The organism is Streptomyces sp. NPDC026092, assembly GCF_040638605.1.
Lineage (GTDB): Bacteria > Actinomycetota > Actinomycetes > Streptomycetales > Streptomycetaceae > Streptomyces.
The window spans coordinates 55720-111971 of record NZ_JBEZYN010000003.1 but is presented as its reverse complement, the minus strand read 5'-3'; the positions used below and the strand labels follow the sequence as shown (position 1 = coordinate 111971).

Genomic DNA, 56252 nt, shown 5'->3' with positions numbered 1-56252 from the left:
TTCGCCCTTGGCCTCGGGGTGGCCGGAGACCCTGCTGGTCCAGCGGCCGAGCGCGAAGCCCTTGCCGGGGCCGGCGGGTCGGGGTGCGGGGGCGGTGGCGGAGAGCGGGAAGAGCGCGCCGCCGGGCCGGTCGAGGTTGCCGGTGAGGACGTTGAGGACGTCGACCAGCCAGTTGGCGAGGGTGCCGTACGCGACGGTGGAGCTGCCCATCCGGCCGTAGACGGCCGCCGTGGGCGCGGCGGCGAGCTCGCGGGCGACGGTACGGATCGTGGCGGCGTCCACGTCGCAGGCGGCGGCGACGGCCTCGGGTGTGAATTCCCGTACCGCCTCCCGTACCGCCTCGATGCCCTCGACGTGGTCGGCGAGCGGGCCGGGGTCGGCGAGACCCTCGGCGAAGAGGGTGTGCACGAGCGCGGCGAGGAAGAGGGCGTCGGCGCCGGGGCGGATGGCGAGGTGACGGTCGGCGAGCCGGGCGGTGCGCGTGCGGCGCGGGTCGACGACGGTGAGGGTGCCGCCGCGCTTGCGCAGGGCCTTGAGCTTGCCGGGGAAGTCGGGGGCGGTGCAGAGGCTGCCGTTGGAGTCCAGCGGGTTGGCGCCGAGCATCAGCAGGTGGTCCGTGTGGTCCAGGTCGGGGACCGGGATGGCGAAGGGGTCGCCGTAGAGCAGCCCGCTGGAGACGTGCTTGGGCATCTGGTCGAGCGTGGAGGCGGTGAACAGGTTACGGGTGCGCAGGGCGCCGATCAGCAGCGGCGGGTAGAGGGCGCCGGCCATGGTGTGGACGTTCGGGTTGCCGAGCACGAGGCCCACCGCGTTCGGACCGTACGTCTCGATCAGGGGCCGGATCCGGGCGGCGATGGTCTCGAACGCCTCGTCCCAGGTGGCCTCCTGGAGCCTGCCGTCCTTGCGGACGAGGGGCCCGGCGAGCCGGTCGGGGTCCGCGTCGACCTCGCCGAAGGAAGCACCCTTGGGGCAGATGAAGCCCTGGCTGAAGACGTCGTCACGGTCACCGCGCGCGCCGGTGATCGTGGTTCCGTCGAGGGTCAGGGTCAGCCCGCAGGTGGCTTCGCAGAGGGGGCAGATGCGCAGGGCGGTGGACATGGCGGACTCCCTGGAGCGGCGACGGTGGCGCGCGGGCACCTGTGAGCATACCGACCGGTAGGGACGGTGGGGAGGGTCCGTCGGGACGCAGGTCTGCCGGAGGGTACCGCCGGTGCGTAGGCCCGCCGAGCCGTCAGCTCAGGGAGGGCGCGAGGTAGGCGTAGAGGAGTTGCCTCGTCTCGGCGATGAGCGCGGGGTCGCCGGACGGGGCGGTGCGGAAGGCGAGTTGGAGCAGCGCGTCGGCCGCTTCGACCCCGACCAGGACCTTGCGGCGCAGCGCCTCGTCGGCGGTGCGGCCGAGATGGTCGGCGAGGAGACCGCAGAGCCGGTCGGCGACGAGGTGGTTGGCGTCGCCTGATTCCCCCTCGGCGGCACCCTCGTCGACGGTGGGCGCGGGGACACCGAAGTCGACGAGCGCGAAGCCCGGGACGGTGCGCTTCATCGCGATGTACTCGTCCAGGACGCCGTCGATCGCGCTGTACGCGTCGACCCGGCCGGTCGCGGCGAGGCGGGCGGAGATCCGCTCGGCGTAGCGGTCGAGGTTGCGGTGGGCGAGGGCGTCGGCCATCGCGCGCTTGTTGCCGAAGAAGCGGTAGACGGAGCCGATGGGGACGCCCGCGCGCACGGCGACCGCGCGGGTGCTCAGCTGCTCGTAGCCGGTCTCGTCGAGGAGTTCGGCGCAGGCGTCGAGGATCCGGGCGAGGCGCTCGGCGCTGCGCTGCTGGACGGGGGTGCGGCGGAGGGATGGCTGGGGCACGGGGTCCATGATGCCGCTCCGTTCCCGATCGGGTCAGGCGATGGGCGGGGGCGCGCGACGAGCGACACACGCGGCGGGCGGGTGGGCGCGGGTCAGGCGATGAGCAGGCCGATGCCGCCGAGGGTGTACGCGATCATCAGCGCGAACAGGGGAAGTTGGCCGGCCACGGCCCGCGCGGGCGGGAAGAGGCGCACGGCGCGGTCGTGGGCGGCCACGACGCCCAGGACGTGGCCGGTGACGATGGCGGTGACCTGGAGGGTGGCGAGGGCGCCGGGGCCCAGCGGTGGGGCGGGTGCGGGGGCGTTGTCAGTGCCCGCTGCCATCATGACGGTACGTGGTCCTTCGGTGACGAAGAGTGTGAAGTAGTGGGCGACGAGATAACCGAGGGCGATGGGCAGGAGGGAGTGGGCGAAGGAGGTGAGCGGGCTGGCGAGTGCGCGGGACATCAGGCGGAGGGTGCCCGCGCAGAGGCCGTAGAGGGCGGCCACCAGGGCGATGGCGGCGAGGAGGCCGAGGGTGGCGGTGGCGGTCGGACCGAGGGAGGAGGTCTGGAGGGTGGTGATCCAGCGGGGGTTGTCGGAGACGCCGTCGTAGGCGGTCGAGCCGAGCAGGACGCAGACGGTGGCGACGAGGCCGGGGACCGGCGGGGTGGAGTCGAGGCCGTTGAAGGGGGAGCGCAGGACGAGTCGGCCGTCGGCCCGGCGGCCGAGCGGGGAGAGCCGGGCGAGGAGGGCGGAGTAGACCTCGAAGGGGTCGGCGTGGGCGAACCAGTCGGGGCCGTGGCGGGCGGCGCCGAGGAGGCCGGCGGCCGTGAGGACGGCGAGGAAGGTCAGGAGGGTGGTGGTGGACGCGGGGTCGGGGGCCGCGAGTTCGAGCCAGGCGAAGAGGAGGAGGCTCGCGGCGGCGGGGCGGATGCCGAGACCGGCGGGCAGGGGGCGGGGTGCGCGGGCAGCGGGGAGCAGCGCGTGGACGGCGCGCAGGGGGTTGAGGAGCCGCCAGACGGGCCCGAGGAGAAGGGAGGCGGGGACGAGGCCCACCCAGAGCAGGACGTAGACGGCGCCGGGTGCGGGGTTGCGGTCGGGGTCGTCGGGACCGAGGAGGAGGTACAGGAGGACGGCGGTCGCGGCGGCCGCGCCGACGACGCGCAGTGCGGTACGGGTGGCCGGGGCGTCGGCGAGGCGCTGGACGGCGGCGGGCAGCGGGCGGCCCGCCCGGTCGCCCCGGAACCGGGAGGTGGGCCAGAGCAGGCCGAGGGCCAGGAAGGAGACGAAGAGCGCGGCGAAGGCTCCCGCGTAGGCGTAGAAGGGCGAGAGCGGGAGATCGTGCTGGGAGCCGATGCCGTGGGCGAGGAGGTGGGCGGGGGTCGGCGGGTGCGCGGTGTCGGTCACCGGACGACGAGCTGGGTCAGGAGGAGGCCCGAGCCGTGGGTCTCGACCTCGAAGAGGCCGGTGCGGTCGGCGGTGAAGGTGAGGGTGCCGGGTTCGCCCGGGGTGAGGGGCAGTTCGCGGTCGTAGCCGTGGACGTGGAGGGTGTCGGCGCGGTCGGCGGTGACGCGGAGGGTGAGCTGCTCGCCCTTCTTCAACTCGACGCGGGCAGGGGGTGGTTGGACGGACTCTCCGGTGACGGTGATCTCGACGGTACGGCCGGGGGCAGGAGCGGTGGTCCGGGGCGCGGCGGTCGTGGGGGCCGCGGTCGTCGTCGGAGCGGTGCCGGCCCCGGCGGCCGTGGGGGTGGCGCCGGTCGTGAGGGGGACGGTGGCCTCGATCGGCTTGCCCGCGACCGCCCAGACCGTGTGGTCGTCGGCGTGGAGCCGGACGGTGACCGAGCGGGCGCCGGGCGGGAGGTGGTGCCAGGGGCCGTAGACCCGGCCGGCCTCCTTGCCGTCGGCGAGGAGCCGGGCGTGGCCCCGGCCCGGGATGGCCGCGCCGCCGACGCTCTCGGGGGTGAAGCGGAACCTCTCCACGGTGAGGTGGATGTTCCAGCCGCCCTCGGAGTCGGGCCGCGCCTCGACGCGTACGGCGGGGGCTCCTTCGGCCGGTACCTCCCGCAGCCGGTGCCCGGCCTCGTCCGTCGCCGCGAGCAGGGTGCCGCTGCCGCCGGTGGCCTCCTGGTGGCTGGTCCCCGGCTTGTGGTGGGTCGTCGCCCGCCCGCCGCACCCGGTGGCGGTCAGGGCGAGGGCGAGGACCACCCCCGCCAGAGCAGCCGCCCGCCTCACGCGGCACCCCCGTCGCCGGCCCCGTCGTTCGCCTGGCGCGCCGCCGCAGTCACCGGCGTCGGGTCCGGCTCCGGGGCGGGTTCGTGGTCGCCCGCTTCCCCGGGGGTGCGGCGGCCGGCGGCGATCACGGCCCACAGGACCCAGACCACCGCGAGGAGCCCGCGCAGCCAGGCGGGGCTGAGGGGGATCCAGGGGATCATCAGGACGGCCTTGTCGAAGGCGTCGAGGAGGGTGAGGGCGCCGAGCGCGAGGGTGGTCCAGGCGAAGGCGGGGCGGGTCGGGCGCAGCGCGAGACCGACCACGGTCCACCAGGCGCCGATCAGGAGGAGTGCGAGCGCCGGGAGCGGGCCGGAGGCGAGGCCGAGGGTGGAGCCGGCCACGTCCAGGGCCAGGCCCACGAGCCCCAGGAGGGTCGCGATCCCCGCGAGCCGGTGGCCGCGGAGCCTGCGCCACCACAGGGCGCCGCCCACGAGGGCGAGGACGACGGCGACCCCCAGGGCGAGCTGGGTCTCGACGCGCTGGATGCCCCGCGCGCCGTACCAGTCGCAGCCGGCGGGCAGTCGGCGCGCCTGGACGTTGTAGTCGGCGCACACCAGGAGGTGGGCGAGCTTGGCCGGTTCGCCGACGAGCCGGTCGGTGTTCCCGGAGACCTGGCCGCGCCGCTTCCCGCACTCGGGCAGGGCGCCGGGGCTGGAGGCCCCCGCCGGCTTGCCCTCGGCCTGCCAGCAGTTGCCGCCGCCCTGCCCGTCCCACCACACGTCCGTGCGGTTGGGCCGGGAGGCGCCGGAGCGGTCGACGCCCAGGTGGTTGCCGGCGTAGCGGTTGTGGTGGGAGGTGTCGGTCTGCTTGCCCCAGGCCGACTCGCCCCGGATGAAGGCGGGGACGGCGCTCAGGAAGAAGGCGGCGCGCTGGTGTCCGTACACCCAGTTGTTCTCGTACAGGTTCCAGTTGCCGCCCGCCGTGATGACGCCGGTGCCCGGCGGCATCGAGATCTGCGGGCAGACGACGCCCTGTTCGTAGCCGCGCTCGACCGGGGCCTTGGCGCAGGTGCCGTCGGCGACGTACCGGTAGTAGTTCTGGTTGTTGTCGTGGATCAGGTTCCGCTCGAAGCGGGCGTGGTTCTGCGGGAGTCCGGGGTGGCCGGGGAAGGCGGAGTCCATGGAGGCGCCGCCCATGTTGTGGTCGAACTCGTTGTCGTGGACGTAGACGGAGTCTCCGGCCGTGCCGCTGTAGCCGACCATGTTGTGGTGGCTGCGGCAGCCGGTGATCTCGATGGAGTAGCGCGGGACGTCGTAGCCGCGGCCGTCGTTGATGTCGGAGGCCGAGCCGGGGTAGATGCCGGAGTCGCCGTTGCCGTACGACTCGCAGTTCTTGTACAGGCCGTGGTCGGAGGCGAAGGTCAGGAAGCCGTACTCGTCGTTCCACCGGGTGAGCACGTTGTCGATCACGAAGCCGTCGGCGGCGAGGACGTACAGCGAGTTGAAGGTGGTGCGCTGGGCGGTGAAGTTGCGGAAGTAGACACCGTCGGAGGCGTCGGCGCGCAGCGCGTTGAGCTTGGTGTACTTCGCGTCGAAGACGACGTCCAGGCGGGAGGCGCCGGTGCCCTCGATCTGGAGGTTCTTCTTGCCGAGGATGGCGACCAGGTTCTGGTTGTGCGGGCACTGCTTCTGCTGCTCGTACGACAGGATCTGATAGCCGAGCGCCGACTTGGGGGCCTTCAGCGCGGCGCAGGCGCCGGTCGGCGCGGGCTGCGAGGGCTCCTCCTCGTACAGGCCGGGCAGGACGGCGATGGTCGTCCCGGGCCGGTCGACGGCGTCGACGGCCTGCTGGAGATGGCGGTAGCCGCTGCGCGCGCAGCGGTCGAAGAGGGCCAGGTTCCGGGCCTTCAGCTCGGCCGGGAAGCCGGAGATCCGGCGGTCGAAGTCGGCCCGGTCGGTCTTGCAGACCAGGAGATCGGGCTCCCCGGTACGGAGCGTCGGCACGCTGCCGGTGCCGTCGGGGAAGGTGACGGGCCGCTCCTCGTGGGCCTGGGCCCCGGGGGCGGTGACAAGGGCGGCGACGAGCGCCGCGAGAACGACCGAGAGCGCGACAAGGAGCCTGCGGGTCCACGACATGCGCGTGAGAGTAGAGCATTGTTCATCTTTTGGAACCCCTCATGCACACATCACGTCGAACCGAGACCTCGGAGACCCTCGCGGACCCTCGGAGCCCTCCGGAGCCCTCCGGAGCCCTCCGGAGATCCCTGGAGGCCCCTGGCGCCCCGTTGACGTGAGCGGGCGCGGAATCCTACGGTCATGCATAGGATTGTTTTGGGCGTCAGGACAGGAGCGTGCGATGACCACGGAGAACACCGAGCGGGCGAGAAAGACGGCCGACGGACTCCAGTACTCCACCGGCTTCGGCAACGAGCACACCTCCGAGGCGGTCCCCGGCGCGCTGCCGCACGGCCGCAACGCGCCGCAGCGCGCGCCCCTCGGCCTCTACGCGGAGCAGCTGAGCGGCAGCGCGTTCACCGAGCCGCGCGCCCACAACCACCGCTCGTGGCTGTACCGGATCCGCCCCTCGGCCGCGCACCCCCCGTTCACCCGGATCGAGAACGGCGCCGTCCGCTCCGCGCCGTTCACCGAGACCGTCCCCGACCCCAACCGGCTGCGGTGGAACCCGCTCCCCGACCCGGCGCCCGGCACGGACTGGCTGGCCGGCCTCTGGACGCTCGGCGGCAACGGCGACGCCACGCAGCGCACGGGCATGGCGGTGCACCTGTACCACGCGAACGCCTCCATGGAGCGGGTCTTCAGCGACGCCGACGGCGAGCTGCTGATCGTCCCCGAGCGCGGCGGCCTGCTCCTCCGGACCGAACTCGGCCTGCTCGCCGCCCACCCCGGCGAGATCGCCCTGATCCCCCGGGGCGTCCGCTTCCGCGTCGAGCTCCTCGACGCGACCGCCCGCGGCTACGTCTGCGAGAACTACGGCGCGCCCTTCCAGCTCCCCGACCTCGGCCCGATCGGCGCCAACGGCCTGGCGAACGCCCGCGACTTCCGCGCGCCCGTCGCCGCGTACGAGGACGTGGAGGGCCCGGTCGAGGTCGTCAACAAGTTCTGCGGCAACCTCTGGTCCGCGACGTACGACCACTCCCCGCTCGATGTCGTCGCCTGGCACGGCAACCACAGCCCGTACGTCTACGACCTGCGCACCTTCAATGTCATCGGGTCGATCTCGTACGACCACCCGGACCCGTCGATCTTCACGGTCCTCACCTCGCCGACCGACACCCCCGGTCTCGCGGGCGTCGACTTCGTCGTCTTCGCCCCGCGCTGGCTGGTGGGCGAGGACACCTTCCGGCCGCCGTACTTCCACCGCAACGTGATGAGCGAGTACATGGGCCTCATCGAGGGCGCGTACGACGCGAAGGCCGAAGGCTTCGTCCCGGGCGGCGGGTCCCTCCACAACATGATGTCCGCGCACGGCCCCGACCGGGAGACCTTCGACAGGGCGAGCGCCGCCGAGCTGAAGCCGCAGAAGATCGACGACGGTCTTGCCTTCATGTTCGAGACCCGCTGGCCGGTGACCGCCACCGCCCAGGCGGCCGGCGCCGACCACCTGCAGAACGCATATGACAACGTATGGCAGGGTCTTCAGCGCCACTTCCGGCCGTAGAGTCTCGCTGTCGTCGTACGGAGAACGCCGTGACCGCCTTCGCTCCCGACTCGCTGGTCCTGAACCGCAAGCTGCCGCTCTGGTATCAGGTCTCGCAGTCGCTGCGCGCCTCCATATTGGGCCGCACGCCCGACGCGTCGCTGCGGCTGCCCACCGAGGAGCAGCTCGCCGCGCACTACGGCGTGAGCGTGCTGACGATGCGGCAGGCCCTGAAGGAGCTGGAGCAGGAGGGCCTGATCAGCCGGCACCGGCGGCGCGGCACCTTCATCGAGCCGGGCGCCCGGCGCGCCTCCCCGCGCCGGCTGCTCGGTTCGATCGACGCGATCGTGGCCCAGCAGTCCGGCGAACGGACCACCGTCCTCGACCACGGCACCGAGCCGGTGCCGGGTGAGCTCGCCGAGTTCTTCCCCGATGTGGCGGAGGTGGTCGCGTACAAGCGGCTGCGGCGCGACGGGGAGAGCGGTGAGCCCACCAACTGGGCGGAGAACGCGGTACGTCCGGACGTGGCGGCCGGGCTCGACCCGGCCGATCTGGAGCGCTGGCCGATGACGAAGGTGCTGCGGGACGTGGTGGGGGTCAGGATCAGCCGGATCACGGACACGGTCGAGGCCCGGCTCGCCGACCCGGAGACGGCGGCCCTCCTCCAGGTGCCGCTGCTCTCGCCGATCCTGCACTACACGGGCGTCACGTACGACAAGGACGGCCGGGTCGTGGACGTGGCCCGGATCCGCTACCGGGGCGACCGCTTCTCCTTCACGGTGACGGTCGAGGCGCAGTGAGCCACCGGGACGGTGGTGGAGGCGTCGCACCGAGCCTGAGCCACCGGTCACCGTGACGGTCAAGGCACTCTGGAGGCCCACGGAGCCCGCTCGCTAGCATCCGAGGGTGACCCGAGACGTACCGCTGGACGACGCGCCCCTCCTGGACGAGCTGATGCCGTGGTCCGTCGCGCCCCTGCGGCTCGGCCGCTCCTGGGTCGTGGCGCCGGACGTCCGCACCCTGCGCGAGCGCTGGAACCGGCTGGTCGCCGCGGGCCCCCAGGAGCGCGAGGAGCTGTTCCGGCCCAGCCGGGCGCGTACGCCGTCGAGTTCGGTGGCCGCACTGCCCGGGCAGCGGACGAGCACGGTCCGGTTCGCCCGTGAGACCGGCCCTGCCCCGGAGCCGGTGCGGCTCGCCCACGGGCCCTTCGACGAGCAGTGGCTGCTCCCCGACCACCGGCTCATCGACACCGCGCGCCCCGAACTGTGGCGGGTCGCGGACGAACGGCAGCTCTTCGCCGTCGAGCAGGGGTACGTGCCGGGCGCGGCCGGCCCCGCGCTGCTCGTGACGGCCGCGCTGCCGGCCGGCCGCTCCCCCGCAGGACGCCCGGGCCGGATCCGCCCGCTGTTCCGCCGTCCCGGAGGCGAGGAGCCGAACCTCGCGCCCGGCCTGCTGCCCTGGCTGAGCGAGCGGTACGGGACCCGGGTCACCGCGCCCGACGTGCTCGCCTGGGCCGTGGCCGCCGCCCACCCCTCCCCCGCGGGCTGTCGCGTCCCGCTCCCGGCGGACCCGGACGTCTGGGCGGCGGGCGTGGAACTCGGCCGCGGGCTCAGGGACATCCAGCTGCGGGGCGCCCGGGGCGGCGAGCGCCCCCGGCTGCCCGGCGGCCGCCGCCCCTACGTCCGGGCACCGATCCCGGCCCGGCCGGCCACGCTCGCGTACGAGCCCGGGGAGGAGACCCTGACCCTCGACGACGGCAGGATCTCCCCCGTACCGGCCGAGGCCTGGGACTTCCAGGTGGGTGGCGTACGGATGCTGGAGCAGTGGTTCACGCACCGCACCGCGCCCGCCGAGCCCGGCTCCCTGGAGGCGATCGGCCCGGCGGCCTGGCCGCAGGAGTGGACCTCCGAACTCCTGGAGCTCATCACCGTGCTGGCCCTGCTCGCCGCCCGGGGCGCGGAGCGCACGGAGCTCCTCACGGAGGCGCCGCTCCTTCCCCGGACGGCGCTGCGCGACGCGGGCGTCCTGCCCGTACCGGCCGCGGCCCGCCGCCCCGCCTCCGTACTGGACCACCAGGAGGAGGGCCCGGAGGGCCAGTTCGCCCTGCTCTAGGCGGACTAGCCCCGGACGAACGAGTCGATCGCGCGCCCCAGCGTGCGGTCGAAGATCTCCTCGGGGTCGAGCCGCTCGACCCCGGCCTCGCCGATCACCGCCGCCAGCCTGGGGTAGTCGCCGCCCGCGAGACGGCCGGCGAGGTAGGCCCCGCGTACGGCCTGCTCCTGCTCCTCGGACCAGGGCAGGCCGCGGGCGCGTTCGGCGAGGGCGAGTTCGTTGGCGACGATCGTCATCACGGTGCCGTTGACGGTCGCGATCAGCTCCATCTTCGTGCCGCCGGGCAGGTCCAGACCGTCCAGGCAGGCCAGGCAGGCCTCCAGGAAACGCAGGGCGTTCGGGCCGAAGGCGTACCCGGTCGTCATCAGCCTGATGACCCACGGGTGGCGGTGCAGGATGCCCCGCGCCTGCCGGCCCACCTGGAGCATGTCCGCGCGCCAGTCCCCCCTGGGGGTCCCCCCTGCCCCCTCGGGGCTAGGGGGAGGGTCGGGGAGTTCGTACTCGCCGCTGACGGCGTCGACCATCAGCTCGTACAGATCCTCCTTGCGCGGCACGTAGTTGTAGAGCGACATCGTGCCGCAGCCGATGTCGGCCGCGATCCGTCGCATGGAGAGCGCCTCGATGCCGTCGGCGTCGGCGATGCGCACGGCGGCCGCCACGATGTCGGCCCTGCTGTACGCCGGTTTGGGGCCGCGGCCCGTGCGCTCGGGGCGCGCCCAGATCACTTCCGGTTCGGCCGCTCGGCCCGCCATGGATCATCACCTCGCCCACCATCTTAGTTACGTACACCGTACGTAGTGCGGTATGGTCACGCCATGACTACTACGTACGCTGTACTTAGTGAGGGTCTGCAGAAGCGATACGGCGACGTCCGTGCCCTGCGCGGGCTCGATCTGGCGGTCCCCGAGGGCACCGTCTGCGGGGTCCTCGGCCCCAACGGCGCGGGCAAGACGACCGCCGTGCGGGTGTTGACCACGCTGGTCGTCCCGGACGCGGGCAGCGCGCGGGTCGCCGGGTGCGACGTGGTGCGCGACCCGGCGGGGGTACGGAAGCGGATCGCGGTCACCGGGCAGTCCGCCTCGGTCGACGGCGACCTCTCCGGCGCCGAGAACCTCCGGCTCTTCGCACGGCTGCTGCGCGCCCCGCGCGCCCGCGCCGACGAACTCCTCGACCAGTTCGGGCTCACCGAGGCGGCAGGCCGGCCCGCGCGCACCTACTCGGGCGGGATGCGACGCCGGCTCGACCTCGCGGCGAGCCTGCTCATGCCGCCGCGGGTCCTCTTCCTCGACGAGCCCACGACCGGGCTCGACCCGCACAGCCGGAACGGGATCTGGGACGCCGTACGGGGGTTGGCGTCCCAGGGCACGACCGTGCTGCTGACCACGCAGTACCTGGAGGAGGCCGATCAGCTCGCCGACGACATCGTGCTGATCGACGAGGGCCGGGCCGCCCATCGCGGCACCCCGGCCGAGCTCAAGGCGCTGATCGGGAGCTGGGCGGAGGTCGTGGTCGCCGATGTCCGGCACCTCGACGCGGCGGCGGCCGTCCTCGACCAGCTCACCGGCTCGGCCCCGGCGCTCGACGCCGAGCGCCGCGCGGTCGGCGCGGTCACCACGGACACCACGCTCACCCTCCCCCGGATCGTCCGCGAGATCGACGCGGCCGGGGTCCCGCTCATCGACGCGTCCCTGCGTCCGCCCACCCTCGACGAGGTGTTCCTCCGCCTCACCGACCGGAAGGAGCTCGCCGCATGAGCGCGCTCGCCCACGACAAAAGGGAAGGTGCGCGCGAAGCGCTCTCTGGAAGGGTGGTGGTGGGAGACGGGTGGGCCGTCCTCGGCCGGCACCTGCAGAAGGTCCGCCGGGCCCCGGCGATCACCGTCATGACGCAGACGATGCCGATCGTCTTCCTGCTCTTCTTCGGGTACGTGTTCGGCAGCGCGCTCGCCATGCCCGGCGCGGAGTACCGGGCCTACCTGGTGCCGGGTCTGCTCGTGGCGACGGCGGCGGGCGGGGTGATGACGGGGATGTTCCAGGCCGCGCAGGACTCGCACCGGGGCGTGATGGACCGCTTCCGGACGATGCCGGTCAGCCGGGCGGCCGTTCCGCTCGGACAGGCCGTCGCCGATCTGCTGACCAGCGCGGTCGGCATGATCCCGCTGATCCTCGTGGGGCTCGCGATGGGCTGGCGGATCGAGGGCACGGCCCTGGAGGCGCTGACGGCGTTCGGGCTGCTGCTGCTCTTCCGGTTCGCGGCCACGTGGGTGGGGATCCTGCTCGGGCTCGCCTCGCGGAGCGAGGAGGCGGCGGGGCAGCTGGGCAGCGCCACGTTCATGCTGCCGCTGCTCTCCAACGCGTACATCCCGACCGAGAACATGGCGGGCTGGCTGCGGACGGTCGCCGAGTGGAACCCGATCTCGGCGGTCACGACGGCGGTACGGCAGCTCTTCGGCAACGCGGCCGTCCCGGCGGACGCGGCCTGGCCGGTGGCCCATCCGGTGGCCGGTTCGCTGCTCTGGTCGCTCGCGCTGATCGCGGTGTTCGCGCCGCTGGCGGTACGGCGGTACGCGCGCGGGTGACGCGGGGCGCCCGCGTGACGAGCGCGACGGTGACAGCGCCCCGTCGGCAGGGTAGGCAGGGCTGTCATGAGCACTCAGCCACTCCCCCTGGCGGGGATCACGGTCGTCGCGGTCGAGCAGGCCGTCGCCGCCCCCTTCGCCACCCGCCAGCTCGCCGATCTGGGCGCCCGGGTCATCAAGATCGAGCGCCCGGACGGCGGTGATTTCGCGCGGGGTTACGACACGGCGGCCCGGGGGCTCGCCTCGCACTTCGTGTGGTGCAACCGGGGCAAGGAGTCGGTCGCCGTCGACCTGAAGGACGGGCGCGGTCTCGACCTGGTCCGCCGGCTCGTGGCCGGCGCGGACGTCTTCGTACAGAACCTGGCGCAGGGCGCGGCGGCCCGGCTCGGTCTGGACGCGGCCACCCTGTGCGCCGCGCATCCCCAGCTGATCGCCGTGGACGTGTCGGGGTACGGGCCGGGCGGGCCGTACGCGCACAAGCGGGCGTACGACATGCTCGTGCAGTGCGAGGCGGGGCTCGTGTCGGTGACCGGGACGGCGGAGCAGCCGGTGAAGTCGGGGATCCCGGCGGCCGACATCGCGGCCGGGATGTACGCGTACGCGGGTGTCCTCGCCGCGCTCGTGCGGCGCGGGACGACCGGGCGGGGCGGCCCTGTGGAGGTGTCGCTGCTCGACTCGCTGGCCGAGTGGATGGGGCATCCGCTGCACCACGGGATGCATGGAGGCACTGCCCCGGCGCGCACGGGGCTCGCGCACGCCGTCATCGCCCCGTACGACGCCTATCCGACGGCCGACGGGAGCCTGGTGCTGCTGTCCGTCCAGAACGACCGCGAGTGGCGGCGGCTGGCCGAGCAGGTCCTCGATCGGCCGGATCTGGCGGAGGATCCGGCCTTCGCGACGAACACGGCCCGGGTGGCCGGCCGAGCGGCGACGGACGCGGCGGTGGCTGGTGCGCTCGCGCCGCTGACTGCGGCGGAGGCGCTGGCGCGGCTCGACGCGGCGGGGATCGCGTGCGCGCGGTTGAACACGGTGGCGGACCTGGCGGAGCATCCGCAGCTGGCGGCGCGGGAGCGCTGGCGGGAGGTGGGGTCGCCGGTGGGGCCGTTGAGGTCGCTGGTGCCGCCGGTCACGTTCCCGGACGGGCCGGACGCACCGATGGGGCGTGTGCCGGGTCTTGGTGACGACACGGACGTCGTGCTGGGGGAACTGGGTGTCCCCCCTGAGGAGCTGCGGGCGCTACGGGCGGACGGTGTCGTGGCGTGACGCCCCACGGGGTGGGCACGCCTTGGCCCGGGGCGGGCGCGCTCGCCGGGGTGAAAGCCCACCCCGTTCCGCCTCGGCGGAACGAAGGTTCACTGACACCCCTGCCGGTCGGACCCTCTTCCTCAGCCCCGGCTGCCGAAGAGGCTTCGGCGGAGGCGGCGAAGGGGGGCGAAGAGCGAGACGCGCGCGCTCTTGTGACGGCGGGTCCGCGTGGCGTCGCGCGAGGTCAGCTCGCGCATCAGCAGCGTCGCCTCGGCCGCTTCACGCTGGGGCACGACGGGGCCGCCGAGCACCGCGAGATGACGGTCGAGCCGCGAACTGGTCGCACTGCTCCCGCATGTGATGGCAGGCACTCGCGGCCTGCTGCGCATTGCTATCTGTTCCATGACACTCCCCACCCTAACGAGGGCACCCGGCCCGGGCAGGTTAACCCTATCGCTCCGCTGTGACACTCGTGTATCCCGCCGGCGGGATTCACCACACTCGTACGGGGGTTGACGACTACTGTCCGAATCCATCTGATTTCAGGGTGAGTTGGACAGGGCTCGAACACCTGCCGAACCGTCATGAACCATCCTGCGCACAAGGCCGTCATCTGTCGCCACCTGACGGTGTGTGATCTCCGCCACCAAGATCACCCCGCTTTCTCCACGGGGCGTTCGAAGTCCGCGGCCCGGGGGCAGAAATGCTCCACCGGGGCCGATCGGGACGACCGAGTCAGCCGACCGGTGCCGACGACGGACGGGGACACGCCATGACCGTGATCGCGGGGCGGTACCGGCTCCTGGACGTCCTGGGGCAGGGCGGCATGGGCACGGTCTGGCGGGCCAGGGACGAGGCCCTGAACCGCGACGTGGCGGTGAAGGAGGTCCGCGCCCCGGCGGGGCTGAGCGGCGCCGACGAGCAGCGGCTGTACGCGCGCCTGGAGCGCGAGGCCTGGGCGGCCGCCCGGATCGCGCACCGGAACGTGGTGACCGTCTACGACGTGGCCACCGAGGACGGCCGCCCATGGATCGTGATGGAGCTGGTCCACGGCCTGACCCTCTCCGAGGTCCTGGACGCGGAGGGGCCGATGCCGCCGCAGCGCGCCGCGCTCGTCGGCGCCGAGGTCCTCGCGGCCCTGCGCGCCGCGCACGAGGCCGGGGTGCTGCACCGGGACGTGAAGCCGGGCAACGTCCTGCTCGCCAACGACGGCCGGGTCGTGCTGACCGACTTCGGGATCGCGGCGGTGGAGGGGACCTCCCCGCTGACGATGACGGGCGAGCTGATCGGCTCGCCCGAATTCCTCGCCCCTGAGCGGGCGTTGGGCCGCACGCCCGGCCCTGCCTCGGACCTGTGGTCGCTCGGGGTGCTGCTGTACGCGGCGGTGGAGGGCGGTTCGCCGTTCCGCCAGGACACGCCGCTCGCCACCCTGCGGGCCGTGGTGGACGAGGAGCTTCCGCCGCCGCGTCGCGCGGGGGCGCTCGCGCCGGTCATCGAGGGCCTGTTGCGGAAGGAGCCGGGCGACCGGCTCCAAGCGGAGGTGGCAGAGCGGCAGTTGAGACTCGTGGGTGCGGGAGGCTCGCCCCGGTCGGGACCGGTGAGCTCGGAGCCGTACGGCGCGAACGGCGCGAGCGGCGGCGCATCGGAAGCAGAACAGGACCGGCCCGCGCCCCGGAGCGCATCCCCGAGCCCGACTCCGCCCCTTCCGCTCCCGGTTCCGGCTCCGCGTGATCCGGCGCCGGAGGATCGGTCCGGGCGGGCGGTCGCCGTTCTCGCGACGGGGGTGGTTCTGCTGCTGCTCGCCGTGGGCGGGCTGACGTACGCGCTGCTGCGGAACCAGGACGGCGGCGGCAAGGGCGGTGGCCCGGTGACGAGTTCTCCGGCGACGGGCGCGCCCACGACCGGCTCCCCCACGACGGCGACCACCACGGCCCCCACGCCGACCCGCACGACGCCCTCGGCCACCACCGCACCGCCGGTGCCGACGGTCCTGGTGTACGTGCGGGCCGCGCGCGGCAGCTACAGCGGCGCGTGTCCGCCGGCCAAGGACCGGGCCCCGGCCTTCGCCGCCACGCTCACGGTGGGCCGGACGCCCGCCTCGGTGGAGTACCGCTGGGTCACGGAGAGCGGGGAGAGCTCGGCCGAGAAGGGCTGGCGGACGCTGGAGTTCCCGGCGGGCGGCCCCCAGGAGCAGAACGTCGAGCACACGGAGCTGACGTACCGGGCGGACGACACCTGGCGCGACCGGATCCGGATGGAGGTGCGCGCTCCGGTGGAGAAGAGTTCGAACTGGGTGGAGTTCTCGGTGACCTGCGAGCAGGTGACCCCGACCGGCGGGGCCACCCACCCGAGTGGTTCGACTACGCCTACCGCTGCGGCTACGGCTACGCCACAGCCCTGAAGCTGGGCAGATAGCCACCGGACTGACCGGCGGCGGTGGGGTGGTACGACTCGCCGATGTTGAGCCAGTTGACGCTGTGCAGCCAGGCTGCGCTGGAGCAGATCTCGTGGTTGGTGAAGGCGGGGACCACGCTGGCGAAGGTGTAGCCGTGGTCGGCCGCGCGCTTGGCGGTGGCCTCGTTGAGGATGTCCGAGCCCTCGTTGATGGCGCGCCGCTCGTTCTCGCTCAGGCCGGCGACGCAGCTGCCGCCGAGCTTGTAGAAGCGGGGGTAGCCGAGGACGACGACCCGGGCGTTCGGGGCCTTGGCTCTGATGGCCGAGTACACCGAGTCGAGATTGCCGGGCAGGGTGCTGGCGACGTACGCCTTGGCTTGATTCACACGGTTGATGCAGGCGGACTCCGACTGGAGGACGCAGGTGGTCATGACGTCGGCGAAGCCGGCGTCGTTGCCCCCGATGGTGAGGGAGACCAGGTCGGTGGCGGTGGAGAGGGGTCCGAGCTGACCGCTCGTGACATCACCCGTTCGGGCGCCCGAGCATGCCGTGAACGCGAACGACGAGGGTGAGTTCGCGTTCTTCCAGAGGACGGGGAAGGCCTTCGTGGAGCGCTTGCAGTCGCCGCTGGCGCTGTCGTAGCTCCCGGCTCCGACGCCGGAGGAGTACGAGTCGCCGAGCGCCACATAGTCGAGAGCGGCGGTTTCGGCGGCCTGTGCGGCTCCCGCCCCGGTGAGGGCGAGGACGGCACCGAGCAGGAGTGAGGACGAGAATGCCGCGAATCGGGACAGTTTCATGGAACCTCCCTGTAGCAGGATCACTGCGTTACTAGGTAGTAGCAGTTGATCCGGCCATGTTGGAAGTGTCCATGCCAAGAAGATTTGGCGAGATCTTGCCGACGCCCCGTCAGCGACCTCCGCCCGACCCTCAGCGTCCGTCAGCGACCGTCGAGATCCGGCCACCTGATGGATCATCCGTCGAAAAGAATTCGCACAACAATGCGCAGGAGTTCAATTCGACCTCAACAACACCACCAGAAAAGTGGATTGCGAAAAACCGATCGGGACGCTTCCACATCTGACCGACCAAGCCCGCCAATTACCGGAAACGGGAGCATCAGATCCAGGGCTTGCCATACAGTCGCATTCATCAATACCGTCGTACATCTCACCCGCATCGACCCGTCGCGCTACAGCTCAGGGGAGGGCTCAAGCGACGCGACGGTCACGGGGCGGGGCGCGGTAGGGGGGTGCTGGTCTCGGCGTGCGCATATGCCTGCGCCGGGTCGCGTGCCGCGCGGTTGAGATGCCGACCCACCCATGCCCGAACGGCGATCGATGCTGCTCGGACGGGGTGGGGACCCCCCTTTCGTAACCGGACAGACCACCGGACAGCCCGGGGGCGGGCGGTCCACCGGACGAGAGGGATACACCACCATGAGCTCATTCCTGCGCCCGGCCGTCAGCGGCCACGAAGCGATGGAGCAGAGCGATCAGCGCCGAATAGCGGCGCAATACAAGGCGATCACCTCGCATTTGGCGATCACGCCACCGGTGAGCGTCGTCATCCCCGCGATGAACGAAGCGGAAAATCTGCCTTACGTCTTCAAGTCCCTGCCGGACTGGATCCACGAAGTCGTTCTGGTCGACGGAAACTCCACCGACGACACCGTGCACGTGGCCAGGGAACTCCGGCCCGACGTCAAGGTCGTCAAGCAGGTCGGCAAGGGCAAGGGCGATGCGCTCATCAGCGGCTTCGCCGCCTGCACCGGCGACATCATCGTCATGGTCGACGCGGACGGCTCGGCCGACGGCCAAGAGATCGTCTCCTATGTCTCCGCGCTCGTCGGCGGCGCCGACTTCGCCAAGGGCTCGCGCTTCGCCAACGGCGGCGGTACGGACGACATGACGCCGATCCGCCGGCTCGGCAACTGGGCGCTGTGCGCCCTGGTCAACCGCAAGTTCGGGGCCCGCTACACCGACCTCTGCTACGGCTACAACGCCTTCTGGCGGCACTGCCTCGACAAGGTCACCCTGGACTGCACCGGCTTCGAGATCGAGACCCTGATCAACATCCGGGTCGTCAAGGCCGGCCTCAAGGTCCAGGAGGTGCCGAGCCACGAGTACCTGCGCATCCACGGCGTCAGCAACCTCAACGCCGTGCGCGACGGCATCCGGGTGCTCAAGGTCATCCTCAAGGAGAAGGGCGTGAGACGCGCGGCCCGCCGCCGGCCGACCGCCTTCTCCGTCAACGTTCCCCGGGGAGAGACATCTTGAATGGTCGTCAGTTCTCCGTCGTGATCTGCGTCTACACGGAGGAGCGCTGGGAGGACATCCTCGCGGCGGTCGACTCCGTACGGAACCAGTCGCGGCCGGCCCGGGAGATCCTGCTCGTGGTCGACCACAACGACCGGCTCCTGGCGCGGCTGACGGAACGGTTCACGGACGAGGAGGAGGTGCGGGTGCTCGCCAACGCGGGCCCCCGCGGCCTGTCCTCCGGACGCAACACCGGGATCGCCGTGTCCCGTACCGAGTTCGTGGCCTTCCTCGACGACGACGCCGTGGCCGAGCGGGACTGGCTGCGGTACCTCGCGTCGGGCTACGACGACCCGCGGGTCATGGCGGTCGGCGGCCGGACCCTGCCCGCCTGGGCCTCGGGCCGGCGGCCCGACTGGTTCCCCGAGGAGTTCGACTGGGTCGTCGGCTGCACGTACCGCGGCCTCCCGCCCGGCCGGGTCCGGGTGCGGAACGTGCTCGGCGGCAACGCCTCCTTCCGGCGTGCGGCCTTCGACGCCGCGGGCGGCTTCGCCACCGGCATCGGGCGGGACGGCGACCGGCGGCCGCTCGGCTGCGAGGAGACCGAGCTCTGCATCCGGCTCTCCCAAGTCCTCCCGGACGCGGTCCTGTTGATCGACGACCGGGCCGTCATCCACCACAAGGTCCCGGCCGTACGCGAGCGCTTCGGCTACTTCCGTACCCGGACGTACGCCGAAGGCCTCTCCAAGGCGCTCGTCTCCCGGAGCGTCGGCGCGGGCAAGGGGCTGGAGGCCGAACGGCGGTACACCACCCGGGTGTTGCCGGCCGGTGTCGTGCGCGGTGTGCGCGACGCGCTGCTCGGGCGACCGGGCGGCGCGGGCCGGGCGGGCGCGATCGTGGCGGGCGTGGCGATCGCGGCGGGCGGCTACGTCCGCGCGGCGGTGCGGGCGCGCGGCGGCGGGGCGACGTTCTCCTCGGGCCCGATCCCGAGCCTGCCGGAGGCGCAGAAGCCCGCTCCCGAGGTGGCCGCGTGAACGGACCCGTACCGATCCTGATGTACCACGCCGTCGGCCACGAGCCCGCTCCGGCCGCGCACCGGCTGTCCGTCTCCCCCGAGGCGTTCGCCGCGCAGATGGGGGTGGTCGCCGACCACGGGCTCACCCCGCTGACCACGGCGGAGCTGGCCGCGGCCTGGCGCTCGGGCGGGCCGCTGCCCGCGCGACCCGTCCTCATCACCTTCGACGACGGCTACGAAGGCGTGCACCGGCACGCGCTGCCCGTGCTCGCCAAGCACGGCTTCGCGTCGACGGTGTTCGTCTCGACCGGCTGGCTGCGCGGAACGTACGACGAGGGCGAGGCCCTGGACACCATGCTCGACTGGGACCAGGTCCGCGAACTGGTTGCCGCCGGTGCGGAGATCGGCGGCCACAGCCACAGTCACCCGCAACTCGACCAGGTCGACGACCGGCGGCTCTGGTACGAGACCCTGCGCTGCAAGGAGATCCTCCGCGAGGAGCTGGGCCGGGCGCCGGTCTCCTTCGCCTACCCCTACGGCTACTCCGACCGCCGCGTCCGCCGTACGGTCCGGGCGGCCGGCTACGCCCAGGCGCTCGCGGTGGGCAACACCGTCGCACGCCGCCGCCAGGGACCGTACGCCCTTGAACGGTTGACCGTGCGGCGCTCCACCGGCATCGAGGAGTTCACCCGGCTCGTCGAGGGCCGGGCGATCGGCCGGACGTTCGCGGCGGACCGGGCGCTGACCAAGGGGTACGCCATGGTCCGCCGCACCCGGGGCGCGGTGCGGGCGGCCGGTAAGCTCGCGATCTGAGGCGCGAGCCAGGGCGGTGCCGAGCCAAAGCGCTGGAGGCCGTACCGGAGCGACCTCCGGTACGGCCTCCGGTGCGCGGGCCGTCAGCGACGGCGGCCCAGGGCGCCGAGCAGGCGCGCGCCCAGGCGCAGGCGGGTCGTGCCCGCCGCCACGAAGGCGCCGATCAGGATCGCCCCCCAGGTGGGGACCGCGCTGAACGCGCGCAGGCAGAGCGCGACCACCGTCAGGACGGCGACCAGGACCAGCAGGTCGACCAGCGCGGCCGGCCGGCCGCCGGGGGCGGGGTCCCCGGTCCAGCCGAGGGCGTGGCGCCTGTCCTGCCCGCGGGTCATGACAGCTGTCCCATCAGGCAGCCCGCGGCCGCCACCGAGACATAGCCCCAGGGGCCGCCCGCGAACTTCACCATCCGCAGTCCGGCGCGGGCACGCTGGATGTTGACGGAGACGTGGTGCGACTGGACGGGCACGTAGGCGGCGAGGGCGCCCACGCCGCACTTCTTGGCGGCGTTCTTGACGACCCTGCCGATCTTCTTCCACTTCCAGCTGAACGGGTTCCACCACGGGTCCGCGACGACGGGGAACGCGGTGTTCGCGTCGAAGGAGACCGTCTGGATCAGGGTCTGGCCCTCCAGACGGTAGGACGTGGGCACCGGCTTGCCGTGCGCGTCCTTCGCCCAGGGCGCGTTGATCGCCGCGACCGGCTCGTTCGGGTCGGCCGAGACGATCACGATGGAGCCGTCCGGCTGCTGGCGCAGGCTCGAACCCGGGGCGAGGCTGAGCGGGACCCGGTACTCACGCGGCGCGGTGGCGTTCTTGATGACCTGAAGGGTCCGGCTGCCGCCGTCGAGCGTGGGCTGGACGACGGTGTCGACCGCGGAGGTCGCGGAGGCGTGGACCACGCTGCCGTTGACATTGACCCCGCGCTGCGGGCCCGCGCCGGATCCGATGCCGACCGCGGCGATGTCGTCCGGCTTGACCTCGATGCGGCCCTGGGAGTCCCACGGCACGGTCACGGTGCCGGTCGCCGTCTCGGCGATGGCGGCGAACCGGGCGTCACTGGTGCCGGCGGGCGTGATGTCGGCGGCGTCGAGGGCCGCGTTGGCCACCCCGAACGCGTCGATGGCCGGGCCCGGCCGCCAGGAGGTGTCCACGGTGAAGGTCACCGGGTCCGACCAGCCGTTGGCATAGTGCTGGCCGTCGTACGTGGTCGTACGGAAGGTGTACGCGCGGCCCGTGGCCAGCTTGCCGGCCGGGACCTTCGCGGAGGCCGTCTCGCCGGAGCGCACGAACGGGGCGTTGAAGAGCGCGACGACGTCGCCGGTCGCCTTGTCCTTGACTTCGAAGGTGCCCTGGACCTGGTCGTCCTCGTTGACGTCCTCGGTGGTGAAACGGAGCGTGGGGGTCAGGCTGTTGACCTTGTAGACACCGCCCTCGCTGTAGAACGGGGTGCCGGCCTGGAGGTTCGCGCCGTTCTTGGGGCGGTAGTTGAAGGTGACCGTGAGCTGCGGGACCTTGTCCTCCGTGGTCTCGGAGGAGTAGAAGCGCTTCCACGCGTACGTGTCCGACTCGTCGACGGCCTTGAGGCCCACCGAGCCGGTCGCCGCCTTGGCGCTCGCCCAGGTCTTCGCCAGCTCGGTGACATCGGCGGTCACCCGGCCCTCGTTGCCGCAGGGGCCGCTGCGGGTCTCGGTGGAGGTGGCGACCTTCTGGCGCAGCGCGGGCTGCTTGGTCCAGCGGCTGGAGGTGTCGGCCGGGTCGGCCGCCCAGATCTCCCAGCCGCGCTTCTCGCAGGACCAGGAGTGGTAGTTGTACAGGGAGAGCTTGGCGTCGGTGACCAGCGCGTCGGCGAACTGGCCGGTCTCCCACGTGAGGAAGGAGCGGGCGGTGCGCTTGGTGGTGCCCGCGTAGTCGCCGGGCCAGCCGATCTTCAGGTCCGTGGACGCCGACTGGTCGGTGGTGTCGCCGCCCTGGACGAAGGTGTCGAAGAGGACCGAGAGGGTGTCGGTGGCCGGGTCGATGGTCACCGGGTACGTCGTCGCCGGGTCCGCGAGGAACGTCCGGTCCGGGGTGAGCCGCAGCTCGGCCGTGTCCCCGTCTTGGACGACCGTCATCGGTACCCGGGCGGTGCGCTTGCGCTCCCCGGAGCGCTCGTCCACCTGGGCGTCCCACATGACGGGCGCCGGCATGGTGGCGACCGGCTCACCGCTCTCGCGGTCGGCGAACACCACGGAGTCGTCCGGCTGTTGGGTGGCGGTCAGGCCCGGGATCCGCAGCGGCAGGGTCATCGGGGCGGCCCCGTCGGCCGGCCGCTGCTTGAGGCTGAGGAACTGCTCGAAGCCGGTGCGGGTGGCGTCGACGACGAGGTCCGCGCCCGGGACGGCGTCGGGGTACGTGGCCTTCGGCCCGTCGAGGACCGGAGCGGGCAGGCCGCCCTTCCACTGGACGCCGATCGACTGGTCCCCGGTGCCGAGGGTGATCAGGTCGCGGGCGGCGGAGGCGGGCGCGTCGGCCGCGGCGCGCGCCGAGCGGGCCCGGGCGCCGCCGGGTCCGGCCAGCTTCAGCTCGCCGGGGTGCGCCTCGGCCTCGACGGTGCCGTCGGCCTGGCGGCGCAGCGTGGCGTCCACGTCGGTCCACGTGCCGTCCTTCAGCATGCGGACGGGGCCGCCGGCAACCGTGCTGGTCAGGGTGCCGTCGGGGTTGGCCCAGGTGGTGGAGGTCTCGGTCCGCCGGTCGAGGACCTCGATCCGACGGTCGTACACCTGGGCGGCGAGCAGGGCCGATTCGGCGGTGACGGCCTCGGTCACGGCCCCGCCGAGCGGGTTCTTCGCGCGTACGGCGTCCCGTACCGCCTGGTCCTGTGCTGCCTGGTCCGTGGGCTCCGCCGCGAGGGCCGGGGTGGCCGCGCCGAGCAGAGCGAGCGCTGTCAGCGCCGAAACGCCCCCCACCGCGATGGATCCGGTAAATCTACGCCGTATCGACGACATGCAGGTCCTTGCTTGAACGACAGGTCCACGCCTGCCGTTCCAGCAGGGCGCGGGCCTGATCAACTTTGGTTGACCTGCAAGATCCAAACAGAGGTAAAGACTCCGTAAGCAGGGTCGAAAGTCCCTCTTTGGGGGGCCGACAGACCTTTGCCCATAAAGTCCGATCAGCCCTTTCCTTCCTTTCAAAAGGTGGTGCGGGGCCTGCCCGGTTGCCGGATCATGGTCGCCATGTCAGCCACGCCAGTCGAGGGGCCCGTCCTGTCCGACCCGACCGCGCCGTCCGCGCCGCCCGCCCCGTCCGAGCCGCACCGGGCGCTGCCCGTCCGGCTCACCGTCGACGACAGCGACTCACCCTCGGACGTCATCGACGCGCTCTTCCTCGGCCGGTTCACGACCGGCGAGCAGCCGCACTCCCGGAGCACGACCCTCGACCGGGTGAAGCCCGACGCGACGCTGCTGCCCGCCGGTGCGACGGTGTTGCGCGCCGCCAAGGACGACGACCGCGCCGCGCTGCTCGCCGAGGGCGAGGGCTGGACGCTGCTCGTCTCGCGCTGGAACCGCGGCGCGGACGTCACCGTCACCGCGACGGATTCCGACCTGGCCGAGCGGATCCTCGAGGAGGCGACGGACGGGGCGAAGGACGAGCCCGAGCCGCAGCCCGAGAACGTCACGATGGGCTTCTGGTACGTGTCGCCCCGGCGCGGCCCGCACCGCACGACCCGGCAGATCAGCGCCGGTACGTGGGAGGAGATCCGGCCCAACTACACGGCGCCGGTGGCCGATGCGATGGACCGGCTGATGAAGGTCACCCCGGACGACATCGCCGGCCGGCTGCTGCTGCTCCACGGGCCGCCGGGGACCGGCAAGACCTCCGCACTGCGCACCCTCGCCCGCTCCTGGCGGGACTGGTGCCAGGTGGACTGCGTCCTGGACCCGGAGCGGCTCTTCAACGACGTCGGCTATCTGATGGACATCGCGATCGGCGAGGACGAGGGCACGGCGAAGGGGCGGTGGCGGCTGCTGCTCCTGGAGGACTGCGACGAGCTGATCCGCGGCGAGGCGAAGAACACGGCGGGACAGGCGCTGTCCCGGCTCCTGAACCTCACGGACGGGCTGCTCGGTCAGGGCCGCAACGTCCTCGTCGGCGTCACCACCAACGAGGACCTGGAGCGGCTCCACCCCGCGGTGGTCCGCCCCGGCCGGTGCCTTGCCCGGCTCGAAGTGGGCGGGCTCACGCGGGCGGAGGCCGTGGGGTGGCTGGGGACGGAGGAGGGCGTGGGGCGCGACGGCGCGACGCTCGCCGAGCTGTACGCCCTGCGCCGCGGCACGTCGCCGGCCGGCATCCCGGAGTCCCGGGCCCCGGAGTCGGGGCTGTACCTGTAGGGGCTACGGGGACGCCCGCCCGATCAGCTCTCGTACGTCGCCCGCAAGGCGTCCGAGATCGCCGCCGTCGCCGCCTCCCGGCTCAGGCCCAGGCGCTTCGCCTCCGCCGCGTACGTCGCCGCCGCGCTCGCCGCGAGGCGGGCAGCCGCGTCGCCGGCGGCGGCGACGAACGTGCCGAGGCGGCCGCGCCCCTCGATGACGCCGTCCGCCTCCAGCGACTTGTACGCCTTGGCGACCGTGTTCGCCGCCAGGCCGAGGTCCTCCGCCAGGCCCCGTACCGTCGGGAGCTTGTAGCCGACCGGCAGGGCTCCCGAGCGGGCGCGTTCCGCGATCTGGGCGCGCAGTTGTTCGTACGGGGCGGTCGAGGAAGCCGTGTCCACGGTGATTCGCAATGTCACCCGCCGATTCTCCCCCCGCCCCGGGGGAAAATGGGAGGCGGCCGCGCCACTCCCCCGCATAGCGTGCGGCACCATGACTGTGATCGTCCGAGATGTACGCCCCGAGGACGCCGAGGCCTTCGCCCGCGTCCGGCGTGCCGCGCTCCCCTTCATGCTCGCCAGCGGCACCCAGGTCGCGTTCGACTGGGCGCACGCCCATCCCGACGCCCACGCGCGCCCCCTGGTCGCCGAGGTCGACGGGGAGATCGTCGGCACGGCCCAGCTCCGTATCGCACACGACGCACCCGAGCCGGGGGTCGGTTCGGTCAACGTCTACGTCCACCCGGAGAAGCGGGGCCTCGGCGCGGGCACGCTCCTGGTGCGCGCCGCCGAGGAGCACCTCGCGCAGTCCGGCGCGACCACGCTCTACAGCTGGGTGCTCGACGAGCCGGAGTTCCGCGGCTTCGCCCAGCGGCACGGCTACGAGGCCCGCCGCTCCGCGCACTTCCTCCGCCTCGACCTCACCTCCGCCGAGCTGCCGCCGCTCCAGGAGCCCCCGGCCGGTGTCGAGCTGCGGACCGCCTCCGACTTCGCCACCGATCCCCGTCCGCTGTTCGTGCTCGACGCGGTGACCACGGCCGACGAGCCCGGTGACGTCGGCGCCGAACTCACGGACTACGAGCACTGGCTGGCGACCACGTGGAACCACCCGCTCTTCGACCCGGCGCTGACCATGGTCGCGGTGGTCGACGGCCGCCCCGCCGCGTTCAGCGCCGCCCAGACCGACGGCCTGGGGCGGTACAGCACGGGGATGACCGGTACCGACCCGGCGTTCCGGGGCCGGGGCCTGGCCAAGCTGGCCAAGAACGCCTCCCTGCACCGGGCCCGTGCGGCGGGCTGCACGGAGGCGTTCACCGGGAACGACGCCGGGAACGGGCCCATGCTGGCGATCAACGAATGGTTCGGCTACGCGATCTGTGCGACGGAGGTGCGCCATGTCAGGGCGCTCGGTTGAGGTGGTGCTCGTGAAGGCGGGCCGGACGAAGATCCGGTACCCCGCCGAGGTCGTCGCCGAGGACGGCGCGCGGCTGACCGTGCGCGCGCCCTGGGCCGCCGAGGGGGTGCGGGACTTCGGCTTCGTACGGTTCGAGCCGGGCGACGTGTTCGTGGAGCACTACTGGCGCGACCGCTGGTACGCGGTCAAGGAGGTCCGGTCCTCGGACGGGGCGCTCAAGGGCTGGTACTGCGACATCACCCGGCCGGCCGCGGTCGACGGTTCCGAGGTCGTGGTCGAGGACCTGGACCTGGATCTGTGGGTGTCGGCGGACGGCAGCGAGGTGTTGCGGCTCGACGAGGACGAGTTCGCGGCGAGCGGCCTTGCCGCCGCCGACCCGGAGGCGGCGGCCCGCGCCGTCACCGCCCTCGACGAGCTCGAACACCTCGGCCGCGAGGGTCTGGTCCGGCTGCTGGGGAGCGCCGGACCCCGACCGCACGGCCTCGGCGTCAGCCGAGGATGACGTCGGCCTCCTCCGCCGCGAGGAAGCCGGGCAGCGGTACGCCGAGCGGACCCGAGGGCGTGAACTGCATCAGGGTGGCCTTCACCTGGGCGGCGCCGGGGCGGTAGGCGGGCTCCTTCACGACGCCCGAGTTGGACCAGTCGTGGAGCCGGCCGTCGCAGACGGCCCGGGTGCCGCCGATGCCGGCCGAGCTGTCCCGCTGGACGAGCGTGCTGGTGACGAAGACCGGGCCCGCGCTGTCGTCGAGGCAGCGGTACGTACCCGAGAGGGTGACCGTGCCGTCGGCGGCGACGGTTCCGTACGCGTCGACCGTGAGGGTGTCGGCGGGGCCGGCGTGGGCGGTGCCGGCCGCGGCCGCGACGAGCAGCGTGCCGGCGGAGAGGGCGAGGCGGATACGCATGAGGGGTGATCCCTTCGGGGGTGGGGGGTGTATCGCCCGCCAGGGATACCGGATCACGCCATGAGCTGGCCGAAACTCACTCTATCGGGGGCGAGTTGAGGCGCTTGCGGTAGTGCATACGATCGTACGGTCCGTCCACGCGCCGCTCGACGAGCTCGTAGCCGTACCGCTCGTACAGCTTCTGGTTCTCCCACATCAGCGCGTTGGTGAGCAGCCGGACCTCGGGCAGGCCGAGTGCGCGGGCGCGGGACTCCACGAAGGCGAGCAGGCGGCGGCCGAGCCCTGTGCCCTGGGCATCGGGGTGGACGGCGATGTTGTCGAGATACACGTGGTCGGCCTCGGTCCTGAGGACCACGAGGCCGACCACCGGGTCACCGGCGACGAACACCCTCCCCGCGGCCACGTCCGCCGCGTGGTCCGCCTCCATCGGGGCCGGCACGAGGCCGATCCGTTCGATGTAGTGGTGATAGGCCGCGTCGGTCACGGCCTTCACACGCGGGACTTCGGAGGTCTGCGCCGGTCGGATGTCGTCGGTCATACCGACACGTTACGGCGGCGGACGATCACCTTCTTGAGCAGGGGCCAGGCCAGCAGGAGGGCGATCACGACGTAGACCGTGACCGAGAACGGGGTGTTCACCAGGCCGGTCAGCGAGCCGTCGCTGATCTGCAGCGCGCGCCGCAGCTGCTGTTCGGCGGCCGGGCCGAGGATGACGCCGATGACGGCGGGCAGGACGGGCAGTCCGTACCGCCGCATGCCGAGGCCGATCAGGCCGATGATCAGCAGGATGACCAGGTCGAGCGCCTCGCCGCCGACCGCGTACGCGCCGACGGCGGCGAAGAAGAGGATGCCGGCGTAGAGGTACGGGCGCGGGATGCGCAGCAGCTTGGCCCAGACGGGCGCGAGCGGCAGGTTGAGCGCGAGCAGCAGGACCATGCCGACGAAGAGCGAGGCGATCAGGCCCCAGACCAGGTCGGGTTCGCGTTCGAAGAGCAGCGGTCCCGGCTGGATGCCGTACTGCTGGAAGGCGGCGAGCATCACGGCGGCGACGGCGGTCGTCGGCAGGCCCAGGGTCAGCATGGAGACGAGCGTGCCGGCGGCGGAGGCCGAGGCGGCGGACTCGGGCCCGGCGACTCCCTCGATGGCGCCCTTGCCGAACTGGTCCTTGTGCCGGGAGAGCCGCTTCTCGGTGACGTACGAGAGGAAGGTCGGGATCTCCGCGCCGCCGGCCGGGATCGCGCCGAACGGGAAGCCGATGACGGGCCCGCGCAGCCAGGACTTCCAGGTGCGCCGCACGTCGTCCTTGCCGAGCCACGGCCGTCCGACCGGGATGGCCTCGCCCGAGGTGCGGCGCAGGTGCGCGGCGACCCAGAGGGCCTCGCCGATGGCGAAGAGGCCGACCGCGACGATGACGACGTCGATGCCGTCGGCGAGTTGGAGCGAGCCGAAGGTGAGGCGCTGCTGCCCGGTCATCTGGTCGAGGCCGACCAGGCCCAGGGTGAGGCCGATGAGCAGCGAGGCGAGGCCCCGGATCCGGGAGGAGCCGAGGACCGAGGTCACCGCGATGAAGGCGAGGACCATGATGGCGAAGTAGTCGGGCGCGCCGATGTCGACGGCGAGCGCGGCGACGGTCGGGGCGAGGGCGACGAGCAGCAGCGTGCCGATCATGCCGCCCGTGAAGTGGCCTATCGCGGCCGCCGCGAGCGCCTGTGCGCCCCGGCCGGCCTTGGCCATCGGGTTGCCCTCCAGGGCGGCGACGACGGCCGCGCTCTCGCCGGGGGTGTTGAGCAGGATCGAGGTGGTGGAGCCGCCGAACATGGCGCCGTAGTAGATGCCGGCGAACATGATGAAGGCGCCGGTCGGTTCGAGTCCGTACGTCACCGGGAGCAGCAGGGCGACCGCCATGGCGGGGCCGATGCCGGGCAGGACGCCGATGGCGGTGCCGAGGAGCACGCCGATCGCGGCCCACAGCAGGTTGATCGGCGTGAGGGCCGTACCGAAGCCGTCGATCAGGGAGTTCAGTGAGTCCATGGGTCAGAGCACTCCCATCAGCGGGCCGCCGGGCAGCGGAACTCCGAGCAGGTTGTTGAAGACGACGTAGGTGAGGAGGGAGAGTCCGGCGGCGATCAGCGGGTCGCGGTGGAGGTGCCGGCTGCCGAGCGCGTAGGCCGCGCCCCAGAAGAGCAGGGCTCCGGAGACGGGGAAGCCGACGGGTCCGATGAGGACGGCGAAGCCGAGGAAGACCCCGGTCAGGAGCAGGACCGTGCGCCAGTCGCTGGGCTCGGAGAGGTCGACGTCCTCGCCGCCCTCGGACTCGCCCCGGCCGCCGCGCAGGACGTCGACGGCGAGGAGGACGGCGACGACGAGCAGGCCGGTGCCGACGACCACGGGGACGGTCTTGGGGCCGACGGGGCCGCGTTGGGCGATGTCGACGGTCATGGTGAGGGCGTCGGTGAGGACGAGGACGCCGATGACGAAGAGGAGGAGGCTGACGCCGAGTTCGGAGTGCTCGCGCAGCCAGGAGGCGCGTTTGCCGGTCGCGGGAGGGGTGGTCGCGGTCGTCGTGGTCACAGTCCCAGCTCCTTCAGTACGGAGGCGACCTGCTTGTCCTGCTCGGCGAGGAAGGCGCCGAACTGCTCGCCGGGCAGGAAGGCGTCGTTCCAGCCGTTCTTCTTCAGCGACTCGCGCCACTGCGGGGAGCCGTGCAGCTCCTTGGCGAGGCCGACGAGCTTGTCGCGCTCGGCGTCGGAGAGGCCGGGCGGGGCGACGATCCCGCGCCAGTTGATGAACTCGGTGTCGAGCCCGGCCTCCCGCAGGGTGGGGGCGTCCAGGCCGGGGACCCGCTCCGGTCCGGTGACCGCGAGCAGGCGCAGCTCGCCGGACTCGATCTGGTCGAGGTACTCGCCGACGCCCGAGACGCCGAAGGCGACCTTGTCGCCGAGGATGGAGGCGAGGAGCTCACCGCCGCCGTCGAACGGGATGTAGTTGACGCTCTTCGGCGCGATGCCGGCGGCCTGGGCCATCAGCATCGGGGCGAGGTGGTCGGGGCCGCCGGGCGAGGAGCCGCCGCCGACGGGCAGCTTGCCCGGGTCCTTCTTCCAGGCGGCGAGCAGGTCCTGGATGGTCTTGTACGGGGAGTTCTTGCCGACCACGACGATGTCGGGCTCCATGGTGAGCCGGGCGATCGGGGTGGTGTCGGCGAGGGTCTTCGGGGTCTTGTTGGTGTGGACGGCGCCGACGACGCCGAGGCCCATGGACATGGCGAGCTTGCCGTTGCCGTGCTCGCCGACGAGCCGGGTCAGGCCGACGGTGCCGCCGGCGCCGGGCAGGTTGAAGACCTCGATGCCCGTGGTCAGACCGGCGTCCTCGGCGTTCTTCGCGGCGGTGCGGGCGGTGATGTCGTAGCCGCCGCCGGGTGTGTTGGGGACCATGAAGCGCAGTCCGGGGATCTGGGTGCCGGTGTCGGAGCCACTGCCGGCGGAGAGCAGGGGCGGCCCCACCAACACCAGCAGCGCGGCCCCGAGCAGGGCGAGGGGGGTGCGCAGACGCACGTGTGCCGCCTCTCGATAGGTGTGTGAAGTGGCCCACATGTTGCCCGCGCGTTAAGAACCTGTCTCTCTTCCGCAATCAACGGACGTTGTGGTCCTTGTGGTCGCGGCCTAGCGTGTCGGCGTGACGAAGGTGCTGGTGGTCGACGACGACTTCATGGTCGCGAAGCTGCACAGCCGTTATGTGGCGACTGTGGACGGTTTCTCCGTCGTCGGGGTCGCGCACAACGGCGGTGACGCGCTGCGCCTCGCCGACCGGCTGCGCCCCGATCTCGTCCTGCTCGACATCTACCTGCCGGACATGGACGGCATCTCCGTCCTGCGCGAGCTGCGCGGGTCCGGTCTCGCGGTCGACGCCCTGTTCATCACGGCGGCGCGGGACGCGGGCATGATCCGCTCGGCGCTGCGCGCGGGGGCGCTGCACTATCTGATCAAGCCGTTCAACCAGGCCGCGCTCCAGGAGCAGCTGCGGCACGTGGCCGGCCTGCGGACCCGGCTCGACGCGCTGGACGAGGCGCGCCAGGAGGACGTGGACCAGATCTTCGGCACCCGCCCGCCGGGCTCGCGCGAACTCCCCAAGGGCCTCGCGGCCCATACGGCGGACCTGGTGGACGGCATCCTGCGGGCCCACCCGGAGGGCCTGTCGGCGACGGAGTGCGCGGAGGCCGGCGCCCTCTCCCGGGTCAGCGCGCGGCGCTACCTGGAGTACTTCGCGGAGACGGGCCGCGCGGAGATCACCCTGCGGTACGGCGGCACGGGCCGCCCGGAGCGCCGCTACCGCCGCCTGGGCTGAGGAGCCTCCCGGGGGGCCGTTCGCGGCGGTGTCCGAGGGGGTCCCCCGAGGCGGTGTCTGAGGGGCCGCTTAGCGGCTCCTTAAAGCGACCATAAGGATCGCCATCAGCCCCTTCTCGCAGGCGATTTCGCGGATTCCGGGGGCTAGCTTGCTGATCGAACCCCAGGCGTCCCCCCTCCAAGGAGTTGTTCAGCATGACCGCTCGCCGTACCGCTTCCGCCGTCCTCGCGCTCGGTGTCGCGCCGCTCGCGCTCGCCGGGCTCGCCGCTTCGCCGGCCGTGGCGCACGGATCGATGACGGATCCGGTGAGCCGGGTGTCCGCGTGTTACGCGGAGGGTCCCGAGAGCCCGAAGTCGGCCGCGTGCAAGGCGGCCGTGGCGGCCAGCGGGACGCAGGCGTTCTACGACTGGAACGCGGTGAACATCGCCAACGCTGCCGGCAAGCACCGCGACCTGATCGCGGACGGCAAGCTCTGCAGCGCCGGCAACGACAAGTACCGGGGCCTGGACCTGGCGCGCGGCGACTGGCCCGCCAGCACGCTCGCCTCCGGCAAGCACACCTTCCGCTACAAGGGGACCGCCCCGCACCGGGGCTCCTTCGAGCTGTACGTGACGAAGGACGGCTACGACCCCTCGAAGCCGCTGAAGTGGTCGGACCTGGAGGCCAAGCCGTTCGCCACGGTCACCGACCCGCGGATGGAGAACGGCGACTACGTCTTCGACGGCACGATCCCGAACAAGTCCGGCCGCCACCTGATCTACTCGATCTGGCAGCGCTCCGACTCCCCCGAGGCGTTCTACACCTGCTCCGACGTCGTCTTCGGCAAGGACAACGGCACCACCGGCGGCGCGCCCGCCCCGACGGCCTCCGCGCCGACCGACGAGGAGATCGAGGCGGGCACGGACGAGTCCTCCGTGGAGCACGGCGGCCACGGCGACCAGCACGCCGGGACCGGCGCGGAGGCGACGGCCGCCGCGCCGGCCACCTCGCAGCCCGCGTCGACCCCGTCGGAGCCCGCCGCCTCGGAGCCGGCCGCCTCGACCGCGCCCAACGCGCCGGCGGCCGCCGGTGAGGGCGAGCGGCTCGCCGAGACCGGGGGCGACGCCACCACCTCGTACCTGGCGATGGGTGGCGCCGCCGTCCTGGCGCTCGGCGCGGCCGTGCTCTTCGGCGCGACCCGCCGGGGCCGAGGCCGCCGCGCAGCGCGCTAAGCGCCAAGAAGCGCTGAGCGCTAGCCGATCACGGAAAGGCAGGTGGTCGGGGTCGCGTGGGCCGGGTCGAGGGCGTTGACCACTTCGTGGAACGTCACCCGGTCCAGCGTCCCGATCGCCACGTGCTCCGAGAGGTCGAGCGCGCACTTGTCCTGGATGACGATGTTGGTGACGTTCGGACCGTCGAGGAAGCCCGAGCGGTACGGGGTCACCACCTCGTCGTACTTGGTCGTGATGACCGTGTACGTGACCCCCGGGACCGTGTCCCCGCCGGCGTTGAGGCGGGTGATGAACGGGGAGCCGGCGATCTGGTCGGCGAGGCCCGGGGTCTTCTCGCTGATGAGCCCCTCGGCGCCGGGGAAGTACGGCAGCAGCTTGGTGAGGCCGTTGAGGGTCGTGCCGTGGTTGTCGGGGGCGATCCCGACGAGGGCGTTGACCTTCGCCGCCCCGCCGAGGAACTTCAGGTAGTGACGGGGCATCATCCCGCCCTGCGAGTGCCCGACGAGGTCGGCCTCGGGCGCGCCGGTGGCGGCCAGGACCTTGTCGACGTAGACCTTGAGCTGTTCGGCGGACTTGTCGATCGGGCCGAGCCCGTGGAAGAAGGGCACGTTCGGCAGCTGGCCGTAGTCGAGCGAGAAGACGCAGTAGCCCCGGTTGACGAGGTACGGCGCGAGGCCGAGCCAGTTGTCGATGGAGTTCCCGAGGGTGCCGTGCACCAGCACGACGGGGCGCGGGTGGTCGGCCGAGGGCTTGCAGGAGAAGTCGTTCCAGCCCCGGCTGGTGGCCGCGGTCTGAGCGGGAGCGGCCTGGGCCGAGGCGGTGGGGGCGAAGGTCGCGGCGGCGGTCAGCAGCAGGACCGAGAGGGTTCTGAGCGCGTGTTTCCAGGGCAGCATCGTGCGATCTCCTTGCGGCTCAAGGGAAATCAGAAACGAACGACGGCAGTAAGCCCTGCGGCCCGGACCACAAGTGGGGATGCTCTGCTTCAGGCCAAGCTACGCACGAGTAGCCATCACTGGGAAGTTACGCGTCGGTAAAAATTGACTTCTCGTCAACACGGAGTACAGGCGTACCACTTCGGCGCACCCTTCCCAGGGCGGCCGGACGGACTGCCTCCGGGCCGAAGCGGCGGCGGGCCCGGTCGGCGGCGGCCTCGGCCGCGCGGGCACGGGTGTCGCCGGGGTCCAGGGAGAGCTGTCGGTAGGCGCCGCCGGCCGGCAGCAGGTCGTCGGCGCGGAGCGCGAACGCGCGGACGCGGGCCCGCTGCAGGCCGAGCGCGGCAAGGAGCCCGAGGGCGGTCGCGGCGAGGGCCGGCGAGTGGCCGGTGGATTCCGGCAGGGCGCGCGTACGCGTGGTGGAGCTGCGGTCCGCGTACCGCACCGTGAGAGTGAGCCGCCCGGCGACCAGACCCTCGCCGCGCAGGCGCTGCCCGATCCGGTCGGCGAGCCCCAGGACCGCGCGGTGCTGCTGGGCCGGGTCGAGGCAGTCCCGTTCCAGGACCAGGTCGGCGCTCAGGTGCGCGGCGGGCTCGGACGGGGTGACCGGGCGCGGGTCGTGGCCACGGGCGCGCTCGGCGAGGAGCCGGGCGGGGCCGACCCCGAGGAGCCGCTGCAGGGTCGCCGGGGGCAGTTCGACGACCTGGCCGATGGTGTGGAGCCCGTACCGGTGGAGCGAGTCCGCGGTGGCGCGCCCGATCCCGGGCAGCGCGGTGACCGGCCGCGGGTGCAGCCATTCCTCCGCCCGGTCGGCGGGGACCCAGGTGGTCTCGCCGGGCGCGGACGCGTCGGCCGCCATGGCGGCGAGCATGCGGTTGCCCGCGAGTCCGGCGCTGCTGTCGATGTCGTAGAGCGCCTTCAGCCGGAGCTTCGCCAGCTGGACGACGTCGTAGGGGGACAGGCCGAAGTAGCGGAGCGCCGAGGTCAGGTCCAGCTGGACGGCCTGGGGCGGGACGGCCTGGACGTGCGGCGTAATACCAGACACCAGTTCGATTATGTCTCCGTACTGCTCCCCGGTCGGAACCGTGTGCAGGTGGAGGTGGGCGATGTGCCGGCGCGACGAGGCCATGGCGGCGACCCTCCTCTCAGGCTCGGGTTCCACTCGTCCCACCGTAACGCTTGTTCGAATATCTGTGCGAATCAAAAAGGGGCGCGGTTGCCCGCGCCCCCTCCGGCCGTGCCGGGTCGGTGAGTGGGTTCACGTGAGGAACCACAGGAGCTGGACCTTGAAGTCGAGGTCCTCCTGCCAGCTCGATTCCACGCGCACCGCCACCTTCTTCCCGTCCATGGGCACCAGGTTGTGCAGGGTGACGACGGCGTCTCCCATGACGGGCTTGCCGGTGGCCGGGTTGACCTCTGTGACGCTGCCGACCACGAAGGCGTGGGCTCCCAGGAAGCCAGGCACGTCCAGAACCTTTTGGAAGACACCGTGACCCCGGAGCGGGAAGTCCTGGGCGGCCATCTCCGGATTCAGCAGTGCATGGCCCCCGCTGACGCTTGCCGTGTGGGTCATGTCCGTTTCCCTTCGGTGAGCGGCCTCGCTGTGCGAACCGACCGCGGATGTTCCGATCTCCCTTCTCATGCTGGGCGGGATCCGTGTCGCCGCGCCCCCCTGAATCCAGGGATGGACAGACCGCGGATCGGATGGCAGCGGATCAGGGGTCAGCGGGTCAGCGCGGCGCCGAGTTCCTCGCGCCCGTCCGCTCCGGTCTTGCGGAAGACGGCCTTGAGATGGTCGTTGACCGTGTACGCGGACAGGTCGAGGCGACGGGCGATCTGCTTGACGGACGCCCCCGTGCGGAGCTGCGTGACGACATCGCGCTCTCGGGGGGTGATGCCGTACCACGCGCACAACGACGGCAGGACCAGGTCCCAGGTGGCCCCCTGGACGACGAGGGCGACATCGCCTGTGGCGGCCTCGTCGAGCACCTGCCCCTGGCAGGTGGTCCAGCGGCCGGAGGCGGCCGGAGGCGCGCACACCAGGGGCATCGCCCCGCCCTCGCGGCGGGCTTCCGCCCGGGCGACGAGGGAGAGCGAGACGAAGAACGCTCCCGGTACCCACGAGGGGATGGCATGCGCCGACCACTGGTCCAGCCACAGCCGCGCCTGCGGACTGACGGCCTTGATCCGGTGGTCGGGACCGACGGTGATCACTCCCGCCGACAGCGGGGGAACCTCGGGGCAGAGCGGACCGGCCGTCGCGTAGCGGCGCAGGGCGGCCAGCAGCGCCGGTACGAGCCGGGTCGCCCGCTGGGCGTCGTCCTGGCCGAACGGCGCGGCGCCTTCGCAGCGGAGCAGCCCGAGAGCCCCCCACACGCCGCGCCTGTCCTGGAGAAGCAGACGCAGCTCGGAACTCGCCCCGTGGGCGGTGAGGATCTCCCGTACACGCGGGTCGGGCACGGGCGACCCGTCGGTGCCCGCGCCCACCACGACAGCGGGGGTCCGCAGGAGAGTCGGGATCGCCGGCCGCGGGTCGCCCCCCAGATGCCGGTGCATGACGAGCTCTCCGACCAGCGCGGGGTCGTACTGGTGCCAGAAACTGAAACTGCCGAGACCGGGGCCGGTCGCCGGGTCGGTTCCCACCAGGCTCAGCGCGTCGTGGGCCACGATGGGGGCGAGCACGCGCGAGATCCCCGCTCCGACCTGTTCGGGGCCGGTGTTCTGGATCGCCGCGGCATAGAGGTCGGACGCCAGACGCCTGTCATCGAAGAACCTCAGGCTCATATCCCCCCATTGTCCCCTGGCCTCGCGTGGTCAGCCCGCGGAACCGGGGCTGGTGTAGCCGAACTTCTTCAGGTCCGCCGAACGGCTGCCGGCCGGTTGCAGGTCGGCGTACGGATGGAGGCGGGCGCCGGTGGTGCCGTTGACCAGGACGCGGTGCGGCTGGGCGGGCGTCGGGTGCGGCCGGTCGGCGCCGAGCAGGGCGAGCGCGGCCTCGGGGCCCCGGTCGCGGCGGGCGGCGGCGATCTCGTCCAGGTCCCAGGCCATGGTGCCGACGACGGTGCGGCGGGTGCCGCGCACCTGGACCGTGCCGCGCACGAGCAGCAGCCCGCTGTGGAAGACGGTGTGCGCGCAGGCCGGGTGGGAGTCCTCGAAGAAGGCCAGGTCGACCAGGCCGGAGCCGTCCTCCAGGGTGACGAAGATGATCCGCTTGCCGCTGGCGATCGGCGGGGTCTGGGTGGAGGCCCGGACGCCCGCGACGAGCACCTGCTGACCGGCGCGCATCCCGGCCAGGTGGGCCGCGTCGGTCGCGCCGATCTCGCGCAGCAGCCGGTGGTGGTGCTCCATCAGGTGCTTGGAGACGTCGATGCCGAGGGTGTTCAGCTCGGCGCTCAGGGCCTCGCGTCCGGTCATCTCCGGCAGCCCGCTCGGCTCCGCCCCGCCGACGGCGCCCGCGTCGAGGGGCAGTTGGCCCTTGCCCGCGGAGCGGGTGCGGGACTGCCGGTGGAGTTCGGCGATCTGCAGCAGCAGGTCGCGCCGGGTGAGGCCGTCCTCGTGGAGACAGGCCAGGGCGCCGATCTCGGCGAGGCGTTCGGCGACGGGCCGGCTGGGGCGGGCCCGCTGCCAGAAGTCCGACAGCGATCCGTAGGGCTGCCCCTGTTCGATCCGCGCGCACTCCTCCTCGCTGATGCCGTGTACGGCGGACAGGGCGAGCCGTACGCCCCACCGGTCCCCGTCGGCCTTCTCCACGGTGTGCTGCACCCGGGAGTCGTTGACGTCGACCTGGAGGATCGGCACGCCACGGCGGCGGGCGTCGGAGACGAGGACCCGTTTGGGCCACATGCCGGGGTCGTGTTCGAGGAGACCGGCCAGCAGGAACGCCGGATGGTGCGCCTTGAGCCAGGCGCTCTGCAGCGCCGGTACGGCGAAGGCGACCGCGTGCGCCCGGCAGAAGCCGTAGGCGCCGAAGGCCTCGACCGTCTTCCAGACCTGCTCGCGCACGGCCGCGTCGTACCCCCGGGCGCCGGCCAGGCGGTGGAACCAGTCCTCGATCCGGGGCAGTCGCTTCTTGTCGCCGAGCGCCCGCCGGGCGACCTCGGCGAGCGCCCGGTCGCAGCCGGTCATCACCGACAGCGTCTCGATGATCTGCTCGTGCCAGATGGTCACGCCGTAGGTGTCGGCGAGCACCGGCTCCAGGTCGGGATGGGCGTACGCCGGTGTGCCGCCGTGCCGTGCGGCGATGTACCGCTCGGGCATGCCGCCGGCGACCGGCCCGGGACGGAAGAGGCTGATGTCGGCGATGACGTCCTGCGGGTCGCGGGGCTGGAGCCGGGAGAGCAGGTCCTGCTGGCCGGGCGATTCGAGCTGGAACAGGCCGAGGGTCTGGCTCTCCTGGATGAGCTTGAACGCGAAGACGTCGTCGAGCGGCACCTGCGCCGGGTCGTCCAGGTCGATCCGGTCACCGGTGGCCCGTTCGATCTCTGCGACCGCGTGGGTCATCGAGGACAGCATCCGGACGCCGAGGACGTCCAGCTTGATGTTGCCCAGCGCCTCGATCTCCTCCTTCGCCGCCATCGCCATGGGGTACTCGCCCTGGGGGGTCGGCTGGACCGGCAGCCGGTCCAGGAGCGTCGCGTCGCTGATGACCACGCCGCAGGGGTGCATGGCCATGCCGTGGACCAGGGAGTCGAGCCCCTCGGCCAGCTCCCAGAGCGGCCCGTAGCGGTGCGCCTCGGCCGCGAGGCCCCGCAGCTCGGGCAGTTCGGCGAGGGCGCCCTTGATGTCGGAGGCCCGCAGGTGCGGGAAGCTCTTGGCGATCCGGTCGATGTCCGCCGGCGCGACACCGAGGGCGAGGCCGGTGTCGCGCAGGGCGCGGCGGGCCCGGTAGGTCTCGGGCATGGCGGTGACCGCGACCCGCTCCTTGCCGAAGCGGTCGAAGATCGTGTCGTAGCACTCCAGGCGCCGGGCGGACTCGACGTCGATGTCGATGTCGGGCAGCGACCTCCGGCGCACGCTCAGGAAGCGTTCGAACAGCAGACGGTGGTCGAGCGGGTTGGCCGTGGCGATGCCCAGCGCGTGGCAGACCATCGATCCGGCGCCGGAGCCGCGGGCCGCGACCCGAATGCCCTTCTCCCGGATGTCGGCCACGACCTGGCCGACGGCGAGGAAGTACGAGTCGTAGCCCATCCGGGAGATCACCGCGAGCTCGTCGTCGAGCCGGTCGAGCGCGGCGCGGTCCCGGTCCAGGCCGCGCCGGACCAGGCCGGCCTCGCTCCGCTCGCGCAGCAGCCGCGCCGCACCGCCGGCTCCGGGTCCCGCGCCGAGCACGCCGGGCTCGGGGAAGTGGGGCGTGCCGAGCCCCAGGTCGGCGACGGGGTCGAGGGCGCAGGCGGCCGCCGCGGCTGCCGTGTCGGCCAGCAGCCGGCGGGCCCGCGCGGGGTCCGCGCCCGCGCACTCGGCGATCAGCCGCGCGATGCTCGTCATCTTCCCCTCGCCCTTGAGCCAGCGCTGCCCGCTGTCCAGGCGGCGCCGGTCGATCGGCCGCAGCAGCCGCGCGGAGTCCAGGACGTCGGCGAGCCGGTGCTGGTCCTTGTCGGCGTAGCGCACGGCGTTGGTGAGCACGGCGGTGGTACGGGTGCGGTCGGCGAGCGCCAGCGTCCTGGCGGCCAGCCGGAGCGATCCGGGGCCGGTGCCGGAGGGCTTGTACGCCACCGTCTCCAGGCCGAGTCCGCCGCCGAAGATCTCCTGCCAGGGGACGAGGAGCCTCGTCGCGATGTCCTCGCGGCCCGCCGCCAGGGCCCGTACCGGCTCCGAGAGCGGTCCGAGCAGCGCGATCAGGCCGGGGCCGCCGTGCGCGCGCAGCGCCTCCCACGGCACCACCGGCGGCGTACCGCCGAGAGCGTCGGCGTGGGCGGCCGAGGTGATGCGGCACAGCCGCGCCCACCCCTCCCGGTCCCGCGCGAGCAGCGTGAACCGCAGCGGCGGCTCGACGACGTGCGCGCCTCCGCGCGCCGGGGTGCGGCGGCGTGCCGCCGGTGGCGGGGGCGCGAGGGCCTCCACCGCCAGGTCGACGCCGAAGACCGGCCGGACACCGGTCTCGGCGCAGGCCTGAGCGAACCGGACGGCGCCGGTGACGGTGTCCCGGTCGGTGAGCGCGAGCACGGGTACGTCCCGCTCGGCGGCCCGCCGGACGAGGTGTTCGGGGTGGGCGGCGCCGTAGCGGACGGAGTAACCGGACGCGACGTGCAGATGGGCGAAGCCCGCCATGCCGCACCTCCATCACTCCACCCCTTTTCGACGATTCACCCGATATGTTCATCGTACGCTCGTTCGATTACTGTACCCCCTCATCGACCCTGGTCGGCGACCCGATTCGAACACATCAGCGATTCTTGCGGGAGGGGTCACGCACACCTCATCCGTTCGGCCCCACCCCGCCTGCGCGATCACCCCCCTCCCCGGAGCGTGGGGGGCATGAGCCTCGTCGACGAACTGAAGAGTGCCGTCACGCCCCGCGCCGCCCTGCTGGTCGTCGGCGTCTTCGCCCTCCAGCTGCTGTTCATCGCCTCGTACGTCGGGGCGCTCCACAACCCGAAGCCGCGGGACGTCCCCTTCGGCGTGGTCGCGCCCCCGGCGGTCTCCGCCCAGCTCGTCGGCCGCCTCGACCAGCTCCCCGGCGGACCGCTCGACCCGCGGACGGTCTCCGACCAGGCCGAGGCCCGCCGGCAGATCCTGAACCGGGACATCGACGGCGCCCTGCTCGTGAACCCGGCCGGGACCACCGACACCCTGCTCGTCGCCTCCGGCGGCGGCACCGTGCTCGCCTCCTCCCTGAACAGGCTCTTCACCACGGTCGAGGCCGCGAACGGACGCACCATCAGGACCGTCGACGTGGCCCCCGCCTCACCCCAGGACTTCGACGGCCTCTCCGCCTTCTACCTGGTCGTCGGCTGGTGCGTCGGCGGCTACATCTGCGCCGCGATCCTCGCCATCAGCGCCGGTTCCCGCCCCGCGAACCGGGAGCGCGCGATCATCCGGCTCGGCGCCCTCGCGCTCTACGCGATCCTCGGCGGCCTCGGCGGCGCGATCATCGTCGGCCCGATCCTCGGCGCCCTGCCGGGCAGCGTCTTCGCCCTGTGGGGCCTGGGCGCCCTGGTGGTCTTCGCGGTCGGCGCCGCCACCCTCGCCCTCCAATCGGTCTTCGGCATCGTCGGCATCGGCCTGGCGATCCTGCTCATCGTCGTGGCCGGCAATCCGAGCGCGGGCGGCGCGTTCCCGCTGCCGATGCTGCCGCCGTTCTGGAACGCGATCGGCCCCGCCCTGCCGCCCGGCGCCGGCACCTGGGTCGCGCGCTCCATCGCGTACTTCAAGGGCAACGACGTCACCGCCTCGCTCCTGGTGCTCTCCGCCTGGGCGGTCGTCGGGACCGTGGTCACGCTGGTCATGGCCTCGATCGGGCGCAAGCCCGGCACCGAGCCGATCGCCGAGGAACTCGGCGCGGCGGGCGGTGCCGCCGCGTGAACCTCCGCACGACGACAAGGCCGCCCCGCGCTTCCTCGCGCGGGGCGGCCTGCTGCCTGAGAAGGGGTCAGGCGCCGTAGTACGCCCGGGTCATCAGCTCCTTCATCTCCTCGATCATCGGCATCCGCGGGTTGGCCGGCGCGCACTGGTCGGCGTACGCGTTCATCGCCTGCTGCGGCAGGGCCTCCAGGAAGGCCGCCTCCTCGACGCCCTCCGCCTGGAAGGAGGCCGGGATCCCGCACTTCGCGCGCAGTTCCTCGACGGCCTTCGCGTACGACTCCACGCCCTCCTCCGGCGTCCCGGCCGGCAGGCCCAGCATCTTCGCGATCTCCTGGAACCGCTCCGGAGCCCGGTAGACCTCCGCCTTCGGCCACGGTGTGGCCTTGCCGCTGACCTGGCCGTTGTGCCGGATGACGTGCGGCAGGAGCAGGGCGTTGGTGCGGCCGTGGGCGACGTGGAAGGTGTTGCCGAGGGTGTGCGCCATGGCGTGGACCAGGCCGAGGAAGGCGTTGGCGAAGGCCATGCCGGCGACGGTCGAGGCGTTGTGCATCTTCTCGCGCGCCTCGGGGTCCTTCGCCCCGTTCACCACGCACCGCTCCAGGTTCTCGAAGATGAGCTTGATCGCCTGGAGGCAGAGCCCGTCGGTGTAGTCGTTGGAGTAGACCGAGACGTACGCCTCGGTGGCGTGGGTCAGGGCGTCGAAGCCGGAGTCGGCGGTGACGCTCGCCGGGAGCCCCATGGGGAGGACCGGGTCGACGATGGCGACGTTCGGGGTGAGCGCGTAGTCGGCGAGCGGGTACTTCTGGGCGGCCGCCGGGTCGGAGATGACGGCGAAGGGGGTGACCTCGCTGCCGGTGCCGGAGGTGGTCGGGACGGCCACCATCTGCGCCTTCTTCCCGAGGCCCGGGAACTTGTAGGCGCGCTTGCGGATGTCGAAGAACTTCTCCTTCGTGTCCGCGAACTCGACCTCCGGGTGCTCGTACATCAGCCACATGATCTTGGCCGCGTCCATCACCGAGCCGCCGCCGAGCGCGACGATCGTGTCGGGCTCGAAGTCCCGCATCAGCGCGGCGCCGGCCTGGACGGTCGCCAGCTCGGGGTTGGGCTCGACGTTGTCGACGACCTGGAGGACGACCGCCGAGGGGCGGGCCCGGAGGATGTCGGTGACCTTCTGGACGAAGCCGAGCGTGCCCATGGTCTTGTCGGTGACGATCGTGACCCGCTCGAGGCCGTCCATCTCACCGAGGTAGCGCAGGGAGTTGCGCTCGAAGTAGATCTTCGGCGGGACCTTGAACCACTGCATGTTGGTGTTGCGCCGTCCGATCCGCTTGACGTTGATCAGGTTGACCGCGGTCACGTTGTTCGCGACCGAGTTGTGTCCGTACGAGCCGCAGCCGAGGGTCAGGGAGGGCAGGAAGGAGTTGTAGACGTCGCCGATCCCGCCGAAGGTGGAGGGGGCGTTGACGATGACCCGGATCGCCTTGACCCGCTTGCCGAACTCCTCGGCGAGCTCCTCGTCCTCGGTGTGGATCGCGGCGCTGTGCCCGAGCCCGTGGAACTCGACCATCCGCGCGGCGAGTTCGAGACCGTGCTCGGTGGTGTCGGCCTTGAGGGCGGCCAGGATCGGGGAGAGCTTCTCGCGGGTGAGCGGCTCGCCCTCGCCGACCTCGTGGCACTCGGCGAGCAGCAGGGTGGTGCCGTCGGGGACCTCGAAGCCGGCCTGTTCGGCGATCCACCGCGGCGACTTCCCGACGACGGCCGCGTTCAGCTTGGCGCCGGAGCAGGTGGTGGCGTAGGCGGTGGTCCCGAAGACGTACTCCTCCAGCTTGGTCTTCTCGGCGGCGGTGACGACGTACGCGCCGAGCCGCTCGAACTCGGCGATGCCCTGCTCGTACACCTCCTGGTCGAGGATGACGGCCTGCTCGGAGGCGCAGATCATGCCGTTGTCGAAGGCCTTGGAGAGCACGATGTCGTGGACGGCCCGCTGGAGCTTGCCGCTCCTGGTGACGTAGGCGGGAACGTTTCCGGCGCCGACGCCGAGGGCGGGCTTGCCGCAGGAGTAGGCGGCCTTGACCATCGCGTTCCCGCCGGTGGCGAGGATGGTGGAGACCCCGTCGTGGTGCATGAGGAGGCCGGTGGCCTCCATGGAGGGCTCCTCGATCCACTGCACGCAGCCGGCCGGCGCGCCGGCGGCGACGGCGGCGTCGCGGACGATCCGGGCTGCCTCGGCGGAGCACTTCTGCGCGGAGGGGTGGAAGGCGAAGACGATGGGGTTACGGGTCTTCAGGGCGATCAGCGCCTTGAAGAGGGTGGTCGAGGTGGGGTTGGTGACGGGGGTCATCGCGCAGATGACGCCGACGGGTTCGGCGATCTCGGTGATGCCGTTCAGTTCGTCGCGGCGGATCACTCCGGCGGTCTTCAGACCGGCCATCGAGTGCGTCACGTGCTCGCAGGCGAAGAGGTTCTTGACCGCCTTGTCCTCGAAGAGGCCGCGGCCGGTCTCCTCCACGGCCAGCTTCGCGAGCTCGCCGTGGGCGCTCAGCGCCGCGAGCGACGCCTTCTTGACGATGTGGTCGACCTGCTCCTGGTCGAACTCCTCGAACCGCCCGAGCGCCGCGAGAGCTCCCTGGACGAGTCCGTCCACCATCTCCTTGGCCTCCATGGCAGGTACTCCTTCTTCGATCCCTTTTTCCGATGACTCCATTCGACACCCGGGATATACCGAAAAGGGCCGGACAAAGCCCTGATCGGGCGGGCCGAAAGCCCCTTCAAGATCGCAGAGAACGCCCGCAAAGCCCACCTGGCCTGGGAAAACACCGCAGGACTTTAGACCCTTGCGAGCTTGTGAAAACTTTCACAAGAATTTCCCCGGTAGGCTCCCCGACCATGGGAAAGCATGTGCGCACCGATGACGGCCGCCTGCTGCTGGCCGAGGAATGGGGAAATCCCGCCGGGACCCCCGTACTGCTCCTGCACGGCACACCCGGCAGCCGGCTGGGGACCGCGCTGCCCGACCTCCCCGAGCGCCGCCCCGACCTGCGCTTCTTCGCCTACGACCGGCCCGGGTACGGCGGTTCGGACCGGCACCCCGGCCGCCGGGTCGCCGATGCGGCCGGGGACGCCGCCGCCGTCGCCGACGCGCTCGGCATCGACCGGTTCGCCGTCGTCGGGCGCTCCGGCGGCGCCCCGCACGCGCTCGCCTGTGCGGCCCTGCTGCCCGAGCGGGTCCGGGCCGCGGCGGCGCTGGTGAGCATCGCGCCCCGGGACGCGGCCGGGCTCGACTGGTTCGCCGGCATGACCCCGTTCAACGTGCGCGAGTTCGGCCTGGCCGCCGAGGCGCCCGAGCTGCTCGACGCGGACCTGGCCGCCCGGGCGGCGGCCATCAGAAAGGACCCGGAGCGGCTCGTCGAGGACCTGCGCGCCGAACTCTCCGACCACGACCTGCCGATCGTCTCCGACCCCGCCGTACGCGCCACCCTCCTGCGCTCCTACCGCGAGGCGCTCGGCGCCACGCACCACGGCTGGACCGACGACAGTCTCGCCTTCACCCGCCCCTGGGGCTTCGACGTCTCCGCCGTCACCGCCCCCGTCCTGCTCTGGCACGGCCTCGACGACGCCTTCTCCCCGCCCGCCCACACCCGCTGGCTGGCCGGCCGAATCCCCGGGGCGACCCTCGAACTCGTCCCCGACGCGGGCCACTTCGCCGCCCAGTACGCCCTGCCGGCGGTCCTGGAGTGGCTCCGGGGGCAAGGGAGTCAGGAAGGCGGCGGCAGATAGCCCTCCGAGCGGGCGCCCTTGAGGCAGTTCATGATCCGCTCATGGGTGTCCCCCACGGTGTCCACGACCCGGAGGCGGACGTAGAAGGCGTCGACCTCGGCGACGAAGCGCCGGGAGAAGGACCCCATCTCGACGGTCTCGTACGTCCCCGTGCCCACCAGCGGGAAGTTGCCGAAGAGGCGGATCTGGAAGTCCTCGCCCGCGGCCAGACCGGCGCCGGTCAGGATCGCCACGGCCCCCGGCAGGTCCGTCCACGGGGTCGACGCCGGGTCGCTCTCCCCCGCCAGGACGACCCGGCAGTCGTACCGCTCGATCACCGCCGAGTACTGGCCGCCGTTGTAGACCGCCGCCCGCCACTCGACTCCGCCCCCGCGCAGCCGCCCCGTCGTCCAGTCGCTCTTCCAGCCCAGTAAGGGCCGTACGGTGCGGGCGTACTGCGCCCGCGCGAGGACGGCGGCGGCCGCGACCGCGAGCAGGCTGCCCAGCGGCTCCATGTCCAGCAACTGCAGCCGCCACGGCCAGTCGGTCCTGGCCTGCTCGGTCATGTTGGCGCGGACGATCTCCCAGCCCAGGACGGCCGTCAGGAGGCAGAGCAGCACGATCGGGGCCGTGTAGAGCAGCGGGCTGCGCCGGACCCTGCGTTGCGCGTCGGAGGCGGGTATCGGTCCACCGGGCCGGACGGTCACACTTTTCTCCCCACCACGAGTCCACGCGTCGGGTCCCCCGGCCCACGCGGGGGCCGGGGGACCCGACTTCCGTTCGGATCATGGTGCCCGATCGGACGCTCTAGTACACGCTGACCCCGTACGCGCTCAGCGCCTCGGTGACCGGCTGGAAGAACGTCGTACCGCCGCTGGAGCAGTTGCCGCTGCCGCCGGAGGTGAGGCCGATCGCGCGGCTGCCGGAGTACAGCGGGCCGCCGGAGTCACCGGGCTCGGCGCAGACGTTGGTGCGGATCATGCCGTACACGATGTCGCCGCCGCCGTAGTTGACGGTGGCGTTGAGGCCGGTCACCGAGCCGCTGTGGGTGCCGGTGGTGGAGCCGCGACGGGTCACGGACATGCCCACGGTGGCGTTGGCGGCGCTGGTGATGTCGACGCTGCCGACCGTGCCGGACTTGGTGACACTGGAGTTCGTGTACCGGACGATGCCGTAGTCGTTGGTCGGGAAGCTGGATCCCGAGGTGGAGCCGAGGACGGTCGTGCGGCCCGAGTTGGAGTACCAGGTGCCCGCGCCGTCGGTGCAGTGCCCGGCGGTCAGGAAGAAGTAGTTGCCCGCGCTGTCACGGACGTTGAAGCCGAGGGAGCAGCGCCAGCTGGTGGCGTAGATGGCGTCGCCGCCGGAGATCAGCTTGTTGAACTTGCCGGGGGTGCGCTCGACCCGGATCGCCTTGGCGTTGGCGCCGGCCTCGCGCTTGATCTCGGCTATCTCGGCCTTGGACACCGTGGAGTCGGCGGTGACGACCAGGGTGTTCGTGGCCTGGTCGACGTGCCAGGCGGTACCGGCCACGTCGGCGGCGAGGACGGCGTCGCCCGCGGCGGTGAGCTGCGACGCGCTGAAGGTCTGCGCCGTGTCGGCGTTCGCGGCGGGGACCGCGACGGCCGCGGCGGCGGCCAGACCGGTGGCGACGGCGAGCAGACGGATGGTTCTCGTGGGGGTGGTGCGCTTGATCCTCACTTGACGTTCCTCCAGAGGGGAATCGGGGGTCCACAGTGGGGTGTCGGACCCGTGAGGCGCGGCCAGGGGCCGGCGCTGTGGGGGAGTCTCGGGCTCCCCGACCGACCGCCGCAAGGGCGCCTTTCGGCCGTACGACGCTCAACTACCTGATTCCACAAAGGAGTTGATCACAAGCACGCCGTGGACGGCGCCCCCGACCGCTCCCCACCGTCCACGGCAGCCCCCGGCCCCGTCCCCCGCCTCAGCCCTCCACCAGCCGTCGCTCCCCCGCCGGCACGGCGGTGTCGAGGGTGTTCCCGGGCGGCGGGAACGGACAGATGAAGTGGTCCGCGAAGGCGCACGGCGGCAGCAGCGCACGGTTGAAGTCGACGGTCACCGAGCCGTCCTGGGCGGGCGCGGCGGGACGCAGGAAGCGGAAGCGGTAGCTGTCCCTTCCGCTGGTCGCGTCGGCGAAGACCGCCCACAGCGTGCCGTCGTCCTCCACCGCGACCTGCAGGGTGTGCTCGACGCCGCGCAGCTCGAACGAGAGCACGCCCGCGAGCCCGAGCCCCCGCTCCCTCCCGTCCGCGTTCTCCACCCGGACGCTCCGGGACTCCTCGTACGCGCGGAAGGTGCCGGGCACCGCCCAGCTCTCGTCGTACGGGGTGGCCTCGATGCCCCGGAAGGCGCGCCGCGCCGGGGACTCGGGGTCGAAGTCCCGTACCGCCCACAACCCTTCGCGGCGCAGCACGACAAGGCGCCGCCCGGCGGACTCGGCCCGGGACTCGTGGATCGGGGCGTGGTCGGCGGTGAGCCGAACGCTGCCGATCAGGGGCTTGCCGTCGACGGTCACGGCGTCCTCGGCACCGGCCGTGAGGACCACCTCGTCGCCCTCGTCCCGCCACCGCCCGGGAACGGCCGGAATTCGACCCTCCGGGTAGTCGGAGAGCCAGTACGTGCCGGTGAGGGAGAGCGGACCGTACGACGAGGCGACCGCCGCCGTGCGCTGCTCGTGCCAGTGCTCCCAGTCCTGCCGGGCCTGGGGATCGGTGCTATCCGTGCTCATGGTGATCCACCCTTCCATACGGGTCCGAAAAGGCCCGGACGCGACGCTTCGGGTGATGCGCTCAGGCCCGGCGGGGCCCGGTCAGGTCGCGCAGGAGGGCGAGGACGGCCCGTGCGGTCGCGTCGTTCTGCCGCAGCGCGAGGCCGTTGCCGCCGGGCCGGGTGAACCCGCCGGGCCCGCGCGCGTCGGTGTGCGGGCCGAGTGCGAACCGCCGGGGGTGCGGCACCCCTGTCCGGTCCAGGACGCGCCCGTCGGCGGGGTCGACGGCGAGGAGCCCGGCCGGGGTCGCCGCCGCGCCGTCGGCGTACAGCGCCCGCAGCAGCGGGTCGCGGGTGGTGGTGACCGTGGGCTCCGGGAGCCGGGCCTCGACGAGGGCACGGGCCTCGGTGACGTGCCCCGGCAGCGTGGGGCTGTGGGCCCGGAACACCCCGTCCCCGGCGGCGATCCGGAGGTCCGCGCCGAGGAAGCGCACGACACCCGCGCGGGAGAGCGCGAGCAGGTTCCGCAGCCGCGGGTCCGGCGGCCCGGACGCCAGGGAGCTGTAGAAGCCGTGCCACCACGGACCGAGATCGCCGAGCCGCGCCAGCTGCCCGTAGACGGCGAGCAGCGCGTGGGAGAGGGCGAGGTCGGCGCTGCGCTCCGGGTCGCGGCGGCGGGCGAGGTCGGCGGAGATGTACGTCCGCAGGTGCTCCTGGAGCGCTGCGGCGGAGGCGTGGCGCACCCCGGCGAGCGGCCGGTCGAGCGCGCCGAGGTCCAGCCGGTCGGCGGGGTCGGGCACGGCGGAGGCTACCAGGGCGTCGAGTTCGGGGCCGCCGCCGGGCGGGCAGACGGCGTGGGCGCGCTCGAACTCCGCCCAGGGGACGCGGGTGCGTTCGGGGTGCGCGGTGAAGAGGCGGTGGTAGTGGGCGAAGCCGAGCTCCTTCGCGACCAGCGGCCAGACGTCCCGCCGGAAGTCGGCCCCGCCGGGCAGGGCGAGGAGCCGGTCGATCTCGGCGGGACCCAGGTGGCGTGGCAGCGGCGGCCGTTCGCCGACGAGCGAGTACGCGATCTTCGCGTGGTACGGAACGCCCCGCCGCGACCCGACGTACAGGACCGACTCGCGCCCCGAGGGTACGTACGCCCCGTCCTCGTACCGGCCGCCGCGCCCCTCGGTGAGCAGCACCATGAGGTCGACGAAGGCGAGGCCGAGGCCGCGCACGAGCACGGGCGCGCCGGGCGGGAGCCGTGCCGGGGAGAGGTCGCTGTCGGCGGTGAACTCGGGCGGCAGGTGCACCAGACCGTGCCGCGCGGCGAAGTCGGCCAGGCGGATCTGCTCGGCGTCGGGTTCGGCGTCCAGGTGCCCCTGGGCGAGGACGACGGCGTCGGCGGCGAGCGGGGCGTCGAGGCCCTCGAGCCGGACCGTCTGGCGGCCGTGCCGCGCTCCGGCGACGCGGAGCGCCCGGCGCGGGTGGTGGTGGACGGCGATCCCGGGCGGCAGGGCGGCGACGGCCCGCTCGTACACCCAGCGCAGATAGCCGCTGTGCGTACGGCGGCTGACGAAGGCCCGCCCGTCCCCGCCGGCCCACGCGTGCACGGTGGGCCCGGCGAGGACGGGTCCGGCCATCTCCACGCTGTCGTCGGTGAACATCGTGACGTCCCGCGCCTGCGAGTTCATCCGGAGCAGCGGCGACTGGTCGTGGCGCCAGATCCGGCCGCCGCCCGGCGGGTACGGGTCGACGACATGGACGTCGAGGCCGGAACCGTCGTACAGCTCGGGCACGTTGGCGGCGATCCGCTCGAGCACCCCGGTCCCGCGCGGCCCGGCACCGACGATCACCAGCGAGCGGGCCACCTCGCCCCGTCCGCCCCGCCGCCCGGGCTCAGCAGTCGCATCCGCAGTCGCAGCAGTCGCACGCGCAGTCGCCGGCGTCGGCCACGTCGTCCGCGTTCCGGCAGGCGCCCTTGCGCTTCTTCCGGGACCACGGGCCCTCGTACCGCTTCGCACAGCACAGCTGGCAGGTGCAGCACAGCCAGGTGAACGCGGCGCATCCGGCGAGGAATCCGCGCGGCTTCGGCCGCTGCGGCCCCTCGCCCCCGAACTGCGGCGGCAGCCCACCGGGACCGCCGGGGCCGCCGGGCCCTCCCCCGCCGTACGGGTTCCCGCCGCCGCCCCCGTAGGGATTACCGCCGTTCCCGTACGGGTTCCCGCCCCCGCCCGCGTAGGGGTTTCCCGGCACCGGCCCCTGGCCGGGACCCGGCGTCCCGTGCGAGCAGGTCGTCGTGCCGAAGGCGCGGTCGACCGAGACCCGCAGCTCGTGCGCGAGCAGCATGTGCACGAGCCGGCCGTCGACGAACTCCGCGTCCCGCAGGGCCAGGCGGATGCCGTGGAGCGCGTCGTCCGCGAGCCGGCGGGCCTCGACGAGCGAGGTGCCGGTCGCGGCGAGCGGGTTCCACGCACCCGAAGCGGCGTCGGCCTCCCGGTCCTCCACGGCGTCCAGCAGGTGGGCGAGCCGCCCGAAGAGCCGGCCGGCCTCGGCGAGCGGCTCGACGTTGCCGGGTCGCCCGGCGAGGACGGCGGTGTGCGCGAAGGCGGCCGCCGTCGCGGTCTCGGTCGGCTCGGTCACGACGAGGAGCGGTGTGCCGGGTCCGGCGAGCGTCTCGATCCCGGTCTGCCGGTCCACGGCGTCCACGAGGAGGGCGGTGTCGAAGCCGAGCGCGCGCCCGGTCCGCTCGCCCGCCCGGTCCCAGGACCTGGCGACCCGGCGGGCCGCGGCGGCGACCGGGCGGCGGGCCAACAGGCCGTCCCGGTCGGCGACGTGGTCCCGGACCTTCGCCGAGGCGAGGACCAGCGAGACGGCCGCCGCGAGCCGCGCGCCCTCGCCCTGGGCGACGGGCGCGGTCCGCATCCCGCGCAGCGGGCAGGGGCCCGCCGTGCGGCGTATGCCCTCGAGCGGGCCGGTCTGAGCCTCCGTCAGAACCGAGACGATGAGCCCGTCGTAGTTGGTGACCACCCGGGCGAACTGCCCGTGATCGGCCCGAAGTGCCAGACAGAGGCCGCAGAGATGGGCCATCCACTCGGTCCTGAGGCCCTCGGTGAGCCGGTGCGTGCAGGGCCTGACTATTCCGAACAAGAGACTCCCCCGTGAGTCGCGCGCATGTGCGGCTGGTGCGTGTGCCGGGCATCGTATCGAGCGTCCCGTTCACCCGGACGCTCCGACCGTCACCCTTCTGGCCCGACTTTCATATTTTAAGTTGCACAGCTCCTGCGGAACCTCCGTCAGGCCCCGCATACCGCAAGATTCCTGACGAATCGCCAGAAACAGGGCCTCACGTTCTGCACCAGTACCGTCACGAAACACGCGCGCGCCGACTATCCACTTGGCGCGCGATCCGCATCATGGACGACGATAGGGATTGCGGAACCACAAGTGACCGCGCTGAAAGGAGGCGTCCATGGGATCGGTGCGCAAGGCGAGCGCCTGGCTTGGACTCGTCGAGGACAACGACGAGCGTTACTACGACGACGAGTACGCCGAGGGTAACGAGAGCGGCGACGCCTGGGTGACGGACCCCCGGGTCCGGGTGGCGTCCGACTCGGCCCAGGAGCAGGGCCGCCGGATCGCGACCGTCTCCCCGGACGGGTTCCGGGACGCCCGGGGCATCGGCGAGCTCTTCCGGGACGGCGTCCCGGTCATCGTGAACCTCACCGCCATGGAGCCCTCCGACGCCAAGCGTGTGGTGGACTTCGCCGCCGGACTCGCCTTCGGTCTGCGCGGCTCGATCGAGCGGGTGGCCACCCGGGTCTTCCTGCTGACCCCGGCCGACACGCAGATCATCAGCGGGGACCCGGCCGGGCGTGCGCAGGACGGTTTCTTCAACCAGAGCTGAGCGGTGGGCGCCCCTTCCGGCGACGGCGCCGGAAGACGCCCACCGAACACCGGCCACACCGAACACCGCCCACACCGCACGCACCGGCCCGTGAGCCGGCGCCTCGGAACCCCGCCCGTGCCCCGGCGCCTCAGCGCGCCGGGCGGCCGGAACGAGCGGGCTCGACCGCCTCACGCTCGGCCGGCTCGCGGCGGCCCGGCACCCGCACCTCCTCGGGGACCGGCGCCACCAGGTCCTCCGGATCCACCGTGCACTCCATGACGCGCGGCAGCCGCAGCGCCATCACCGCCCCGACGAGCAGCAGCCCCGCGCTGACGAACAGGGTGACGTGCAGTCCGTCCACGAAGGCGTGCCGGGCCGCGTGGTACAGCGCCGCGCCGGCCGTGCCGCCGAGCTGGTCGGCGACCTGGTAGGCCTCGCCGAGCGAGTTCGCGGCGGCCTTGCTCGCGGCGGCCGGGACCTCGGGGACGGAGGCGAGACCGGGGGCGTACGCCGCGTTCATCACGCTGCCGAGCAGCGCGATGCCCATGCCCGCGCCGAGCTGGTACGAGGTCTCGCCGATGGCCGCCGCGCCGCCCGCGCTCTCCGGGGGTGCCTCGCTGAGCATCGACTCGTAGGCGGAGAAGAGGGTGGTCTGCAGGCCGAAGCCGAGCAGCACGAAGCCGACGGTGAGCAGGAGCGGCCGGTCGGTCTGGCCCATCAGGACGAGCAGCAGCACGGCGGCGGCGGTGAGGACGAAGCCCCAGCCGACCATCCGGCGCGGCCCGATCCGGCGCAGGGTGTACGAGCCGGTGGCGCCGGCCGCCATGGCGGCGAAGGTGAGCGGCAGCAGCCTGAGCCCGGTCTCCAGCGGGCTGAGCCCGAGGACGAGCTGGAGGTACTGGACGGCGATCAGCTCCAGGCCGACCAGGGCCAGCATGGCGAGCACGATGCAGCCGACGGAGGTGGTGAAGGCGGGCCGGGAGAACAGCCGCATGTCGATCAGCGGGTGCGCCCGGCGCTTCTGCCGCCGTACGAAGAGGATCAGCAGCGCGGCGCCGACGAGCAGCGGGCCGCAGGTCGCCGGGGCGAACAGGTTCTCGCCCGCGCCGATCCGCTTCACGCCGAGGACCATGCCGAGCACGCCGGCCGCGGCCATCAGCGCGCCGAGGACGTCCCAGGGGCCGTCGCCGCGGCCCTTGGACTCGGGCAGCAGCCAGCGGCCGAGCGGCAGGATCAGCGCCATCAGCGGGATGTTGATCAGGAAGACCGAGCCCCACCAGTAGTGCTCGACCAGGAAGCCGCCGAGCACCGGTCCCGTGGCGGCGCCGACCGCGGCGACCGCCGTCCAGATGCCGATGGCGGTGGCCCGCTCGCGCCGGTCGGGGAAGACCGCCCGGAGGATCGAGAGGGTGGCAGGCATGATCATCGCGCCGCCGACGCCGAGGAGGGCGCGGGCGCCGATGAGGACCTCGGGGGTGGTGGCGAGGGCGGCGACCGCGGAGGCGACGCCGAACAGCGCGTAACCGAGGAGCAGGACCCGCCGCCGGCCGACCCGGTCACCGAGCGTGCCGAAGAGGATCAGCAGCGAGGCGCAGATCAGCGGATAGGCGTCGACGATCCAGAGCAGCTCGGTGGCGCCGGGACGCAGGTCCTCGGTGAGGGAGGGGACGGCGACGTGGAGCACCGTGGCGTCGAGCGCCACGAGCAGCAGGCTGACGCAGAGGACGACGAGGACGACCCAGCGGTTGGCGCCGCCGTCGTCGGCGCGGAGCCGTGCTCCGGCCGTGCTCGTCCGCTGCATGTACGTACCTCCCAGTGAAGCCCTCGCACTCGGCGGGCGCCGGCCGGGGGTTCGGGTCCTCGGGGCGGCCCGGCATCGACGGGCGAGTGAGCCGTCAGCGTACGCGAGTTCACGGCACGAGCGCGTGGCGCACCTCTCACCCCGGCGGGCCGCCCGGTGTGGCGTACGCCACTCCAGCAGGGCCGCGCCTCGCGATGAATTCCTCCCGTACAACCGTTTGAGAAATTTCCGTGACGTACAAACAGACTTCCGGAAAGCCGACTTCGCCCAATAGGGCACAAGGTCATCGGATTCTCAGACAGTAGCCAGGAATAAACCCCGGTCTGAGACCTACTCCACATCACATCGTCATCACGAAGAGACCGGAACGACCAAGGTCGACACTCACTCCCTGTAACGTCGATTGGGTGCGTACCGACATCTTTGCCCGGCTGGACCGGGAGCCGGAACCGCCGAAGATAGAGGTCCCGCGGATGACCCGTACGCGTCTCGCCCTCTTCGGCGGGACGCTGGCGTTCTATCTCGCCATCGTCGTGGCCGTGCTGCTCTCGACATGGCTGGTGACCCTCGACTGGAAGATCATGCTCTTCCGGCCCTATCAGCAGTGGCCGGACCTGCACCCCTTCCTCGACTACTACGTCGTCCTCGGCCAGCGCGGCCCGACGGCCGTCATGGTGGCGGCCTGGCTGGGCTGGCGCTCCTGGCGCCAGCACACCCTGCGCCCCCTGCTCACCCTCGGCGCCGCCCTGCTCCTGCTCAATGTCACCGTCGGCGCGGTCAAGCTCGGACTCGGCCGCCTCGGTCCCCACTACGCGACGCAGATCGGCTCGGCCGAGCTCTTCGCGGGCGGCGATATATTTCCGTCCGGACACACCGCCAACGCGGTCGTGACCTGGGGCATCCTGGCCTATCTGGCGACCACTCCGCGCGCCCGCCGCTACCTCTCGGCGCTCTCCGCCGTGGTCGCGCTCGGCGTCGGCCTGACGACCGTCTACATCGGCACGCACTGGCTGAGCGACGTACTGCTCGGCTGGGCCGCCGGGCTGCTCATCCTGCTCGCGCTGCCCTGGTGCGAGCCGCTGATCAGCCGTGTGGAGGCCATCGTCCTCAGCGCCCGCGACCGGCTGCGCGAGCAGCTGCGGGCCCGTCGCCGGCTGGTCCCCTCGCTGCCCGTGGCGACCGGTGGTCCGCGGCCGACGCTGTACCCGCCGCGTCCGGTCGCGTCCGACGAGCCGGTCAGGGAGACCGTCGGCGCCCGCAGCGGACGGGCCTCGTCCGCCGCGCGCGGGGACGGCCGTCTCGCGCCGCCGCTCACCACCCCCCGGGGGCACGCGGCCCACGCCGGGCACGCGGGGCACTCCACGCGCCCGGAGCGGACGCAGATCACGCCGGCCGGCGGCCGCAGGCCGTCGCGCTCGCGGCCGCTCACCGGCGGCTGACCCGCACGACCGCACGAGGAAGGGCCCCGGCAGCGCGCCGGGGCCCTTCCTCGTGCGTGACCGTCAGCCCAGCCAGCAGCGCGTGACGGTACCGTCCGTCACCTCGAAGTTGATGCGGCCCTCCAGGTACTCCATCGTGATGATCGAGCCCGGTGGCAGTGAACGGACCACGCTCCAGCCGTGGTTACGGGCGAGTCCTTCGGCCTGCTCGCGGTCGAGACCCACATAGTCTTCCGGCGGTACGGGTGAGGTCGGCTTGGGTGTCATGCGCCTCACGTTAGTCCCTTACCGGTCACGCTTGTGTCACAGCTTCTCGACATATGTTTGACACGAGCGCTGTCACTCGGAAGGGCAGTTTCCGGCCGAATCCCCGGCAATTCCAGACCCCTTCCGCTTCTTCCCGCAAGCGCTTCCTGAATTCCGCCGCGCAGTCCGGTCAGGAGAATTCGGAGGACCACCGCCACCTCGCGGTTTTCACCCTTTCCCTGCAGAACGCGCACACGTTCGGCCGACCGGAGCAGCCCGGCGGCCCGCCTCCCGTGTCCCCGCCGCCGGGGCGCGCATCATGACCGGACGATCGGACGCACCGGAGGCATCGATGGGCACCGACACCGCGACCGCGGCCGTCGAATCACCTCGGGAGCGGCATGGGCGGGTCCTGATCGACTGGCTCACCACGACCGACCACAAGAAGATCGGCCACCTCTACCTGGTGACCTCCTTCGTCTTCTTCCTGGCCGCCGGGGTGATGGCGATGCTGATGCGGGCGGAGCTCGCCCGCCCGGGGATCCAGATCCTCGACAACCAGCAGTTCAACCAGGCGTTCACGCTGCACGGCACGATCATGCTGCTGCTCTTCGCGACGCCCACCTTCGCCGGCTTCGCCAACGAGCTGGTGCCGCTCCAGATCGGCTCCCCCGACGTCGCCTTCCCGCGGCTGAACATGTTCTCGTACTGGCTGTTCCTCTTCGGCGGCCTGATGGTGATCGGCTCGCTGCTCGTGCCCAGCGGGCCCGCCGCCTTCGGCTGGACCGCCTACGCGCCGCTGAACGACCTGGAGCGCTCCCCCGGGATCGGCGCCGACCTGTGGATCATGGGGCTCGCGCTCTCCGGCTTCGGCACGATCCTCACCTCGGTGAACTTCCTGGCGACGATCATCGGGATGCGGGCGCCCGGCATGACGATGTTCCGGATGCCGATCTTCACCTGGAACATCCTCTTCACCGCGATCCTGGTCCTGATGGCCTTCCCGGTCCTCGCCGCCGGGCTGCTCGTCCTCGAGTCGGACCGGCGGTTCGGCTCGGTGGTCTTCCAGCCCGAGAACGGCGGGGCGCTGCTGTGGCAGCACCTGTTCTGGTTCTTCGGCCACCCCGAGGTCTACATCATCGCGCTGCCGTTCTTCGGCATCGTCAGCGAGATCATCCCGGTCTTCGCCCGCAAGCCGATCTTCGGCTACGCGACGCTGATCGCCGCGACGATGGCGATCACCGGGCTCTCAGTGGTCGTGTGGGCGCACCACATGTTCGCGACCGGGGCGGTGCTGCTGCCGTTCTTCTCGCTGCTCTCGTTCCTGATCGCCGTGCCGACCGGGGTGAAGTTCTTCAACTGGACCGGCACCATGCTCAAGGGCTCGCTCTCCTTCGAGACCCCCATGCTCTGGTCGGTCGGCTTCCTGGTCTCGTTCCTCTTCGGCGGGCTGACCGGCGTCATCCTCGCCTCGCCGCCGATGGACTTCGCCGTCACCGACTCGTACTTCGTCGTGGCCCACTTCCACTACACCGTCTTCGGCACGGTGGTCTTCGCGACCTTCGCCGGCTTCTACTTCTGGTGGCCCAAGTTCACCGGCCGGATGCTCGACGAGCGCCTGGGGAAGGTCCACTT

General features: G+C 72.4%; 49 protein-coding genes (2 of these 49 only partly in view). 20 read left to right on the top strand and 29 right to left on the bottom strand.

The genetic code is table 11. The features are described from left to right. The 5 genes from AB0F56_RS05480 to AB0F56_RS05460 form a co-directional block, all read right to left on the bottom strand. Positions 1-1098: the 5' end (the start) of a molybdopterin oxidoreductase family protein gene (locus tag AB0F56_RS05480; protein WP_362004269.1), read on the bottom strand. It extends 1110 nt beyond the left edge of the window; only the first 1098 of its 2208 coding nucleotides appear in the window; the start codon lies at positions 1096-1098; its stop codon lies beyond the left edge, outside the window. A 133-nt stretch (positions 1099-1231) separates the two neighbouring features. Continuing rightward, positions 1232-1864, bottom strand: coding sequence for a TetR/AcrR family transcriptional regulator (locus AB0F56_RS05475; RefSeq protein WP_362004266.1), 633 nt, complete (start codon positions 1862-1864; stop codon positions 1232-1234). A gap of 83 nt (positions 1865-1947) precedes the next feature. Continuing rightward, entirely contained in the window at positions 1948-3243 is a 1296-nt protein-coding gene (locus AB0F56_RS05470) for a hypothetical protein (RefSeq protein WP_362004264.1), read from the bottom strand. After that, positions 3240-4070, bottom strand: a complete 831-nt coding sequence (locus AB0F56_RS05465) for a hypothetical protein (RefSeq protein WP_362004262.1) — start codon at positions 4068-4070, stop codon at positions 3240-3242. Before AB0F56_RS05465 ends, AB0F56_RS05470 begins: the two co-directional genes overlap by 4 nt. Further along, entirely contained in the window at positions 4067-6184 is a 2118-nt protein-coding gene (locus AB0F56_RS05460; protein WP_362004259.1) for a right-handed parallel beta-helix repeat-containing protein, read from the bottom strand. Before AB0F56_RS05460 ends, AB0F56_RS05465 begins: the two co-directional genes overlap by 4 nt. A gap of 220 nt (positions 6185-6404) precedes the next feature. Here AB0F56_RS05460 and hmgA point away from each other — a divergent pair, with 220 nt between their 5' ends. The 3 genes from hmgA to AB0F56_RS05445 all read left to right on the top strand — a co-directional run bounded on the left by hmgA (position 6405) and on the right by AB0F56_RS05445 (position 9818). Continuing rightward, a complete protein-coding gene (hmgA, locus tag AB0F56_RS05455; RefSeq protein ID WP_362004257.1) occupies positions 6405-7727 on the top strand; it encodes a homogentisate 1,2-dioxygenase in 1323 nt (440 codons plus the stop codon). A 29-nt stretch (positions 7728-7756) separates the two neighbouring features. Beyond that, positions 7757-8506 (top strand): GntR family transcriptional regulator, encoded by a 750-nt coding sequence (locus tag AB0F56_RS05450; protein ID WP_362004254.1) that lies wholly within the window; start codon positions 7757-7759, stop codon positions 8504-8506. A 154-nt stretch (positions 8507-8660) separates the two neighbouring features. Continuing rightward, a complete protein-coding gene (locus AB0F56_RS05445) occupies positions 8661-9818 on the top strand; it encodes a type ISP restriction/modification enzyme (protein ID WP_362005094.1) in 1158 nt (385 codons plus the stop codon). A gap of 5 nt (positions 9819-9823) precedes the next feature. On the opposite strand, the gene AB0F56_RS05440 is transcribed toward AB0F56_RS05445, so the two are convergent. After that, positions 9824-10570 (bottom strand): TetR/AcrR family transcriptional regulator, encoded by a 747-nt coding sequence (locus AB0F56_RS05440; RefSeq protein WP_362004252.1) that lies wholly within the window; start codon positions 10568-10570, stop codon positions 9824-9826. 63 nt (positions 10571-10633) lie between these two features. Here AB0F56_RS05440 and AB0F56_RS05435 point away from each other — a divergent pair, with 63 nt between their 5' ends. The 3 genes from AB0F56_RS05435 (at position 10634) to AB0F56_RS05425 (ending at position 13659) form a co-directional block, all read left to right on the top strand. Further along, complete coding sequence (locus AB0F56_RS05435; RefSeq protein WP_362004250.1) at positions 10634-11572, top strand: ATP-binding cassette domain-containing protein; 939 nt, start codon at positions 10634-10636, stop codon at positions 11570-11572. Next, complete coding sequence (locus AB0F56_RS05430) at positions 11569-12396, top strand: ABC transporter permease (protein ID WP_362004249.1); 828 nt, start codon at positions 11569-11571, stop codon at positions 12394-12396. The genes AB0F56_RS05435 and AB0F56_RS05430 overlap by 4 nt, the downstream gene beginning before the upstream one ends. A gap of 66 nt (positions 12397-12462) precedes the next feature. Further along, on the top strand, positions 12463-13659 hold the full coding sequence (locus AB0F56_RS05425) for a CaiB/BaiF CoA-transferase family protein (RefSeq protein WP_362004246.1): 1197 nt from the start codon (positions 12463-12465) through the stop codon (positions 13657-13659). A 122-nt stretch (positions 13660-13781) separates the two neighbouring features. On the opposite strand, the gene AB0F56_RS05420 is transcribed toward AB0F56_RS05425, so the two are convergent. Then, positions 13782-14045, bottom strand: a complete 264-nt coding sequence (locus AB0F56_RS05420) for a hypothetical protein (protein WP_362004244.1) — start codon at positions 14043-14045, stop codon at positions 13782-13784. Positions 14046-14413: 368 nt separating this feature from the next. Here AB0F56_RS05420 and AB0F56_RS05415 point away from each other — a divergent pair, with 368 nt between their 5' ends. Continuing rightward, complete coding sequence (locus tag AB0F56_RS05415; RefSeq protein ID WP_362004241.1) at positions 14414-16042, top strand: serine/threonine-protein kinase; 1629 nt, start codon at positions 14414-14416, stop codon at positions 16040-16042. Here AB0F56_RS05415 and AB0F56_RS05410 read toward each other — a convergent pair. Then, positions 16026-16832 carry an SGNH/GDSL hydrolase family protein gene (locus AB0F56_RS05410; protein ID WP_362004238.1) on the bottom strand — a complete coding sequence of 269 codons (807 nt, stop codon included), beginning with the start codon at positions 16830-16832 and terminating at the stop codon, positions 16026-16028. The genes AB0F56_RS05415 and AB0F56_RS05410 overlap by 17 nt on opposite strands. Before the next feature lie 639 nt (positions 16833-17471). On the opposite strand from AB0F56_RS05410, the gene AB0F56_RS05405 reads away from it, so the two are divergent. The 3 genes from AB0F56_RS05405 to AB0F56_RS05395 are packed head-to-tail and all read left to right on the top strand — an operon-like array spanning position 17472 to position 20118. Then, entirely contained in the window at positions 17472-18311 is an 840-nt protein-coding gene (locus tag AB0F56_RS05405) for a glycosyltransferase family 2 protein (protein ID WP_362004236.1), read from the top strand. After that, entirely contained in the window at positions 18308-19324 is a 1017-nt protein-coding gene (locus AB0F56_RS05400; RefSeq protein ID WP_362004233.1) for a glycosyltransferase family 2 protein, read from the top strand. Before AB0F56_RS05405 ends, AB0F56_RS05400 begins: the two co-directional genes overlap by 4 nt. A 20-nt stretch (positions 19325-19344) precedes the next feature. After that, positions 19345-20118 carry a polysaccharide deacetylase family protein gene (locus tag AB0F56_RS05395; protein ID WP_362005091.1) on the top strand — a complete coding sequence of 258 codons (774 nt, stop codon included), beginning with the start codon at positions 19345-19347 and terminating at the stop codon, positions 20116-20118. 83 nt (positions 20119-20201) lie between these two features. Here AB0F56_RS05395 and AB0F56_RS05390 read toward each other — a convergent pair whose 3' ends face one another. Together AB0F56_RS05390 and AB0F56_RS05385 are read right to left on the bottom strand one after the other, a co-directional pair. Further along, complete coding sequence (locus AB0F56_RS05390) at positions 20202-20450, bottom strand: hypothetical protein (protein WP_362004230.1); 249 nt, start codon at positions 20448-20450, stop codon at positions 20202-20204. Beyond that, complete coding sequence (locus AB0F56_RS05385) at positions 20447-23062, bottom strand: DNRLRE domain-containing protein (RefSeq protein WP_362004228.1); 2616 nt, start codon at positions 23060-23062, stop codon at positions 20447-20449. The genes AB0F56_RS05390 and AB0F56_RS05385 overlap by 4 nt, the downstream gene beginning before the upstream one ends. Positions 23063-23329: 267 nt before the next feature. On the opposite strand from AB0F56_RS05385, the gene AB0F56_RS05380 reads away from it, so the two are divergent. Beyond that, complete coding sequence (locus AB0F56_RS05380) at positions 23330-24484, top strand: DUF5925 domain-containing protein (protein WP_362004225.1); 1155 nt, start codon at positions 23330-23332, stop codon at positions 24482-24484. 23 nt (positions 24485-24507) lie between these two features. Here AB0F56_RS05380 and AB0F56_RS05375 read toward each other — a convergent pair whose 3' ends face one another. Beyond that, the gene (locus AB0F56_RS05375; protein ID WP_362004223.1) at positions 24508-24882 is read right to left on the bottom strand and encodes a GntR family transcriptional regulator; all 375 of its coding nucleotides are present in this window, start codon (positions 24880-24882) and stop codon (positions 24508-24510) included. A gap of 73 nt (positions 24883-24955) precedes the next feature. On the opposite strand from AB0F56_RS05375, the gene AB0F56_RS05370 reads away from it, so the two are divergent. Together AB0F56_RS05370 and AB0F56_RS05365 are read left to right on the top strand one after the other, a co-directional pair. Further along, a complete protein-coding gene (locus AB0F56_RS05370; protein ID WP_362004220.1) occupies positions 24956-25876 on the top strand; it encodes a GNAT family N-acetyltransferase in 921 nt (306 codons plus the stop codon). After that, positions 25857-26378: a DUF402 domain-containing protein gene (locus tag AB0F56_RS05365; protein ID WP_362004218.1), complete on the top strand. Its 522-nt coding sequence runs from the start codon at positions 25857-25859 to the stop codon at positions 26376-26378. Before AB0F56_RS05370 ends, AB0F56_RS05365 begins: the two co-directional genes overlap by 20 nt. Here the strand turns inward: AB0F56_RS05365 and AB0F56_RS05360 are convergent. The 5 genes from AB0F56_RS05360 to AB0F56_RS05340 form a co-directional block, all read right to left on the bottom strand. Beyond that, positions 26365-26778: a DUF6299 family protein gene (locus tag AB0F56_RS05360; RefSeq protein ID WP_362004215.1), complete on the bottom strand. Its 414-nt coding sequence runs from the start codon at positions 26776-26778 to the stop codon at positions 26365-26367. The two genes, AB0F56_RS05365 and AB0F56_RS05360, sit on opposite strands and share 14 nt — an antisense overlap. A 76-nt stretch (positions 26779-26854) precedes the next feature. After that, entirely contained in the window at positions 26855-27316 is a 462-nt protein-coding gene (locus AB0F56_RS05355; RefSeq protein WP_362004212.1) for a GNAT family N-acetyltransferase, read from the bottom strand. Next, complete coding sequence (locus AB0F56_RS05350) at positions 27313-28809, bottom strand: tripartite tricarboxylate transporter permease (RefSeq protein ID WP_362004210.1); 1497 nt, start codon at positions 28807-28809, stop codon at positions 27313-27315. The genes AB0F56_RS05355 and AB0F56_RS05350 overlap by 4 nt, the downstream gene beginning before the upstream one ends. A 3-nt stretch (positions 28810-28812) precedes the next feature. Further along, positions 28813-29349, bottom strand: coding sequence for a tripartite tricarboxylate transporter TctB family protein (locus tag AB0F56_RS05345; RefSeq protein ID WP_362004207.1), 537 nt, complete (start codon positions 29347-29349; stop codon positions 28813-28815). Next, a complete protein-coding gene (locus AB0F56_RS05340) occupies positions 29346-30329 on the bottom strand; it encodes a tripartite tricarboxylate transporter substrate binding protein (protein WP_362004204.1) in 984 nt (327 codons plus the stop codon). Before AB0F56_RS05340 ends, AB0F56_RS05345 begins: the two co-directional genes overlap by 4 nt. A 121-nt stretch (positions 30330-30450) precedes the next feature. On the opposite strand from AB0F56_RS05340, the gene AB0F56_RS05335 reads away from it, so the two are divergent. Beyond that, positions 30451-31119 (top strand): response regulator, encoded by a 669-nt coding sequence (locus tag AB0F56_RS05335; protein ID WP_362004202.1) that lies wholly within the window; start codon positions 30451-30453, stop codon positions 31117-31119. Between the two features lie 194 nt (positions 31120-31313). Next, on the top strand, positions 31314-32330 hold the full coding sequence (locus AB0F56_RS05330; RefSeq protein WP_362004200.1) for a lytic polysaccharide monooxygenase: 1017 nt from the start codon (positions 31314-31316) through the stop codon (positions 32328-32330). Between the two features lie 20 nt (positions 32331-32350). Here AB0F56_RS05330 and AB0F56_RS05325 read toward each other — a convergent pair whose 3' ends face one another. The 5 genes from AB0F56_RS05325 to dnaE form a co-directional block, all read right to left on the bottom strand. After that, the gene (locus AB0F56_RS05325; RefSeq protein ID WP_362004197.1) at positions 32351-33223 is read right to left on the bottom strand and encodes an alpha/beta fold hydrolase; all 873 of its coding nucleotides are present in this window, start codon (positions 33221-33223) and stop codon (positions 32351-32353) included. A 127-nt stretch (positions 33224-33350) separates the two neighbouring features. Next, on the bottom strand, positions 33351-34391 hold the full coding sequence (locus AB0F56_RS05320) for an ImpB/MucB/SamB family protein (RefSeq protein WP_362004195.1): 1041 nt from the start codon (positions 34389-34391) through the stop codon (positions 33351-33353). A 129-nt stretch (positions 34392-34520) separates the two neighbouring features. Next, positions 34521-34835, bottom strand: a complete 315-nt coding sequence (locus AB0F56_RS05315) for a hypothetical protein (RefSeq protein WP_362004193.1) — start codon at positions 34833-34835, stop codon at positions 34521-34523. 149 nt (positions 34836-34984) lie between these two features. Further along, positions 34985-36046: a helix-turn-helix transcriptional regulator gene (locus AB0F56_RS05310; protein WP_362004191.1), complete on the bottom strand. Its 1062-nt coding sequence runs from the start codon at positions 36044-36046 to the stop codon at positions 34985-34987. A gap of 30 nt (positions 36047-36076) precedes the next feature. Continuing rightward, entirely contained in the window at positions 36077-39529 is a 3453-nt protein-coding gene (gene dnaE, locus AB0F56_RS05305) for a DNA polymerase III subunit alpha (protein ID WP_362004188.1), read from the bottom strand. A gap of 207 nt (positions 39530-39736) precedes the next feature. Between dnaE and AB0F56_RS05300 the strand changes: the two genes are divergently transcribed. After that, the gene (locus AB0F56_RS05300; protein WP_362004185.1) at positions 39737-40783 is read left to right on the top strand and encodes a DUF3533 domain-containing protein; all 1047 of its coding nucleotides are present in this window, start codon (positions 39737-39739) and stop codon (positions 40781-40783) included. Between the two features lie 67 nt (positions 40784-40850). On the opposite strand, the gene adhE is transcribed toward AB0F56_RS05300, so the two are convergent. Next, positions 40851-43430, bottom strand: a complete 2580-nt coding sequence (adhE, locus tag AB0F56_RS05295; RefSeq protein ID WP_362005088.1) for a bifunctional acetaldehyde-CoA/alcohol dehydrogenase — start codon at positions 43428-43430, stop codon at positions 40851-40853. 239 nt (positions 43431-43669) lie between these two features. Here adhE and AB0F56_RS05290 point away from each other — a divergent pair, with 239 nt between their 5' ends. Further along, positions 43670-44560 carry an alpha/beta hydrolase gene (locus tag AB0F56_RS05290; protein ID WP_362004182.1) on the top strand — a complete coding sequence of 297 codons (891 nt, stop codon included), beginning with the start codon at positions 43670-43672 and terminating at the stop codon, positions 44558-44560. Here AB0F56_RS05290 and AB0F56_RS05285 read toward each other — a convergent pair. The 5 genes from AB0F56_RS05285 to AB0F56_RS05265 all read right to left on the bottom strand — a co-directional run bounded on the left by AB0F56_RS05285 (position 44539) and on the right by AB0F56_RS05265 (position 50392). Then, on the bottom strand, positions 44539-45246 hold the full coding sequence (locus tag AB0F56_RS05285; protein WP_362004179.1) for a hypothetical protein: 708 nt from the start codon (positions 45244-45246) through the stop codon (positions 44539-44541). The two genes, AB0F56_RS05290 and AB0F56_RS05285, sit on opposite strands and share 22 nt — an antisense overlap. Before the next feature lie 100 nt (positions 45247-45346). Further along, a complete protein-coding gene (locus AB0F56_RS05280) occupies positions 45347-46237 on the bottom strand; it encodes a S1 family peptidase (RefSeq protein WP_362004176.1) in 891 nt (296 codons plus the stop codon). Between the two features lie 241 nt (positions 46238-46478). Further along, the gene (locus tag AB0F56_RS05275; RefSeq protein ID WP_362004173.1) at positions 46479-47282 is read right to left on the bottom strand and encodes a DUF1684 domain-containing protein; all 804 of its coding nucleotides are present in this window, start codon (positions 47280-47282) and stop codon (positions 46479-46481) included. A 61-nt stretch (positions 47283-47343) separates the two neighbouring features. Beyond that, positions 47344-49113 (bottom strand): FAD/NAD(P)-binding protein, encoded by a 1770-nt coding sequence (locus AB0F56_RS05270; protein WP_362004171.1) that lies wholly within the window; start codon positions 49111-49113, stop codon positions 47344-47346. A 28-nt stretch (positions 49114-49141) separates the two neighbouring features. Continuing rightward, the gene (locus AB0F56_RS05265; protein WP_362004169.1) at positions 49142-50392 is read right to left on the bottom strand and encodes a DUF5685 family protein; all 1251 of its coding nucleotides are present in this window, start codon (positions 50390-50392) and stop codon (positions 49142-49144) included. Between the two features lie 322 nt (positions 50393-50714). On the opposite strand from AB0F56_RS05265, the gene AB0F56_RS05260 reads away from it, so the two are divergent. Beyond that, positions 50715-51149 carry a cell division protein SepF gene (locus tag AB0F56_RS05260; RefSeq protein ID WP_362004167.1) on the top strand — a complete coding sequence of 145 codons (435 nt, stop codon included), beginning with the start codon at positions 50715-50717 and terminating at the stop codon, positions 51147-51149. A 130-nt stretch (positions 51150-51279) separates the two neighbouring features. Here AB0F56_RS05260 and AB0F56_RS05255 read toward each other — a convergent pair whose 3' ends face one another. Beyond that, positions 51280-52932, bottom strand: coding sequence for an MFS transporter (locus AB0F56_RS05255; RefSeq protein WP_362004164.1), 1653 nt, complete (start codon positions 52930-52932; stop codon positions 51280-51282). Between the two features lie 407 nt (positions 52933-53339). Here AB0F56_RS05255 and AB0F56_RS05250 point away from each other — a divergent pair, with 407 nt between their 5' ends. After that, complete coding sequence (locus AB0F56_RS05250; RefSeq protein ID WP_362004161.1) at positions 53340-54371, top strand: phosphatase PAP2 family protein; 1032 nt, start codon at positions 53340-53342, stop codon at positions 54369-54371. Positions 54372-54434: 63 nt separating this feature from the next. Here AB0F56_RS05250 and AB0F56_RS05245 read toward each other — a convergent pair whose 3' ends face one another. Further along, on the bottom strand, positions 54435-54638 hold the full coding sequence (locus AB0F56_RS05245) for a proteinase inhibitor I78 (protein WP_362004158.1): 204 nt from the start codon (positions 54636-54638) through the stop codon (positions 54435-54437). Positions 54639-54969: 331 nt separating this feature from the next. On the opposite strand from AB0F56_RS05245, the gene ctaD reads away from it, so the two are divergent. Further along, on the top strand, positions 54970-56252 hold the 5' portion of the coding sequence (ctaD, locus tag AB0F56_RS05240; RefSeq protein ID WP_362005086.1) for a cytochrome c oxidase subunit I. Its footprint extends 421 nt past the window's final position; 1283 of the gene's 1704 nt are visible here — the first part of the coding sequence; its start codon is at positions 54970-54972; the stop codon falls past the right edge of the window.

Excerpts from the sequence above, each read along its gene's own strand:
- AB0F56_RS05475 (WP_362004266.1), bottom strand. The coding sequence starts at position 1,864 with ATGGACCCCGTGCCCCAGCCATCCCTCCGCCGCACCCCCGTCCAGCAG.
- AB0F56_RS05460 (WP_362004259.1), bottom strand. The coding sequence starts at position 6,184 with ATGTCGTGGACCCGCAGGCTCCTTGTCGCGCTCTCGGTCGTTCTCGCG.
- hmgA (WP_362004257.1), top strand. The coding sequence starts at position 6,405 with ATGACCACGGAGAACACCGAGCGGGCGAGAAAGACGGCCGACGGACTC.
- AB0F56_RS05445 (WP_362005094.1), top strand. The coding sequence starts at position 8,661 with ATGCCGTGGTCCGTCGCGCCCCTGCGGCTCGGCCGCTCCTGGGTCGTG.
- AB0F56_RS05440 (WP_362004252.1), bottom strand. The coding sequence starts at position 10,570 with ATGGCGGGCCGAGCGGCCGAACCGGAAGTGATCTGGGCGCGCCCCGAG.
- AB0F56_RS05435 (WP_362004250.1), top strand. The coding sequence starts at position 10,634 with ATGACTACTACGTACGCTGTACTTAGTGAGGGTCTGCAGAAGCGATAC.
- AB0F56_RS05430 (WP_362004249.1), top strand. The coding sequence starts at position 11,569 with ATGAGCGCGCTCGCCCACGACAAAAGGGAAGGTGCGCGCGAAGCGCTC.
- AB0F56_RS05425 (WP_362004246.1), top strand. The coding sequence starts at position 12,463 with ATGAGCACTCAGCCACTCCCCCTGGCGGGGATCACGGTCGTCGCGGTC.
- AB0F56_RS05420 (WP_362004244.1), bottom strand. The coding sequence starts at position 14,045 with ATGGAACAGATAGCAATGCGCAGCAGGCCGCGAGTGCCTGCCATCACA.
- AB0F56_RS05415 (WP_362004241.1), top strand. The coding sequence starts at position 14,414 with ATGACCGTGATCGCGGGGCGGTACCGGCTCCTGGACGTCCTGGGGCAG.
- AB0F56_RS05410 (WP_362004238.1), bottom strand. The coding sequence starts at position 16,832 with ATGAAACTGTCCCGATTCGCGGCATTCTCGTCCTCACTCCTGCTCGGT.
- AB0F56_RS05405 (WP_362004236.1), top strand. The coding sequence starts at position 17,472 with ATGAGCTCATTCCTGCGCCCGGCCGTCAGCGGCCACGAAGCGATGGAG.
- AB0F56_RS05395 (WP_362005091.1), top strand. The coding sequence starts at position 19,345 with ATGTACCACGCCGTCGGCCACGAGCCCGCTCCGGCCGCGCACCGGCTG.
- AB0F56_RS05390 (WP_362004230.1), bottom strand. The coding sequence starts at position 20,450 with ATGACCCGCGGGCAGGACAGGCGCCACGCCCTCGGCTGGACCGGGGAC.
- AB0F56_RS05380 (WP_362004225.1), top strand. The coding sequence starts at position 23,330 with ATGTCAGCCACGCCAGTCGAGGGGCCCGTCCTGTCCGACCCGACCGCG.
- AB0F56_RS05370 (WP_362004220.1), top strand. The coding sequence starts at position 24,956 with ATGACTGTGATCGTCCGAGATGTACGCCCCGAGGACGCCGAGGCCTTC.
- AB0F56_RS05365 (WP_362004218.1), top strand. The coding sequence starts at position 25,857 with ATGTCAGGGCGCTCGGTTGAGGTGGTGCTCGTGAAGGCGGGCCGGACG.
- AB0F56_RS05360 (WP_362004215.1), bottom strand. The coding sequence starts at position 26,778 with ATGCGTATCCGCCTCGCCCTCTCCGCCGGCACGCTGCTCGTCGCGGCC.
- AB0F56_RS05355 (WP_362004212.1), bottom strand. The coding sequence starts at position 27,316 with ATGACCGACGACATCCGACCGGCGCAGACCTCCGAAGTCCCGCGTGTG.
- AB0F56_RS05350 (WP_362004210.1), bottom strand. The coding sequence starts at position 28,809 with ATGGACTCACTGAACTCCCTGATCGACGGCTTCGGTACGGCCCTCACG.
- AB0F56_RS05330 (WP_362004200.1), top strand. The coding sequence starts at position 31,314 with ATGACCGCTCGCCGTACCGCTTCCGCCGTCCTCGCGCTCGGTGTCGCG.
- AB0F56_RS05325 (WP_362004197.1), bottom strand. The coding sequence starts at position 33,223 with ATGCTGCCCTGGAAACACGCGCTCAGAACCCTCTCGGTCCTGCTGCTG.
- AB0F56_RS05320 (WP_362004195.1), bottom strand. The coding sequence starts at position 34,391 with ATGGCCTCGTCGCGCCGGCACATCGCCCACCTCCACCTGCACACGGTT.
- AB0F56_RS05315 (WP_362004193.1), bottom strand. The coding sequence starts at position 34,835 with ATGACCCACACGGCAAGCGTCAGCGGGGGCCATGCACTGCTGAATCCG.
- AB0F56_RS05310 (WP_362004191.1), bottom strand. The coding sequence starts at position 36,046 with ATGAGCCTGAGGTTCTTCGATGACAGGCGTCTGGCGTCCGACCTCTAT.
- dnaE (WP_362004188.1), bottom strand. The coding sequence starts at position 39,529 with ATGGCGGGCTTCGCCCATCTGCACGTCGCGTCCGGTTACTCCGTCCGC.
- AB0F56_RS05300 (WP_362004185.1), top strand. The coding sequence starts at position 39,737 with ATGAGCCTCGTCGACGAACTGAAGAGTGCCGTCACGCCCCGCGCCGCC.
- adhE (WP_362005088.1), bottom strand. The coding sequence starts at position 43,430 with ATGGTGGACGGACTCGTCCAGGGAGCTCTCGCGGCGCTCGGGCGGTTC.
- AB0F56_RS05290 (WP_362004182.1), top strand. The coding sequence starts at position 43,670 with ATGGGAAAGCATGTGCGCACCGATGACGGCCGCCTGCTGCTGGCCGAG.
- AB0F56_RS05275 (WP_362004173.1), bottom strand. The coding sequence starts at position 47,282 with ATGAGCACGGATAGCACCGATCCCCAGGCCCGGCAGGACTGGGAGCAC.
- AB0F56_RS05260 (WP_362004167.1), top strand. The coding sequence starts at position 50,715 with ATGGGATCGGTGCGCAAGGCGAGCGCCTGGCTTGGACTCGTCGAGGAC.
- AB0F56_RS05255 (WP_362004164.1), bottom strand. The coding sequence starts at position 52,932 with ATGCAGCGGACGAGCACGGCCGGAGCACGGCTCCGCGCCGACGACGGC.
- AB0F56_RS05245 (WP_362004158.1), bottom strand. The coding sequence starts at position 54,638 with ATGACACCCAAGCCGACCTCACCCGTACCGCCGGAAGACTATGTGGGT.